The following is a 57,282-nucleotide window of genomic DNA, read 5'->3' as shown; positions in this document are numbered from 1 at the left end:
CGACCGTCGTCACCGACGCGTCGTGGAAGTCGTACCAGGACGCGCCGTCCGGCTGGCAGGCCCCCGGCTACGACGACGGCGCGTGGCCGGCGGCGCGTGCGGTCACCTCGTACGGAAGCGGCCCCTGGGGATCCAACGTCCGGGTCGTGCGGCCCGCACCGCTCCTGCGCAAGAGGTTCACCGTGGGCAAGCGGGTGGCCTCCGCCCGGCTCCTGACCACCGCGCTGGGGCTGCACGAGACCCGGCTCAACGGCGCGAAGGTCGGGGACGACGTGCTGGCTCCCGGCTGGACCGACTACACCAAGCGCCTGCAGTACAAGGTCTTCGACGTCACCGAACAGATCCGGCAGGGAACGAACGCGCTCAGTGCCTGGCTGGGCAACGGGTGGTACTCCGGCAGCCTGGGCTTCGCCGGCAGCCAGCGGTACGGCACACAGCCCTGGTACGCCGCACAGCTGCTCATCACCTTCACCGACGGCACCGCCCAGCTGGTGACGACGGACGGCAGCTGGAAGGTCAACACGGGAGCGATCAGGGCGGACGACCTGTACAACGGCGAGACCTACGACGCGCGTCTGCACATCGACGGCTGGGACGGCGCCGACTTCGACGACGGCGGCTGGGCCGCCGCGGCCGTCCACGACGGGACCGCACCCCCTCTGGTCGCCCAGGTCGACAACGGGGTCACCGTCCAGCAGGAGTTCCGTCCCGTGACGCACACGCAGCCGCAGTCCGGGGTGTGGATCTTCGACATGGGGCAGAACTTCACCGGCTGGAACCGCATCGCGCTCAGCGGCGACGCGGGGACCACGGTCACCGTCCGGCACGGCGAGGTCCTCAATCCCGACGGCACGCTCTACACCACCAACCTGCGCGCCGCCCAGGCCACCGACCGGTTCACCCTCGCCGGCACCGGGCACACCGAGACGTACGAGCCCCGCTTCACCGTCCATGGCTACCGTTACGTCGAACTCAGCGGCCTCCCCGCCGACTTCAAACCCGACAACGAGACCGTCACCGGTCGCGCGGTGTGGACGGACGCCGCACAGCCGGGGACGTTCACCACCTCGGACACGCTGATCAACCAGCTCCAGCACAACATCGTGTGGGGCGAGCGCAGCAACATGCTCTCGATTCCGACCGACTGCCCCCAGCGGGACGAGCGGCTGGGCTGGACCGGCGACATCGCGGCCTTCTGCGCGACGTCCACCTTCAACCTGGACACGCACACCTTCCTCGCCAAGTTCGCCGACGACCTGACGGACGCCCAGCAGTCCAACGGCGCATTCACCGACGTCGCGCCCGCGGTGATCAGCGGTTCCGGCACGGCCGGCTGGGGAGACGCGGGCACGATCATTCCGTACACGCTGTGGCAGCGTTTCGGCGACGTCGCCGTCGTCGACCGGCACTTCGCGGGGATGGCTAGCTGGGTCGACTATCTGCGCAGCACCGCCGGGAGCGATCTGATACGCAATCAGCAGACCTTCGGTGACTGGCTCAACGTCAACGACAACACGGCGCAGGACCTCATCTGCACCGCGTACTTCGCCTGGTCGGCCCGCCTCGTCTCGCGGATGGCGGCGGCCACCGGCCGCACGTCCGAGGCCACGTCCTACGGGCGGCTGGCCGACCAGGTGGCGGCGGCCTTCGTCGCGCGTTTCGTCACGGACGACGGCACCGTCCGCGGCAACACCCAGACCGGTTACGTGCTGGCCCTGGCCTTCGAGTTGCTGCCCGCGTCCCTGGTCCGGCCGGCCGCGGACAAGCTGGCCGCCAAGGTCGCGGCGACGAACGGGCATCTCAGCGTGGGCTTCCTCGGCGTCGAGAACCTGCTGCCCGTACTGGCGAACCACGGGCACGTCGACACCGCGTACCAGATCCTGCTGCAGCGCGGCTTCCCTGGCTGGGGCTACATGATCGACCAGGGAGCCACCACGATCTGGGAGCGCTGGGACGGCATCCGGACCGACGGTTCGTTCAACGACCCGGGGATGAACTCGTTCAACCACTACGGTCTCGGCTCGGTCGGCGACTTCCTCTACCGCCACGTCGGCGGTCTCGGTCCCGCAAGCCCCGGCTACGCCTCGCTGCGCATCGCTCCTCGCCCCGGCGGCGGCCTGACCTCCGCGCGCAGCACCTACGACACACCGTTCGGCAGCGCGTCGAGCAGTTGGTCGATCTCCGACGGACAGCTGCGACTTCAGGTCACCGTGCCTGTCAACACCTCCGCCGCCGTGACCGTCCCGACCTCACGCCCGGAGTCGGTCGTCGCCCCTGCCCAGGCGGTCCCGGCGGGTTCGGCGAGCTACCACCTGCCGGCCGGCAGCTACACGTTCACGGCGGCGAGCTGAGAGTGGCGAGCTGAAAAGGGCGGGCGGAGGTGAGCGGACGGGCATCTGTTCCCGTCCGCTCACCCGAGTCTGCTCCGCATCGGTGGGCAGGCACACGCGTTGCCGGTACCGGGATCGATCAGGACACCATGGCCAATCCGTGCAGGACGTGGTGCACGGGGCACCATCGTGCCGGAATTGAGATCGGGGGGCTTGGTGTTCTCGGCGCGGATGCGTGCGCGAGGGGCCCTGCGGTGCCTCTGGAGTGAGTAAGTGCCTCACCACGGTTGGATCTTGATGATACGGCGTGGGGGCAGCCGCCGGCCGGGGCACCGGGCGTCGGTCAGTGTCCCGGCCGGCGGGCCGACCGCAGACCGGGGCTGCGGTTCGGCCGCTCGGTCAGCTCCCCTTGGGCAGTTCGAAGATCGCGCAGGTGGTGGTGGCGTGCGCGTAGAGCTTGCCGTCGGCCGTGCCGGTGACCCTGGCCTCGGCGGTCGCGGTGGTGCGGCCCGCGTGGATCACGGTGCCCTCGCAGCGCAGGCTCGGGGTGTCCGCGAAGACGGGGCGCACCATGTGCACACCGAGTTGGATCGTGGTGTAGGCGCGCCCCACGGGGAGCGTCGACATCACCGCGCTGCCGAGGGCCGAGTCGAGGAGCGTGGCGAGGAAGCCGCCGTGCACCGTGCCCATGGGGTTGAGCAGGTGCTCGGCGGGTTCGCCCGCGAAGACGGCCCGGCCGTGCTCCGCCGCCACGAGGCGGAATCCGAGCGTTCCGCAGATCGGTGCCTGGGGCAGCCGGCCCTCGAGACAGAGCTGGAGCACCTCAAGACCCGAGCGGCCGGCGCCGTCGGTGTAGCCGGTGGGCGGCGCCCACGTATGGGTGCGTGAGCGGACGGTGCCGCCCGTGCCGTGCGGGGCTTCGGTGTCCGTCGCCGGAGCGGGGGGCATCGATGTCATGGTCGGTGGATCTCCTGTCCTTCGGAGTGTCGTGGGCGCGGTGCCTGGCGTACCCGGCTGCTCAGGGGAGCTTGGCCGCGAGCACGTCGACGGGCCGGATGTCGGGCGCCGAGGCGAGCATGGTCTCCGCGGCCCCCATGAGCGCGGCGGCGATCCGTCCGCGCAGGTGTTCCGTGCGGTCCTCGTCGTTCTCGAAGGTGTCGAAGACACCGAAGGTGTTGGCGTCCTCCCGGAAGGCGAACCAGCTGACGGTCCGCTTCTCCTCCTCGGCGAGGTGCAGGGCCTCGGTCAGCATCCGGGCGACTTCATCTGCGTACTCCGGCTTGGCCTCGATGCGGGCCAGCAGACCGATGTTGTTCATGACGGTGGGTTCCTTCGGCTCGGTTCGGTGCCGCGGTGGGGCACCCCGGTGCGAGCGCGCGGCACGCGGGTCCGGACGGCCGGCGGCGCGGTCGCGTGTCCCCTCGCCGGGGACACCACTCACGCTATGTCGCCGGCCCGTCCGCTCCCAGTGTCGGAAACGACATCTCTGATACCGTTCCCGACATGGACGTCTCGGTGCTCGTCTACGACGGCGTGTTCGACTCGGGGCTCTGTGCGGCGCTGGACGTCCTGGAGGCGGCCAACGCGATGCGCGGCGAACTCCCTCAGCCGCCACCGGCCTGGAACGTCAGGACGATCGGCTTCAGCCGGCAGGTGCGCACCGGCGCCGGACATATCGTCACGGCCGAGCCCGCCACCGCCGCGAACACCGGTGACCTGCTGCTCGTCCCCGCACTCGCCGAGCGCCGACCCGATGCCCTCCTGGAGCGGGTCGCGGGTCCCGGCCTGGCCGGGGTACGAGAGCTGGTCGCCGACCGCCGGGGCCTGGGTGCCCCCGTCGCCTCGGCCTGCACGGGCACCTTCCTGCTCGCCGAGTCGGGCATCCTCGACGGCCGCCGGGCGACGACCACCTGGTGGCTGGCGCCCGTCTTCCGGCGCCGCTACCCCGCGGTCGCGCTCGACGAGAGCAGCATGGTGACCACGTCGCAGGGTGTGACCACGGCGGGAGCCGCTTTCGGACACGTCGATCTCGCCCTCGCCGTCGTACGGATGGCGAGCCCGGCCCTGGCCGATCTCGTCGCCCGCTACCTCGTCGTCGACGAACGCCCCTCGCAGTCCGCGTACACCATCCCGAGTGCCCTCGCCCAGAGCGACCCTCTGATCGCCGCGTTCGAGCGGTGGGCGCGCCAGCACCTCGACACCCCGAACAGCCTGGCCGAGGCCGCGCGCGCCCTCGGTGTCAGTGAGCGCACCCTTCAGCGCACCGTCCGCCGCGTCCTGAACACCACGCCGGTACGGTTCGTCCAGGACCTGCGCGTCGAACAGGCCACGCATCTGCTGCGGACCACTGATCTGTCGCTCGAGACCATCGCCCGTAAGGTCGGCTACGAGCACGCCGCCACTCTGCGCGCGCTGCTGCGCGATCGCACCGGCGCCACCACCACGAACCTGCGCACACGTTGATCAGCACCCGCCGCCCGGCGCCGGCGCCGGTGGGACACGCGTCGAGCCCGCGCCGTGATGGAGATGGCCGACCGCGACCCGGCCCGCGCCGGCCGCGTACGCCTGCTCGGCGAACTCGACTACGCGGCTCCGGTCGGCGGTCCTCGGCTCCGGACTACCGCAGCACCCGGCCGAGTTCGGCGAGCAGTTGCGCGTCGCCGAACGGCTTCACCAGCCAGCCCGTGGCGCCGGCCTCCTCGCTCTCGTCCACCTTGGCCGGCTCCGGCTTCGCGGCCAGCACGATGATGGGCGTGGCCGTGTAGCGCTCGTCCTTCCGTGTCTCGCGGATCAGCGTGACCCCGTCCACCTCCGGCACCATGAGGTCGGTGATGATCGCGTCATAGGTGCCCTGCGCGGCGAGCAGGTCCAGCGCGGCCCCGCCGTCGGCCGCCTCCGTCACGTCGAACCCGTTCTGCCGCAGAACGTTCCCGACGGACCTGCGGACCACATCGGAATCGTCGACCACAAGGATCTTCTTCGCCACGGTGCCTCCCGTGTTTCGCCTCCGGACCTGCCCCTGCCCACTCACGGATGACCGGCGCCTTCCGAACGAAACCTGGTGCCTCCGGCGGTCTCCCGTGCGGGACGGCTCGTTCGCGCCAAGGTCGGGCGGCTGATTTCCATGTGCCGCGATGAGCGCGTTAGTGTCCGTGAGGAGTGCTTGGGCAAGAGGCACCCGACGCAACGCATCACATGCGCCGGACGACGCCGCACATCCCTGCCCCGAGGAGCCCGACCGTGACTCAGGAAGCCGAGCGCCAGGCACTCTCACCCCGTGCAGGCGACGAGCGCGACGCCTCGGAGCAACTTCGGCAGGAGAACGTGGCCCTGCGCAACAGGCTGCTGGCGCACTCGGCCGTCACGGCCGCACAGGGGGTGCTGCTGGAGCGCTACCGGCTCACCTCACTCGACCAGGCGTTCGAGCTGCTCCGCGGTGCCTCGCAGCAGCACAACACCAAGGTGCACACTCTCGCTGCCGCGGTCGTCAGGATGCCAGGTCCTGACAGTGATCCTGGCACGTGGCTGCCCCGCCATGAGAAGCACTCAGCACCGCCACTGACCGGGCTGCCGCTCAGCGGGACCAATGGCACCGCCGTCCCTCTCGGAGCCGTGCTCAACGCCGGCCTCCGTCAGGTGCTCCGCATCACCCGGACGCACATGGGAAACCTGCAGTTGGCAGAGCAGCGTCTGCTGCGCCTGGAGAAGCACATCGGCCTGAACCGGCGGTTCACCGACTACTTCGCGTTCGTCGACGGCGATCACACATCCTGCGCGCAGGCTGCCGAACAACGCCGACAGGTGACCGTCCGAGACGTCTCCACCGCCACCGTCTTCGACGAAGCCTCGCGCCGCGTCATCCTGCACGCGGGAAGCCGAGCCTGCCACAGCGTGCCGATTCTCGACGAGCAGGGCAGCCTCCTCGGGGTGATCTCCTCTCATCACCCGCGCCCGCTGACCGGCTTCTCCCTCACCCAGCACCAGGCCCTCGCCCACACCGCCGCCACCGTCGGCCAGTGGCTGACGTGGCACCACCAACACGTGGTGAAGGGCGCGTTGGTGCACCTCCACGAGATGGCGAGCAACAGCGGCAGTTGAGAGGCCCCCAACACTGTCTGCGGCCGGCCGTGCCGTATTCCGATCGACTGCCAATTCACATGCACCTGCTTGCCGTTGCGCACCGACCAGGCCAGGCATCCCGACACCGGCTCGGCAGAACCGGGGACAGCACCAAGCGGCGTCCGTAAGAATGGGCCTGCGAGTGGCACGGCGATGTGATGACCCGGGGGGCGCGTCATGAAGGGTCCGGTATATGTCGGGACCGATGGCGGAGTCGTCGGTGACGTACCGGCGCTGGAACCTCCCGCCGGCGAGCCGACCGGGTCTCCGACATTCTCGGGGGACTCCGTTTCGTCATGAGCGCCGAGTGGCAGGCCCGCATCGAGTTCCGGGGCCAGGTGGTCGGCGCGGGTTTCCTGGTGGCCCCGACCAAGGTCCTGACGTGTGCTCATGTCGTGGGCGGCAGCGACGCGTCCGGGGTGACCGTGTCGTTCCCGCAGCGTCCCGCGTCCCCGCCCTTGGCGGCGCGAGTCGTCGGGAGCGGCGGCTGGTCCGGCAGCCTGACCGACCATGGTGATTTGGCCGTCCTCGAACTGGACCAACCGGTGCACCTCGCTCCGGCCACGTTCGCCCCGCCCGGCGCCGAGCATGGCACGCCCTCCCCGGAGTTGATCGCGTACGGCTTCCCGCCGGGCTGCGACGAGGGCATGCTCGCTTCGTGTCGGGCCCTGCCGGGGCCGCTCATCTGGGATCAATGGGTTCAGCTGGAGGCGCGCACGGCGCACGGGCAGCCGCTGGACGTCGGCTTCAGCGGTGCGGCCGTGGCGCTCGACGACGGAACGGTGGTCGGCATGGTCACGGCCATGGCGACTGCCCAGGGCGTGCTGGTCGGCCGGATGATGCCCACCCGGGTCATGGAGCGCTACTGGCCCGGCCTCCGGGGCCTGGTTCCCGCGTCACGCCGTGCGGCCGACGACCGGGTACGCCTGCTGAAACTTGCTGAGAAGGCCGTCCTCGCGGGCGTTGTGTGTGATCCGGTGCGGCTCTACAACGCCGCGGCGGGCCCCTACGACCCACCCGCGCCGCGGGAGGGGTTCGACTCGCTGCTGTCGGCTGCCCTGTTCGTCCTGTCCGAACTGGACGGCCGCGACGCCGCAAAGACCGTCGCCCGGTTCGCGGACCGGCTGGACGCCCTGCTCCGCAGTGACGCACCGGGGCCCAGACCAGGACCGCGGCCCGACTGGTCTCCCATCCTCGTCGAGTTGCGGCACAGCGGCGCCGGCGACGACCGAGTGCGCGTCGAGGTGTCGACCTTCAGCGGCGGGTGGCGCCACCCGGTCGCCCGGGGCACGGTGGCCCTCGCGCGGTTACCCGCGTTCGTCCGGGACGGCATCGACACCGCCATCCCCTATCTGACGCCCGGCGCCGACCAGTTGATCACGTTCTCGGTGCCCAGGGACTGGCTCGACTGGCCCGTCGACTCCTGGGAGAGCAACCCGGACAACGACACGCCGCTCGGCTGCGTCCATCCGCTCGTCGTCACCGACCACGCACGGCGCAGGCCACAGACCCGGCACGCCCTGACCCAGGCGTGGAGCCGCCTCGACGACCTCGCCGGCTCGCGGATCGAGCGCGTCGAGTGCGACGGCCGCATCGAGCCTAAGCAATTGTTGCGCAGACTATGGGAATCGGACGCGTGCCTCGCCGGCTTCGCCGCGACACCGCAGGCGGCCCGCACTCGCCGCCACTTCGAGAACTGCGTCGTCACCGCGCCGGTCCCGGCCATCCTATGGTCGCGCAACGGCTGCGGCACCGAAGAGGATGCCAAGGAGACGCCCTGCCCAGGCGGTGACGACTGCGGCGGAGCCGCGTTCCTGGATCGGCTGGCCAAGGACCTCGCGCGCGTGCCGCCCGCCGAACTACCGCGTCGTGTCCGCGAACTGCGGCGTGCGGCCTACACGGCGGACGACCCGGCCGCGCACTGGGCCCAGGACATCCAGTTGCTGTGGGACGACCCGCGCTGCTTCCCCGACCCGCACCCCACTGCCGCCCACACCCGCTCGCCCGTCGCGTGAACGCAGCCCCCGCCCCCGGATCCGGAGACCCTCCCATGCCCCACTGGTCCGTCTACACCGGCAACAGCGAGCCGCACGACGGCATCGAGCAGTTGCCGCTCCCGCCGCCGTGGCGGGCGTTCGACGGCGGCCCCGCGCTGCCCCCGCCCCGCGACACGGACGACGAAGCTGCGGTCTCCCCGGACCGCGTGCACCGCGCCCGGACGTACGTCGCCACCCCGCAGAGCGTCCAGCTCGTCAACGCCGCGCTCTGCCTGCGCCGCCCCCTGCTGGTCACTGGCCCGCCCGGGACCGGCAAGTCCTCTCTCGCGTACGCCGTGGCCCGCGAACTGCGGCTCGGGCCCGTCCTGCGCTGGAACATCACCAGCCGCAGCACCCTCACCGACGCCCTTTACCAGTACGATCCGCTCTCGCGTCTGTACGCCGCCCGGCCCGGCGCGGACGGCGGCGACGCCGGTCACAGGGACCAGCGCCTCCCGGACCAGGTCGAGGACCATCTGCGCCTGGGTCCCCTCGGAACCGCGCTGCTCCCCCACGACCGCCCGCGCGCCCTGCTCGTGGACGAGATCGACAAGAGTGATCTGGATCTGCCCAACGACCTGCTGAACATCCTCGAGGAGGGGCAGTACGAGATCCCGGAGCTGGTCCGCGCGGCCCGCCACGCCGACGGCATGGCACAGGTCCTGGCGGACGGCACGGACACCCCGGTCACCGTCACCCGCGGCCGGGTCCGCTGCCGCGCCTTCCCCTTCGTCGTCCTCACCAGCAACGGTGAGCGGGAGTTCCCGCCGGCGTTCCTGCGCCGCTGTGTCCAGCTGCGGCTGCGCCGCCCCGACAGGGATCAGCTCACCGAGATCGTCCGCGCCCACCTCGGCGACCCGGACGACCAAGCCGTCTCTCTCATCCGGGCGTTTCTCGAACGGGCCGGCCAAGGGGAACTCGCCACCGACCAGCTCCTGAACGCGATCTATCTCACTGGCATCGCCGGCCTCGACGCCGACTCCCGGGAACAGCTGGCCGAGCAGCTGATGCCGCATCTCGACGCGGATGCGAGAGCCGATGGCAGCTGAACCAAGGAACGCGGCGGAGACGCGCGATGCTTCGGCCGTCGCCAGGCTCGCCGCCGTCCTGACGGCTGCCGTGGAAGCCGGCGCCACGGAAGCCGGTGGTGGCCCGACTCCGCGGGAACTGGCGGACCTTCTGTGGTTCGCACAGCAGTTGGCAGACGCGCAGGACGGGGCCCCGTCCGAGTCCGGTGCCCGAGCCGCCCGCCGCCCGATGCGGGGCGGCACCCATCTCCCGGCCGGACAGGGCGCTCCCGTCGGCGCACCGGCGCAGGTCGAGCCGCGACCGTCCGGACCGCCCGGGAGCCCGGCAGGCGACACCCGGGTCCCCCTGCACATGCCCGCGGGGCCTGGGCCTGGGTCAGCGGTCGGCACCTCGCGTGGACCGTCACTCCACGCTCCCGCGCCGCCGATGCTGCGCCGGCCGCTGGCACTCCAGCGTGCCCTGCGCCCGCTGAAGCGCACCGTGCCGTCGCCGGACGCCCGACTCCTGGACGAACGGGCGACGGCCGACCGGATCGCGCGCCTCGGGGCGCGTCCGGCGGCGTGGCTTCCCGTCCTGCGTCCGGCGCCCGACCGCTGGCTGCGGCTCCACCTTGTGTACGACACCGGCCCCACCATGCCGATGTGGCGGCCCTTGGTGGGCGAACTGCACACCGCCGTGGCCCAGTCGGGCATCTTCCGCATGGTCACCGTGCACCCGGCCTTCCCCGACGGCCGTGTCCGCCACGTTCCCGCCCCGGCCGACGGCCGCACAGTCACGCTGGTCATCAGTGACTGCATGGGCCCGCAGTGGCGGCCCGGGCCCGCGGGGCGCCGCTGGTACGACACCCTGCGGCGTTGGGCCGGCCGCATGCCCGTGGCCGTCGTACAACCACTGCCCGAGCATTTGTGGGCCGCGACTGCCCTGCCCGCCGAACCCGGCCTGCTCACCGCCCCGGGCACGGCCGCCACGAACGCCACGCTCTCCTTCACCCCGCACGACCCGGATGTTCTGCCCGCACCACCGCTCGCCGTCCCCCTTCCCGTCCTGGAGCCGGCTCCGCTCTGGCTCGCCCACTGGGCCGCCCTGATCGCCGGCCGGGAGGGCAGCCGCGCACCGGGGGCGGTGGGCTGGCTGCCTTCCCAGCCGGTGCCGTCCGCCGAACCCGCCCAGGAGATCACGTCGTTGTCCGCGGACGACCTGGTTGTCCACTTCCGCGCCACCGCCTCCCAGGAAGCCTTCCGGCTCGCGGGCCACCTGGCGCTGTCCGTCCCCTCGGTGCCGGTCATGCGTCTCGTCCAGCACGCCCTGCTGAGCGATCCGCGCCCACAGCACCTGGCCGAAGTCATCCTCAGCGGCCTGCTCACCGCCCTCCCCGGGCAGCCGGGCCACTACGACTTCCGCCCGGGAGTGCGGGAACTGCTGCTCGGCACCCTCCCGCGAACGGCACGCGGCCGGACGCGCGAGTTCCTGGCGCGGATCGGTGCCCTCATCGACGAACGGGCGGGGCTCGGGGCTGGGGCGTTCCGGGCACAGCCCGGCGGCAACGGGGCCGCGGGCCCGGCGATCGCCATGGTGAGTCCGGAGACGGTACGGCGGCTCGGCGGAGACGCGGAGACGCAGGGGCTCATCGCGGGACGGTACCGGCTGGTGGCGCAGCGCGGGCCGGGACGGCGCATGTGGGAGGCCGTGGACGCGGCAACCGACCGGCCGGTGGTCGTGCACCTCTACCCGGAACAGGCCTCGCCCCAGGATCGGGAGCGGTTCCTGCGGGAGGCGCGGGCCCTGGCCGAGGTCGAGGATCCGCATGTCGCGCGCGTGATCGACTACGGGATGGAGAGCGAAAGGCCCTATCTTGTCGTGGAGTTCGTGGACGGGGTGACGCTCAGCGAACTACACCGGGGAAGCGGACCGGTGGTGCCATGGGGGCTCTTCGCCCGCCTGACCCGGCACGTCGTCACCGGATTGCACGTTCTGCACAGGCACGGTCTGGTGCGTGGGCAGCGAGGCATGAACGGGCTGCTGCTGCGACCCGACGGCACCACCATGATCAGCCGGTTCGCGTTGGGCAAGGAGTCACGGAACAGGGACGCCGCCTGGGACTTCCGTGACCTGACATTTCTTTTGCGGGAGTTGGCCCTGCAGGTCGTGCCACCGGCTCGGTACAGGCAGCTGATGGACGGGATCCGCGAGGGCGAAGTGTCGGTGGACGCCGCCGCAGAACAGCTCGCGACGGCCGAAGAGCTTGACTCATACAGCTTCCGGATGCTCGGGCCGCTGCACGTCAGTCTCCCCGACACGACGGAGATCGCCGTGCCGCCCGGGGAAGCCCAGGCGCTGCTGTGTCTGCTGCTCCTCAACCACGGGCGGCGGGTGCGTCACCAGGAGCTGGCCCGGGGCATATGGGCAGACCCCCCAGGCGGCAGCGAGACGGTCCGCCGCATCGACCTGCTGGCCATCGAGGTGCTGGGATGCCTGGGTCCCTGGACCATCGCCACCCTCTCCGACGGCTACGCCCTGCACACGGCCGGCGGCCACATCGACGTACTCCAATGCGAGGAGCTGATCGACGCCGGACTGGAAGGAGCCGACGCCCGTACCCGCCGGGACCGGATCGGGGCGGCCCTGGACCTCTGGTACGGCGATCCGCTGGAGGGTGTCCCCGGGCCCGCCGCCGACGCCACCCGCGTCCGGCTGCGTGGCCTGCGTCTGTCGCTGTGCGCGCGAGCCGCGGAACTGGACATGGAACTGGGCGCCTTCCAGCGTGCCGCGACCGATCTCGGAGAACTGCTGGAACAACATCCGGACCGGCTGGACTTCCACCGTCTCCGCGTCCTCGCGTTCCGGGGCATGGGACGCCTCTTGGATGCACTCGCGTCGTACGAACGCTACGAGGAAGTGCGGCAGCGGCTCGGCGTCCCGGCCGACCCCGCCCTGGAGGGGCTTCGCCGGGGCCCGGGTGCCGAACCGGACGGCGTCCGCCCCGCCATCGTCTTCCGGAGCTGGAGCCTTGGCCGGGACCCGCGCACCCGCGACACGCTCGGCCATGAGGTGACCCGGCTGCTCTCCCTCGGCGACCTCGCTCCCCACCAGTACGAGGTCGTCGCCGGTGAGGACGGCTGCACCGTCGTGGCCGAGCCCGGGGCCGATGTCCTGCCTGTCCTGCTGGCGGCCTTGCAGCACCTGCCGGACATGCTGTGGGAGCTGGGGGATCCGCTGCCGCTCCGGGTGACGTTCTGGGATGTCCCGCGGTCCGAAGACCTCGGCCAACCGGTCGTGCCGGCCGAGGTCGAGGCGGCTGTAGAGCGCGCCTCCGGCCCCGGCTCCCTGATCGTGGTCTCCCCCGCGCTCTACGCGAAGTACACCCGTGCGACGAACAGTTCCGCGCCGACGGGGAGGCTCGATTTCGATGCCGTGCGCCCCGCGCCGCACGCCTCGTCCCTCGCCTGGTACCGCCGGCTCAACCCGGCGTCCCCCGAGCCGGACCTCGGGAACGGCCCTCTGGTCCGTGGTCCCCTGACGACGCACGATCCGGCCCGGCACTGCGTTCCGGAGCCCGGCCGCAAGGCGATTGTGATCGTCACACGTGAGGGTGTGCACACCCTCCTCGCCCCGGCCGGCCCGCAGGGCGAACCGTCGCGCCGGTTCACGACGTACTACGAGGTCGACCTCACCATGCAGCGGGTCGGCACCTCGCTGTCCCTGCCCAGCTCCGGGGGCGGCCGTTTCACTGCCTCGGTCGAGCTGACCTGGAACGTCGCCGACCCGGTCGCGATCGTCAACCAGGGGACCGGCGACATCGGCAGCCTTCTGCTGAGTCACTTCGCCGAGCAGGCGGCTCCACTCACCCGCCGCCACCCACTGACCGACGCGGTCGCCGCTCAACACGCCGTGCACAGGGAGCTGCGCACGTGGCCGGTGCCGGGGTTGTCGGTCACCTGCTCGGTCAGCCTGACACCGCAGGGCGGCAGGCGGCCGGAAGAAGGCCTGCCGGCCGCCTCGGCCGATTCCGGCTCCACGCGTCGTCTGCTGCGTCAACTAGCCATTGCGGCGACCGTACGGATTCACCGCGCGGCCTCCGCAACCGCACCGGACGACCCCGCCACCTTCCTCGGCAGCGGATTCTTCGTCGCCCCGAACTGGGTGCTCACCTGCGCGCACGTGGTCGTCGAAGGATCCGGCGGTGAAGTGGCCGTAGTCTACGGATCCGGGCCGGACGGCGGCACCGGCGTCGTCACCGGCACGGTGGCGGCCACGCTTCCGGACAACGACCAGGTCGCCGGCGAGGCCGTTCGGGGCATGTGGCCGGCCCCCGACCTCGCGCTCGTCCAGCTCAGCCGGCCGGTCGACCACGGCTGCGTGTACGTCTCCGAACGCCAGGCCGTGTACTTCTCGGAGGGCCAAGTCCTCTACGCCGGATGGACCGTCTTCGGTGGGCGCCTGCAACTGTTGGACGGAACGCTGAGCGTCCAAGGCACCATCGGCGGCTGGTCCTCCGGCGTTCAGCTGCGCCTGGGTGACAACGACCTACCCCCCGGCGTCGCCGGCGGTCCCGTGATCGACCCGGTGAGCGGCGAGGTCTTCGCCGTACTGAAGGCGCGGGCGAACCACGGCAGGGGCGGTCTCGCCACCGGGCTCCAACAGCTGCGCGCCCTGCCGGCGACGCAGGGCGGGGCGAACGCCGAAGGAACCGACATCTACCAAGCGGTGGTCCGTGGCCACGACCGCTACCACCGCGACCGTCAGCGCCAACCGCACACCTGGCACCCGACGTGGCCCGACGTCCAGGGAATGCTCGGGTCGCGGCCCGGCCAGGCGCTCACCCCGCACGAGCGGATGGAACTGCTGGGCCGGCTCGCCGACCTGCCGCCGCCGGTCAGCACCCGCAATCTGCTCGACCTTCTCGACACCCTGCTCGACACCCGGTGGTCCCTCACCGGACCCGCCCCGCGCAGTTGGCGGGACGGCCTGGGAGCACTGCTCGAACACTCGGGCCGCGGCGACTCACGCGAAGTCGTACTCGACTACGCGATGCGGGTGATGTCCGCCGAGCGTCCCCACACCACGCCCGGCACCGCCGATGCCGAGGCCGCCCTGTGGGAGTGGGTGCGGCAGGCCGCAGCACCACTCGGCAGCCGCTACCGACACCAGCTCGCCGTACAACGGGGGGAACTGCTCGACCGCCGCGCACGGCTGACGGCACCTGGTCCGGGGCCAGAAGCCGGGGCGGAGCTACGGCTGCGGCCCAGGCATGAACCACGGCCGGCCCCCGACGAAGCCCGGCGGACCGTCCTGCTGGAGGTCCTGCAACGGGGCTGGGAGCCCGAACGCTGCGACGCGTCCCTATCGGTTGTAGTCGGGCCCGACGAAGTGTCGCGGCTCTTCGAGACGGAACGTGTTCCCGTGCAGGACTTGTCTGCCCACCTACAGTCGCCGCTCCTCGAAGCCTTTCGGCGCTGCGACGAGCCCGGCCGGCCGGCCACCTTGGTGACCGCCGTCCCGTCGACGCTGCTGTCCTTGCCCGTTGACGAATGGCGCCTGTCGGAGACAGATGGCCGCCCGTTGGGAGCGGTCCGACCGGTCGTCATGCGGCAGGCAGACAGGGATCAGCCGGAACCTCCGTCGCCCGACGAGTTCGACCGCGCGGCGGAGCATCTCGAGCGCTGGCGCGCCCTGCACTCCCGTCGGCCCGTGCCCGTCCTGCTTGACTGCGAGGAGGACTCCGTCGCTCTCCCGCTGCCCGACGTGGCTTCGCTGCGCGACCTGCCACTCACCGCCGTCCCTGTCCTGTGCGGCAGGAACGCGACCACCTCCAGAAAGCTGCTGGACCGGCTCCACTTGGCGGGCCATCCCACGGCGATCTGGCGCCGCCCCGGCCAGGACCAGCAGACCCTGGCCGGGGAGTTCCACCGCAACGTTCGCGACGCGGTGATGTCTGCGACCACGGCCGGTGAACTGCCGAACGCACTGCTCAAGCTGCGCGCCGAGTCTGCAGCCGGCCGGTCGGAGGCGTTCTGGTCCGAGGGACTGATGCTGATGTACAACGATCCGGAATGGCACTTTCCGGGATCAGGCAACCTCCTCGAGGCGCCGTGAGGTACGCCGTGCTCAAGGCCCCTCGGACACAAGATTGTTCGTGCTGAGCAGGTTCCCACCGGACGGAGAGCCGGTCGACTTGCGCAGTTCTCCGATGCCCGGATCGCTCACGGACACGATCAGGGTGTAGGGCGGCTGCCCGGTGATGGTGTTCGAGGAGTCGATCGGCGCCTGAAGCTTCTTCATCACCGCGTTGCCGTCGTAGCCGGGGCACAGGGCCTGTACCGGCAGCGTGACCTCGCCGCTGCCGCCGCCGCTCAGATCGATGTGCGTCTTGTCCTTGCCGCGGCCGCCTTCGCTGCTGGAATTCCAGGTGACAGGGAGATTGTGGGCGCCTGCGACGAGTCCGTCCGAGCCCTCGATCTCCACCGCGACTCCCTCCCCGCCCAGGGTCCGGGACACCTTGAGCGGTCCCTTCGGGCCCGGTGCGAAGAGCAGCTCGACGGTGAAGCGGCCGGGTGTGCGGCGGGACAGCCGTTCATAGCCGTAGGAGCCGAGTTCCAGCTGTGGGCCGGGACTCGGGTCGGTGGACTCGGGGGCGGGTGAGGAGGCGGCCGCGGGGAGCGGGAAGTGGTGGTAGCCCTTGGCTCCGCACTGATCGCCGTCGGAGATCCCTCCGCCCGGCAGTGTCACCGCCTTGGCCGGGCCCGACGAGGGCGGCCCTCCCCACGAGAGCAGGTCCTGCTGGTAGGCGCCCAGGAGCACGACGGCGGCCGCGGCCATCCAAGGGACCGCGGCGACCGCCCTGTCGCGGAACACGCGCCCCCTCGCGCTCCGGGCCTTCTGCCCCGCTCCGCGTACGGCCCTCAGCCGTCGGTCCACCATCCTGGCCCGCGCCGACGGTTCCTTCGGTGCGGCGGCGTCGTCGCCTTCGGCTGCATCCCGCAGAAACGCCGCCCATTGCTCGTCGGATATGGAGGACTGGTCCTCTGATCCCTCGTCGGATCCGTCGGGGGGCGGGACGGTGCTCACGGGGCGAAACCCTTCGCTGGGACGGGGCCGGGGCCACTGACGCCGCCATCATGCCGCAACCGTCTCGGTTCGTGATCAGAGGAGAGCACCGAGTACCCACAGGTCATTGCGGAATCATGAACAATCCTCATGTTTCTGTGGACTCCTCGGTGCGGCGCTCTTATGGTCGCGGCGGCGCGACCACCCGTCGTACGCATCCCGAGGAGCCGTATGCCCCGCAGGACACTCAGCCGTGCCCTGGCCGTCGCCCTGGCCGTGGCCGCAGGTACGGCCGTTGCCGGGCCCAAGCCCGCGTCGGCCGACCCGATACCCGAGGCGCCCGGTCACCGGCTGGTCGACGCCTACGCCGGCACCCCGGCCGCCGCGCAGCCGTTGCCGGGCGCGCAGCCCCCGCAGCACCCGTACCTCGCGGCGAACGGCCGGTCCGGGATGCATGCGGACGGCTGGGGCAGCGCCACCTACCCGTGGTCCGGTCCGCTCGGTGATCAACCGCAGGTCGGCAGTGAGCGGATGGCGTTGCTGGGCGGTGAGTGCGCCAACGTGACGTTCGACCGGGCGGGGCGGATCGTCACCGTGTGCGGGACGTTCACCGGGTTCCTGGTCAAGCTGCTCGACCCGCACAGCCTCGCGACCCTGGCGGAGTACAAGCTGCCGCAACGCCCGTCCACGGTGGAGGCGATCACCCGGCTGGACTTTTCGCGGATCTTCAAGGACACGTCCGGCGGCGCGTACTCGTACCTCGACGACGAGGACTGTCTGGTACTCGCGGACTCCCGGCAGCACATCATCCGTCTCGCCCACCAGCAGAAGCCGGACGGCGGCTGGGAGTTCACCGTCACCGACGACTGGGACCTGACGGGGCAGGTTCCCCACGACTGCGTGACATGGACCAACCTGTACCCCAGCGGGAGGTGCGACCCGGTCACCTCCGTCATGCCGGACTGGCGCGGGCGCATCTGGTGGGTCACCCGGCAGGGCCGCATCGGCACCGTCGAGCCCGCCACCGGGACCATCCGCTCCGTCCAGCTGGCAGGCGAGGAGATCCAGAACTCCTTCTCCGTCGCCTCCGACGGCGTGTCGATCGTCTCCGACCACGCGCTGTACGAGTTCACCGCCACGGCGGACGGGACTCCCTCCGTGGTGTGGCGGCAGCCCTACGACCGGGGGACGAGAACCAAGCCCGGCTCCGTGAACCAGGGTTCGGGCACCACCCCGGACATCTTCGGCGACGGCGGGAGGTACGTCGCGATCACCGACAACGCCGACGACCGCATGCACGTCCTCGTCTACCGGCGCGGTACGGACGGCCGCTCCGGACAGCGACTGGTGTGCGCGATCCCGGTCTTCGGATCTGGTGCCTCCACGACGGACAACTCCCTGATCAGCTGGGGAAACAGCCTCGTGGTCGAGAACAACTACGGCTACGAGAACGTCACTTCGCTCACCTTCGGACGGAGCGTCGTCGGCGGGGTCACCCGTATCGACGTCCGCCAGGACGGCAGCGGCTGCGACACCGTGTGGGACAGCGGCGAGCGATCGCCGTCCGTCGTGCCGAAGCTGTCCACGGGCAACGGGCTGCTCTACCTGTACACCAAGGACCCCAACTCCCTGGGCATCGACGCCTGGTATCTCACCGCCGTCGACTTCCGCACGGGGCGAACCCGGTGGAAGCAGCTCGTCGGCACCGGCGCCGGATACGACAACAACTGGGCGCCGATCACCCTGGGGCCGGACGGCACCGCCTACATCGGCGTGTTCAACGGCCTGGCCGCCGTACGCGACGGCGACCGATCCGGCCGGGCGGCGAGGCGGCACCGCGAACGGCTGTCACGCGGGGCGTCAGCGCAGTGCGGCTTCGCCCGCTCGGACCGCCCGCAGGGCGCGCTCGACGGTCTCCTGGTTCTCGCCGACCGGAGCCACGTAGTCGAGGACGCCGCGCGCCGCGTCCTCCCCGAGCGTCCGGGTGATCACCCACGCGGCCAGATACTGTGACGCCAGGCAGCCGCCCGCCGTGGCGATGTTCCCCTCGGCGTGGAACGGCGCGTCCAGCACGGTGACGTCGCAGGCTTCGACGAAGGGCCGGCTCGCCTTGTCCGTGCAGGCGGGCATGCCCTCCAGCAGCCCGAGCCGGGCGAGCACCAGCGCGCCGGAGCACTGCGCCCCGATCAGCTGTCGCGAAGGGTCGAGCGGCAGCCTGGAGATCAGCCGGTCGTCGGAGACCACGTCCCGTGTCTTCACCCCGCTGCCGATCAGCACGACATCGGCTTCGGTCACGAACTCCATGGGGCGCTGCCCCGTCGCCTCGACGCCGTTCATGGAGGTGACCACCGGCGTCGGCGTCGTGATGAAGGCCTCCAGCCCGTCCTTTCGGCACCGGTTGATCAGCGCGGAGGCGATGAAGCTGTCGAGCTCGTTGAACCCGTCGAAGGTGACTACGGCTACCTGCATGACATCTCCTCGAGGCGCGGCGCTGAAGGCGGAGTGTTTCAGGCGCTTCGTCCTGAGGTCGCGGGCCAATCGCCGGTCAGTGGCCCATTCGTCTCCCGCGCAGTGGCCGAGACCGCGGTCAGTCCTGTTCGGCCAGGCGCAGGAGGGTGGTGGCCAGGACGTCGACGCCGTGGGCACAGGCCCGGGGGGTGGAGTACTCGCGCGGGTTGTGGCTGATGCCGTCGTACTCGCCGCGTACGAAGATCATGGCGGTCGGGCAGAGCGCGGCGATCTCCTGAGCGTCGTGGCCCGCGCCGGACAGCAGGGAGATGTGCCGCAGGCCGTGGTCGTCGGCCGCCCGGGCGACGGTCTTGCGCACGCCCTCGTCGAAGGGCACGTCGGCGGTCCTGGCCATCCGTCGGGTGGTCAGTGACAGGCCCGGGCGGCTGTTCTCCAGGTCGCGCAGGAAGGCGGCCAGGGCTGTCTCCGCGCGAGCCATCTGAGCGTCGTCGGGGTTGCGCAGGTCGACCGTCAGCCCGGCGCGGGCCGGGACGATGTTGGTCAGGTCCGGGTGGACGCCGAGGCGGCCGACGGTGGCGCGCAGGTCGCCGTACTCGCCGGAGTCGACCAGGGCCCGCAGGTGGACGATGATCTGCGCGGCCGCGAGGCCGGCGTCGGCGCGCAGGTGCGTGGGCGTGGTTCCGGCGTGGGCGGCGCGGCCGTGGATGGTGATCTCCTGCCAGGAGATGCCCTGTACGCCGGTGACGACACCGATCTCGACATCGTGTTCGGCGAGGACGGGTCCCTGTTCGATGTGGCATTCGACGTAGGCGTGGGGTGGGGCGAGGCGGACGTCCGTGGGGCCGTCGAAGCCGGTGCGGGTGAGTTCGGCGCCGAGGGTGATGCCGTCGCGGTCGATCAGGGCGTGGGCGTGGGCGTGGGTGAGGCGGCCGGCGGCCACGGCGCTGCCGAGCATGTCGGTGCCGAAGCGGACTCCTTCCTCCTCGGTGAAGACACCGACCTCGATCGGGTGGCGGGTGGTGATGCCGTGTTCGTCGAGGGTTCGGACGACCTCGATGCCGCCCAGGACGCCGAGGCAGCCGTCGAAGGCGCCGGCGGTGGCGACGCTGTCGATGTGCGAGCCGGTCAGGACGGGGGCCGCGGTCGGGTCCGTGCCCTCGCGGCGGCCGTAGATGTTCCCCATCCGGTCGATGCGGACGGTCAGGCCGGCCTGTTCCATCCATGCGATGACCTGGCGGCGCGCGGCGGCGTCCGCGTCGGTGAGCGCCAGGCGGTTGACCCCGCGCAAGCCGGTGCGTCCGTCGTCGTACGCGCCGATCTCGGCGAGGTCCATCAGGGACTGCCACAGGCGGTCGCCGTCGACGGTGATCGTGTCGGAGGTGGGGTCTGTCATGAACTGTTTCCCGGTGGTTGTCGAGAGCGGTGGGTGCGGTGGGTGCGGTGGTGCATCGCACAGGTCTTGCGGGTCTTACGGGTCGTGCTGGTTCAGTGGTCGGTGGCCGAGTGCGGGTTGGCGGCCCTGCCCTCGGTGCTCAGGAGGACGACGACCGAGGTCGCGTCGAGCCCCAACGCCGTACGGCGTCGGTCGGCGCCCGAGCCGGTGAGTGCCGCCAGGAGACCGGCGAGCGCCGCCGCCCCGCAGGGACCCGAGGAGACCCCGAGAGCGGCAAGGCGAGCGGCCGCGCGGGCGCCGGCGGTGTCGGGGACGGCGATCGCCGCATCGAGTCCGTGGTGCAGATGGGGCCAGGCAATGCTGGACGGGGTACCGCAGTTCAGGCCCGCCATGGTGGTGGCCGCGGTGGTGACACTGACGGGTTCACCGAGGGTGAGGCTTTCCAGGACGCAGGCGGCGGTCTCCGGCTCCACCGACATCAGCGCGGGCGCACGTCCGGAAGGGCGGCTGCGGTAGTGGGTGACCACGGCCTGGGCCAGTGACCCCACCCCTACCGGTACGGAGACGAGGTCCGGGCCTTCGGCGACCCCTCGGGCCGCCAACTGCTCGTCGATCTCCGCGCAGAGAGTGGAATAGCCCTCGACGATCCAACCCGGGATCTGTTCGTAGCCCGGCCAGGCGGTGTCCTGCACCAGGACGGCGTCGGGGCCGGCGGCCTCCTCGGCCGCGAGGCGCACGGCCTCGTCATAGGGCCCCGGTACCTCGGTGACCTTCGCCTGCTCGGCCACGATGGCCGCCACGGCCTCCGGATGCACCCCCTGCGGCACGAAGACGTGTGCGCGCTGCCCGAGCAGGCGCGCCATACGGGCCACCGCCCTGCCGTGGTTGCCGTCGGTGGCGGTCACCAGGGTGAGCGGGCCCGGCTCCTCGCTGGTCGCGGCCCGCTCGGCGAGGGTGCGGTGAATCGCCCAGGACGCGCCCAGAGCCTTGAACGCGGGCAGGCCCAGGCGGCACGACTCGTCCTTGACGAAGGCCCTGCCCACCCCCAGTTCCTGTGCCAGTGGCGGAAGTTCGGTGAGCGGAGTGAGGGAGTAGTCGGGCAGGGAGGAGTGGAAGGCCCGTGCCTGGGCGGGGGCGGGTGCACACCGCCACAGCCGGGCGGTGGGCCGCGCGAGCCACGGCAACGTGCGCAGGGAGGAAGCGTTCTCGGACACACGTAAAGGCTGCGGCAGTCTCCATGATCGGTCCAGCGAATGTTTCCGACCTATACTCGTCGGAGGAACCGACCATTCGGAGCGGGGGCGTCGCACGGCGGGGAGAGAGCGGCCCACCCATGTTCGACCTGCACCGACTGCGCCTGTTGCGCGAACTCAAGCACCGGGGCACCCTCGCGGCCGTCGCCGCCGCCCTGTCGTACGCCCCCTCCTCCGTCTCCCAGCAACTCGCACAGCTCGAGACCGAGGTCGGCGTCCCGCTGCTGGAACCGGTGGGGCGGCGGGTGCGGCTGACCGAGCAGGCCGAGATCCTCGTCGCGCACACCGAGGCGGTCCTCGAACGCCTGGAGCGCGCGGAGGCGGACATCGCCACCTCCCTGACCGACCTGACCGGCACGCTGCGCGTCGCCTCGTTCCAGACGGCCGCCCTGGCCCTGGTGCCGACCGCGCTCGGCCTGCGACCTGTATCCGCGGCTACGCGTCCACGTCACGCACATGGAGCCGGAGAGGGCTCTCTCCGCTCTGCAGGCCCGCGACTTCGACCTCGTCCTCGCCGAGGAGTACCCCGGCAACCCCAACCCACGGCCCGCCGAACTGGAACAGGAGGACCTACTCGACGACGCGCTCCAGCTCGCCACGCCCGAAGCGTTCGGCGCCTCGGGCCCGGAGAGCCCGATGGCGGTGCTGCGCTCACTGGGCGGCCACGCGTGGGTGATGGAGCCCGAGGGCACGACCGCACGGCACTGGGCCATGACCTTGTGCCGCAACGCCGGTTTCGAACCCGACGTACGGTTCGAGACCACCGATCTGCTGCTCCACCTCCGCCTCGTCGAGCAGAATCACGCCGTCGCCTTCCTGCCCGACCTGCTCTGGAACGGACAGCCCGCGACCGTCACCCTGCGGCCACTCCCCCGAGGTCAGCGCACCCGTCGCATCTTCACCGTCGTACGCCGCGGCCGCAGCAGGCACCCCGCGGTCCTCGCCTGCCGTGAGGCTCTCCGCCGCGCGGTCGCCCTCCGCTCCGACGAGGCGTAGGGGCGCGGCTCACCTCCGGACAAGGCCTGTCGACCGAGCGCGCGAGGGTGCGCAGGGGCGGGACGGGCCGCCCGCTCCTCCCTCGGTCAGGCATCGGGTCGGACGAAGACGGGCTTGAGGTGCTTCTCCGGCAGGGCGCTGGGCAGGTCCTCCCAGTCGATGACGTGGGAGACCACCTTCTCGGGGGCCACCTTGCCGGAGGCGGCGAGTTCGAGGGCGTCGGGGATGTGGGCGCGCACGTTGTCGCGTGCGATGCGCAGGGTGACGCCGGTGAGGTACATGTCGAGCAGGGGCAGCTCGCCGGGGCGGAAATGGTTGCCCGCGGACTCGCAGATCCCTTCCGGGGTCAGGCACTTGACGGCCAGGGCGAGCTGGTCGACGCGACCGGTGGCCTCCACGGCGATGTCGTAACCCTGCGCAACCGGTTCCAGGGCTTCGGCGGTGGCGGCTCCGAAGGTACGGGCGAGGGCGCGGTGTTCGGGGTCGGGGTCGACGTAGAGCACGTCGGAGGCGCCCAGCGCGCGGGCGATGTCGCACACGTACAGGCCGATGCCGCCACGGGCGACGACCAGGACCCGGGCACCGGGCCGGGACTTGAGGTGGGGGGCGACCAGGCGCCGGGCCAGGGACCAGTTGTCGCCGGCCGATGCCATGGCAACCGGGTCCAGACCGGTGGGCAGCGGCACCAGCATGGCGTCGGCGTACGGCACACGGACCAGGTCGGAGAAGAGCCCGCCCCAGCTGCCGCCGATCGGAGCGCCGTACATCGCCATGTAGGGCACGGTGGTGCAGTGGGCGGTCAGGCCTGCCCGGCAGCGGTCGCAGGTGCCGCAGTTGATGGACCAGGGGACTACGACCAGGTCCCCTGGGGCCACGGTGGTGAGGGCGTCACCGGTCTCGACGACCCGGGCGACGCACTCGTGGCCGAGGGCGAAGGGCGGCTCGATGAAGCCGTGCCCGGCGAGGATGGAGGAGTCCACGTCGCAGGGGGTGGCGGCCACCGGCGCGACGATCGCCTCCCCGTCGGACCGGAGTTTCGGGTCGGGTGTCTCGCGCCATTCGACGGTGCGCCGGGCGACGTAGGTCAGTTCACGCATCGGCGCGCTGCCCCTTCGCCAGTGCCACCAGGTCGGCGTAGCGGACGACGGAGCCGCCGGCGCCCCAGGTGCCGTCGGGCTGTTCGTGCACCAGCTCCCACACCCGCAGGGCCTGGTCCTGGTCGAGTCCGGCGGCGGCCAGGACGGTCTTCGTCGTCTCCTCGACCAGGCCGGCCTTGCGGCGCTCGGACAGGGCCCCCTGGGGGACGGTGACCTCCACCAGGAAGCGAGGGGCGTCGTCCTCGGCGGTGGTCTGGGCGCCCTCTGGCATCTCTATGAGGTAACTCCACGCCTGGGCGCGGAAGAACGCCGTGTCGGGTGCGCCCTCCCAGCGCAGCAGCACCGTTGCGAGGTCACGCTGAACGCCCTGTCGGCCCTCTTCGGTCAGGACACCGGCGGGGGCTGTGAGCCGGATCGACGGCATGGGCACACCTCTCTCTTCGGTCCGTTCGACGCCATGCGTCTATGACAGTCGTTATAGACGGCGGTCACGCTAGACTATGACGGTCGTTATATCCAGGGAACCGGAAGGGATCGCGTACGTGACCAAGCCCAGCCCGTCGGCGCGCGAGCGGATCGTGGCCGGCGCGGCCGACATGATCAGCCGGCGCGGCCTGAACGCGACGAGCATCCGTGAGACGGCCAAGCACGCCAGGGCACCGCTCGGCTCGACGTACCACTACTTCCCCGAAGGCAAGCAGCAGTTGGCCACCGAGGCCGTCCGCTACACGGGCGAGTGGGTCGCCCGCAGCCTGCGCAAGGAGTTGGAGGCGGGTCCGGTCGCCGGCCTGCGGGCCTTCCTCGCCCTGTGGCGCAAGATCGTGGTCGGCAGCGACTTCCGGGCCGGCTGTCCGGTCCTCGCCGTCTCGATCGAGGAGCCCCCCGCCGACGAGACGCCCGCCGCGCTGGCGGCCGCCGCTGACGTCTTCGCCGAATGGGAGGGCCTGCTGGCCGCCTCACTGCGCGAGCACGGCGCCGAACCCGGACAGGCGGCACAGTTTGCCACGCTCGTCGTCGCGGCCGTCGAGGGAACCGTGGCCATGTGCCGCGCCAAGCGCAGCACGGAGCCCCTCGACCACACCGCGGAGCAACTGCAGGCACTCATCCTGGTCACGATCAAGGACTGACCGGACGACCGTGCGCCGCGGATCGTGGGACGTACCGCGACGGGCGTCAGTCCGACGTGCCGATGAGCTGATCGGTGACCCACCGTGCGACCCCGTCGGGGTACGGCGCCGAGAGTCCGAGGACGATGTGCCGGAAGCCGGCGTCGATCGCTTCGCCGATGGCCTTCCGGGTGGTGTCGGGCCGGTCGTAGGAGACGGGCAGGTGGATCGAGCGGGCGATCGCGGCGGGGTCGCGGCCGATCTCGGCGCAGTGGCGGTCGAGCAGTGCGCCGCGGCGGACGACGTCGTCGATGTCACCGCCCGGGATGTTCCACAGGTCGGCGTGCTCGGCGGCCACCCGCAGGGTCGCGGACGAGCGTCCGCCGATGAGGATCGGCGGGTGCGGGCCCTGGACGGGTTTGGGGTTGCCGAGCGCTCCGGTGAGGTGGTGGTGGGTGCCGTGGAAGTCGAACGGTTCGGTCTCGGTCCACAACCGCCTTATCAGCACGCAGGCTTCGGCGAGGCTCGCCACGGCTTGCGCGGAGTCGTGGAAGGGCAGGCCGTGCGCTTCGTATTCACGCCGGGCCAGGGGATGGCTCGGACGTGAACCGACGCCGATGCCGAAGTCGAGCCGTCCGCCGGAGACGATGTCGACGGTCGTGGCGATCTTGGCCAGCATCGCGGGCGGCCGGAACCGGTTGCTGGTCACCAGTACGCCGATCCGCAGTCGCCGGGTGAGGGCGGCAAGCGCCGAAAGCAGGGTCCAGCCCTCGTAGGCCGGTCCGCCCGGGTCGCCGCCGATCGGCATGAGGTGGTCGAACAGCCACGCGTGCTCGATCTCCGGGATCGTGTCCGCCTCGCGCCAGACCCGCAGGACGTCGCGGTAGTCGACCTGCGATGGGGCGGTCATGATCCCGAAACGGGGCCGAGGTGTGTACGGCATGGAGGTGTCGGTCCTTTCGGGGAGGGGGCGGACGCCGCCCTCGGACGGTCAGCGGCGCCGCAGTGCCGGGTCGAGCAGCGCGGGCGGAGCGTCGTGCTTCTCGTGTGCGGCCAGGTCGACACCCGGGGCGACGATCGTGTCGATCGCGTCGAGTACGTCGCCGGAGAGCACGGTGTCGGCGGCGGCGAGTTGCGAGTGCAGGTGGTCCAGCGTGCGGGGACCGATGATCGCTCCGGTCACGGCGGGGTGGGCGGTCACGAATCCGAGCGCGAGCTGGATCATCGTGAGTCCGGCCTCGTCGGCGACCTTGGCCAGCCGCTCGACGGCATCGAGCCTGGCCCGGTTGGCGGGGACGGCGGTGTCGAAGCGTTCCGGCATGAACGCCGAGCGGCTGGTGGTGACTTCCCGGCCCTCGCGGATCGCACCCGACAGCCAGCCCGAGGCCAGAGGACTCCACACCAGCACGCCGAGCCCGTACTCCTCGGTGACGGGCAGTACGTGGGTCTCGATCCCCCGCTGCAGGATCGAGTAGCTGGGCTGTTCGGTGACGTAACGGCTCAGGTGGTGCTCTCGGGCGGCCCACTGGGCCTGCACGATGCGGTACGCCGGGAAGGTCGAGGAGCCGAAGTAGCGGATCTTTCCCGCGCGTTGCAGGTCGGTCAGGGCAGACAGCGTCTCCTCGTCACTGGCGCTCGGGTCCCACCGGTGGATCTGGTAGAGATCGATGTGGTCGACACCGAGACGGCGCAGGCTGTCGTCCAGCGCGGTGACCAGCCAGCGGCGCGAACTGCCGCGATGGTTGCGCTCGTCGCCCATGGGCATGTTGGCCTTCGTGGCCAGCACGATGTCGTCGCGGCGGCCCGCGACGGCTTTGCCGACCATCTCTTCGGATTCGCCGTCGCTGTACCTGTCGGCGGTGTCGATGAGGTTGATGCCGCTCTCCAGGGCGGCGTCGACGATGGCGGTGGCCTCGTCCTGGGTGGTGCGCCCGATCCTGCCGAAGTTCATGGCGCCGAGCGCGAGGGTGCTGACCTGAACGCCGGTGCGGCCCAAGGTGCGGTACTGCATGACCGTGTTCCTCCATTAGGGGTGAAGCATGGGTGACAAGACATGACTGGTTGACGGGCTCCGGCTCTGCCATCATGAACAAGCGGAACCCCGTTCCACTAACGATACGGAACAGCGTTCCGTTTTGGCAAGGTCGGCAGTGAAGGGAACGGCGCGGTGAGCGACAACGACAAGGGCGCAGGGCAGGCGACCCCGTCCAAGCGCAAGGACGCGCGGCGCAACAAGGAGGCTCTGCTCGACGCGGCGGCCGCGGTCTTCGTCAGCTCGGGCGTGGAGGCGCCGGTACGCGACATCGCGGCCAAGGCCGGCGTCGGCCTGGGCACGATCTACCGGCACTTCCCCACGCGAGCGGACCTCATCATCGCCGTCTACCGGCACCAGGTCGACGCCTGCGCGGAGGCCGGGCCGGCCCTGCTGGCGAGCAGCGCGACCCCGCACGCCGCGCTGGAGGAGTGGATCAGCCTCTTCGTCGACTTCCTGGTCACCAAACACGGACTCGCCGCCGTGCTGCAGTCCGACAGCACCGGCTTCGAGACGCTGCACGCCTACTTCCTCGACCGCCTCGTACCCGTCTGCACCCAGCTGCTCGACGCGGCGTCCGCCGCCCGTGAGATCCGCTCCGACCTCAGGGCCCACGAGCTCATGCGGGGCGTCGGGAACCTCTGCATCGGCGCGGACAGCGATCCCGACTACGACCCACGCCGACTGGTACAGCTCCTCATCGCCGGGCTGCGCCGGCCGCGGTGACCAGCGGCCGGGCGACTGATCAGCAGCGCCGCACCCGCCGGTGACCGCTCAGGACCGGGCGCGGGCGATGAGCAGCGCGACGTCGTCCTCGCCACCGGGCGCGCGCAAGATCTCCAGAATGCGGTCGCAGGTGCCTTCCAGATCGTGGTCACGTGTCGCGGTGAGGGTGTCGAGGAGGGTGTCCAGGCGGGTATCGATGGGTTCACTACGGGTTTCGACCAGGCCGTCGGTGTAGAGGGCCAGCTCGTCGCCGGGCCGGAAGGTGATCGTCGCGGCCTCGAAGGGGACGCCGCCGACGCCCAGTGGTGCGCCGGCGGGAAGGTCGAGCAGTTGTGCCGGCTGACCGCGACGCATCAGGACCGGGGGCAGGTGGCCGGCGAGGCAGATCTCGCACTGGCCCCGGTGAGGGTCGTAGACGCAGTAGATGCAGGTGGTGATGGTCTGCTCGACACCTTCGGTCAGGTGATCGAGGTGACGAAGGGCCTCGGCGGGGGCGAGGGCGAGTTCGGCGAAGGCGCGGGCGGCGCTGCGGAGTTGGCCCATGGTGGCGGCGGCGCCGATGCCGCTGCCCATCACGTCCCCGACGACCAGCGCGGTCTTGTCCCCCCTGAGCGGTATGGCGTCGTACCAGTCGCCACCGATCTCGCTCGCGGCACCGGCAGGCTGGTAGCGGCAGGCGACCTCGAGGCCAGGCAGGTCCGACGGGCGCTCGGGCAGCAGGCTGCGCTGAAGGGTGAGGGCCGCACGGCGCTGAGCCTGGTATCCGCGGGCATTGTCGATGCAGACCGCGGCTCGCGCGGCCAACTCCAGGGCGAGGAACACGTCCTCGTCGTCGAAGGGTGCGGGGTTCCGGATGCGCTTGAGGTCGAGAGCGCCGAGGACTTCACCCCGCGCCATGAGCGGTACGGCCAGGTAGGAGTGCACGCCGGCCGCCTCGAGGAGGGAGGCAGCCTCGCCATGCCGGGCGATGCGGTCGAGATCCCGGCGCGTGGTGTGGGGTACCAGAACCGGTTGGCGGGTGCGTACACACTGGGTGATCAGCCGGTCGCTGTCGTAGGAGGCGAGTCCGCCCGGCGAGTCGGCCGCGCGGATCGCCTCGGTGGAGTGGGCCGCGCTGACGGCGAGGGCGCGGAAGAGGGCCGGGCCCTCGTCCGGCCCGGCCGGACCGTCCAGGGCGCTGTCGAGCACGTCCACGGCGGACACGTCGGCCAGGACCGGTACGACGACGTCGGCGAGCTCGCGTGCTGTCGTTTCCAGGTCGAGGGTGGTGCCCACGGAGGCGGAAGCCCTGGCGATCAATGCCAGCCGCTGCCGGGCCCGTGCCGCCTCCGCAGCGGCTCGATGGCGCTCGGTGACGTCGATGACGGAATAGGCCAGGCCCAGCACCCGCCCACCGGAGTCCTCCAGCCGGTAGTACGAGACGCACCAGGCATGCTCGTGTTCCGGATCGGCGGGGGGACAACAGACGATTTCCCGGTCCGCCACCCACTCGCCCGTCTCCAGGACCCGGCGCAGGCGCGCCTCTGGGTCCGTGTCCAGGTAGGTCAGGACCTCGCCTGCAGTCCGGCCGAGACGCTCGGAGGCAGGCTGACCGGTGATGCGTTCGAGAGCGGGATTCACGGCCACGTACCGCAGGTCCGAGTCCAGAATGGCCAGCCCGACCGGGGACTGCGACACCAGACGCATGGCCAGTGCGGCATCCCGCTCGACCCGCTTCACAGTGGCCTGGTCCGCGGCAAGGCCCAGGAGATAGACGTCACCGAGGTCGTCCAGCAGCCGCATGTTGCGGAACTCCACCAGGCGCGTACTGCCGTCCTTGCGCCGGATCGGGAAGGCCCCGGCCCACTCGGTGCCGGATTCCATGACCTCGGCGAACAGCGCCATCACTTGGTGCTGGTGTTCCTCGTGGACCGTCAGCCGTACCGCGTGCCGGCCCAGCGCTTCCGCCGCGGTGTAGCCGAACAGCTCCTCGGCCTTCGGACTCCAGAAGACCACCTGGCCCTTGGTATTCAGCACCACCGCGGCGACGCCGAGCAGATCGAGCAGGCCGCTGGGCGGCGTGGCGGGACCCGCCCCTGGCCGGCCGTCGCCGCCTGCTCGGGAGGAGTCCGTCGTGCCCATACCTCGTGTCCCTTCCCGCTCGGCGCCTCGGCTCGTGCCGTACCGGCGGGCGTTCTGCCTGCATCCATGGTCGTCCCAGACAGGGCAGCCCACACCTGGACGTGGGCTCCTCGCCGAACTCGATCAGTCTTGATCCTCCCCCGTGGTACGTTCGGCGACGCCGTGCTCCGCTGCGAACCGAGGAGGTGAGACCGATCAACGCTGTGACAGGTCGGGGCTCCCTCCCTTGCATGGTTTAGGGAGTGCCCGCAGAAGGCATCCCGAAAGGCTGAAACGCCATGCGCTTCACCTCTGAGACGTCGTCCGACGGTGTCTCCGAACAACTCTTCGTCCTCGGTGAGATTCCCGGCGTGCTGTGGACGCCGGAAGGCGCCGCCGGTACTCGCCCCCTGATCCTGATGGGCCACGGCGGCGGCCGGCACAAGAAGGACCCCGAGATGATGGCCCGTGCGCGCCGCCTCGTGAGCGAGTGCGGTTTCGCGGTCGCCGCGGTCGACGTGCCTGGCCATGGCGACCGGCCCAAGGACGAGGAGTACGACCGGATCGCGACCGAGAATCACGCTCGCGTGGAGGCCGGAGAGGAACTGGCTCCGCTGATCGCCGGTTTCCAGGCGCTCGTGGCTCGCCAGACCGTGTCGGAATGGCGGGCGGTCCTGGACGCGGTCCAGGAACTGGACCACGTCGGCACTGGCCCGGTGGGCTATTGGGGTGTGTCGTTGGGTTGTGGACTCGGCGTTCCGTTCGTCGCCGCCGAACCCCGGGTCCGCGCGGCGGTGTTGGGCCTGGGCGGGGCACTGGCAGCGGCCGAGGCCGCCGCGCGGATCACCGTCCCGGTGGAGTTCCTGGTGCAGTGGGACGACGAGCGGGTGCCGAGGGCCCACAGCCTGGCGCTGTTCGACGCCTTCGCCTCGGCCGAGAAGACGCTGCACGCCAACCCCGGCAAGCACGGAGACGTCCCGTCGTTCGAACTGGACAGCACGCTGCGGTTCTTCGCCCGCCACCTCTGCTGACACCTCAACTCGCAGTGCGGCTGCGCCGATCGGAATCGTTCCGATCGGCGCGTGCCGCGACCATGCGACGGCGTCGCCGATACGGTCACGGCCGGGCCGTGTGCGTCGTCAGCGGGGAGCCGGTGTCGCTTCCGTCCCGGCGCTCGCCGGCCGCGCGGCCGGCTGTCGGACGTTCTTCGGGTTGAGGACCCGCTCCGCCAGCAGCCCGAAGACGAGCCCGAAGGCGGTCCACAGGGTCAGCTGGATGGCGAGGGCCGCCAGGCGGAACTGCCAGAGCAGGGTGGCCGAGAAGTCCTTCGGGACCTCGTTGACGGCCGGCAGGAACGCGTACGCCAACCCGATGGCCAGGACGAAGAACGCCCCCGCGGCCACCGTTGCGTTCCAGTTGCCCAGGCGCGGTGCGAGGCGCTTGCCGAGGATCACGGTGGCGATCGCCAGGAGCACGCTGAGCAGCATCATCAGGAAGTACAGGGTGGTGCGCCTGCCGATGGTGTCGGGTTCGCCGACGGACGGCGGGTTGGCCGGGTACTTCAGGAACGGCACGACATACACCGTGATCAGGCCGGCGGTCGCCAGGAGCAGCGCGCTCGCGCGCGGCCCGAAGCGGCCGATCCGGCCCAGCGCGAAGCAGTACGCGAGGGCGGCGATGCCGCCGAACGCGACCCCGTAGACGAGGACGCCGGTGGTCAGGCCACCGGTGGACTGCATCGTGCGGCTCACGGCTTCCATGCCGTGTTCATGGGAGTGCGCCTCTTCGTAGGCGATGGCCGAGTCGACGCGCGGCTCGCCGAGGAAGTAGGCGACGACGAGGGCGAGCACACCCGCGGCGAGTCCCGCGAGCATGCCACGCACCAGGAGATGGCGGACGGTTGCCGAGTTCATGGTCGGACCTTGCTTCCCTGCCCTGTCAGTGGCAGGGGAAGCCGAGCAGGTGTCGGGCGTCGTGCACCCACTCGTGGACGTCCTCGCCGGACATCACGGACGTGGCGCCCTGCTCGGCGCCGACGAAGTAGAGCAGGACAAGCATCAGGATGCCGAAGAAGACCGCCCAGGGGGCGATCGCGCTGATCGGCAGCTTGGCTGGGATGGCGGTGGGGGCGGTGGTCGGCTGAGCGACGGACTGCGCCATGGCAGAACCTCCTGGGGAACTCGCGTCCCGTCTCGGTGGTGCACAGGACAACGGAGCGGGTCTGACTTTCCCTGCCCACACCGCGAGCGGTGTGAACGGGGCATACAGTGGCGCGACCGTGCCGGATTCCCACCGGCTTCCGCGTTCCGTCGTCTATTTCGCCGAGAACGTACCGCGAAGCGGAGGCGCGGCCAAGGGCGCACGGGGCGCTCACGAGCGCCCCTCGGGCCGCCGTTCACTGTGAATTCCCTGTCGTTGCAGGGCTGTAGACCATGAGAGCGAGTTCGTGACCAGTCGAGTGATCTTGATCTCACCAGCCATGAACGTGGCCCTGCGCAAGGCCCGTTTCGACGACGGGTGTTCCCTTGACGAGGGTGGTACGGCCCGGGCCCGTTCGGCGGCGCCGCTTCTCCCACGGGCCGGGCGAGCGCTCGTCGCCCCCACCGTACGCTGCCGGCAGACCGCTTCGGCGCTGGGTCTCGACGCCGGCGAAGCACCCGAACTGGCGGGCCTGGACGTGGGCCGCTGGCGGGGCCGGACGCTCGCCGAGGTGAGCGCCGCCGAACCGGAGGCCGTAGCCGTGTGGCTGGCCGACCCGGCGGCTGCTCCGCACGGCGGCGAGTCGGTACGGGAGTTGGGCAGACGGATCGCGGACTGGCTCGACCAGGCTGGGCGGTTCTCCGGCCGGACTGTCGCGGTGGTCGAACCGGACGTCGTACGAGCCGCGACCGTCCAGGTGCTGGGAGCACCGGAGTCGGCCTTCTGGCGGATCGACGTACCGCCGCTGGGCGCGGTCGAGTTCAGCGGCCGCGCCGGCCGTTGGAACCTGGCACTCGGCAGACCGCTCGACCGGGCCGGCGACGGCTGAGCACCCGGTGGCGTCGCTCCGCCTCAGCTGCCGCCCACTCCCAGCGTCGCCAGGAGCACCAGCACCAGCGTCGCGGCGCCCAGGATGCCGTGCACGGCCACCACGGGAACGGGCAGGTGCCGTTCCGCGGGCGTGGTCTCCTCCCCCGCAGTGCCCGGGGCGGCGGTCCGGTACACGGGCACCCAGCGGGCGAACATCGCGAAGCCGAGCAGGGCGACGAAGACGAGGACGACGAAGGACGTCCACGCCAGCGCTGACCGGTCGGCGGCCAGGTAGACGATCCAGACCACCAGTCCGGCCGCCGCGAGCAGGAAGTGACCGAAGACGAGGGGCGCCGGGAAGCGGGTCGTACCGGTCTGCTGCTGCCGCAGCCCGCCGCGGGAGATCCAGCGGGCGAGGAGGACGAATCCGCCGAGGGCGGTGACCACCCAGGCGACAAGAGCGGCGATGTCCATGTCGTTCTCCAGGGTTCGGATTGCGGAGACTGCAAGGGCGGAGCGAAGTGGGGGCGAAGTGGGGGGCGAACTGCGGAGCCGCGCTCAGGAGCCGTGGCCCGTGCGGTAGCCCTCGGCCTGCACGGACTCCTCGGCCACGCGCACGCCATAGCGGTAGGCGAGTTTGCCGCCGAGATAGCCGGACAGGCCGAGGGCGGCGAGCGAGACGACGGAGAGCGCCAGCTGCCCGTAGCCGACGCCCTGCCCCACCGGGTATCCGCCGCTCTGCCGCCAGGCGAAACCGGCCGCGTACGCGACGGTGACGGCGAGGTTCAGGGCCATGTGCACCAGACCCGTACGGAAGGCCGGCGTGCCCGTGGGGATCGCGAACAGGTCGAGGAAGCCGACGCACGCCGCCGCCAGCGCCCCGAGCACGCCGATGGCGATCAGCCAGGCCGATCCATGGGTCAGGAAGGCGGGTCTGCCGACGATCCGCGAGGCGATGTCGAAGACCAGGCTGGACACCCAGGCACCGATGGGCACGGTGACCAGGATGGGATGGAAGGGATGTCCGTACGGGCCCGCGAGCGCGCCGCTGACCGGCCGTTTCGCCTGCTGCAGACCCCTGAGATCACTGTTCACGGTCATACGGCACCTCGTCTCTGAGCTGCCCGTCCGATATTTCACCAACAATTGTTGGTCTTATTCGGGTCGTCGGTCAAGAGGCTCGTGGCATCACCGCTCGCACCCGCGGTTCGTCCCCTGGGTGTCTCCTGTGCCGTCGCCTCGTAGTTCGACGCAGCACGAGCCGGGCTGCGGGGCCAGCACAGCTGTGGTCCGGTCGCTGCCCAGGCCGTTCAGGTAGCCGGACAGGAAGGCCTGATTGACGCCGCAGACCAGCTCCGGGGCCTTGGCCGCCAGGGGATGGAAGGGGCAGTTGCGCAGCCGCAGCAGGGTGGGCGCGGCACGCTCCGGTTCAAAGCCGAAGTCCTCGAGCGTCTCCGCTGCCAGGCTCAGGCCCCGCTCGGCGCCGAGCCGCCCGGGACGCACCCGCTCGCGCTCGGCGCTGCCCAGAGCCTCCCCGCGCTGGTGTGCCACCCGCATGGCCGCGTCGCGGGCCGACTCGTCCTGCGTCTCGCTGAGCACGGCCTCGGTGAGGACGTCGGCCAGCAGCTCGTAGCGCCGTTCGGGGATGTGCACGCCAATGGCCTCGGCCACCGGTTCGTACACCTTGGGTCTACGGCCGACCTTGCGCATGCCCGCGGAGGATTCGGTGCCGGCCCGCAGCAGTCCCGCCGCCACGAGCTTGTCCAGGTGGAAGGCCGCCAGCTTGCGGGAGATGCCCAGACTGTCGGCCACCTCCTCCCGGGTCACCGGCCGTCGCGCCTGCCGTATGACTTCGAACATACGGCGTCGCGTCGCGTCACCGAGAGCGGCAAGGGAGGTTAGCGAAGCATGATCCAAGCCCACGCGGACAGTGTATCGGCCATCATTTTTGGCGAAAAGCGTCGGCGGCGGAGCTGCCTCGGTGTGCCGTTCACCGCGCGCGGAAGGCTGACCCGAGCGCCTGGCCCTGCAAAAGGCCTGGCGGAGGAGAAACCGACGCCCCCCGGTGCCCATCATGGTCGGCGGCGACAGCGATGCGGCGCGCCGTCAGGTTCGGCGACGCCCGGCTCCCGCTGCGGGGGACTCTGCCCTGGCTGCGCACGGCAGGGGCGGGGCCCTCACTGCCGGGGTTCGTGCCCCGCATCGCGCTGCGGCCGACCACGACACCGGTCGACGGCCCCCGACCGGCCGGCCGGCGTCGGAACCATCGAGCAGATTCCCGAGGACCGCCACGCGTTGGAACGGCTCGGCGCCGACACCGTCGCGCTCGATCCCCACCACGGAGATCCGGAGGACACCCGGCGGCCCCGCCCGGCAGGCTCACCGCCGTGGCCACACACTGGAGGAACGCATCGTGATCACCCCTGCCGACGAGGAACTTCTGCGCCGTGCGATCGCCCTCGCGGCCCACGCCGTCACCCTGGGCGACGCGCCGTACGGATCTTTGCTGGCCGGCCCCGACGGCACGGTCCTCGCCGAGGCGCACAACACCGTGCGGCGCGACAACGACATCAGTGCCCATCCGGAGCTGAAGCTGGCCCGCTGGGCGCCCGCGAACTCGACCCGGACACGGCCGCGCGCACGACCATGTACACCAGCTGCCAGCCCTGCGGGATGTGCTCCGGCGGCATCATCCGCTCCGGTCTCGGCCGTGTCGTCTACGCCCTTTCCACCGAGCAGCTCATCGAGCTCAACCCGGAATCCGGCGCCTGGCCGACGGTCCCTCAGGTCGGCCCCGCCCTGTTCGCCGAGGCCCGCGTTCCCATCGAGGACTACTACCGGAAGTAGCCCACTGGATCGACAGTCGGTCCCGCTGGTGCGCGCTCAGCCGGCCGGAGCGCCGAACCACTTGGGCAGATGAACGAGTAGGTCCTGCTGGTCCTCGCCGACCCACGCCACGTGCCCGTCCGGCCGTAGCAGCACCGCGGGCACGTCCAGTTCCTCGCTGACGTCGACGACGTGGTCGACGCGATCCGCCCAGCCGGCCGCCGAGAGCCTGCCGGTCTGGTCGAGCAGCAGCCCGCGGCCCCGGTGCATCAGCCCGTAGAGGCGGCCCCGCTTCAGGGCCACGTCCCGCATCCGCCGGCCCAGCAGTTCATGCCCCTCGCCGAAGTCGTAGCGGACCGCGACCGCGGTGATGACGCCGGTCACGTACCGGTTCACCTCCTCGAAGTCCATCAGCTTCGAGAGCAGTTGCCGCAGCGCGGCCGCTCCCGGGTCCGTCCCCATCAGCGTGATCTGCGCGCGGGTGTTGTCCAGTACGGCGGCGCCCACCGGGTGCCGTTCGTCGTGGTAGCTGTCCAGCAGCCCCTCCGGCGCCCAGCCGTCGACCGCGGCGGCCAGCTTCCAGCCGAGGTTGAACGCGTCCTGGATGCCGAGGTTGAGCCCCTGCCCGCCGGTCGGCGGGTGGACGTGCGCCGCGTCGCCGGCCAGCAGCACCCGGCCGACCCGGTAGCGCTCGGCCTGCCGGGTGGCGTTGCCGAAGCGGGACAGCAGGCGTGGCGAGTGTGCGCCGAAGTCGGTGCCCGCGACGGCCCGCAACTGCCGCTTGAACTCCTCGAGGGTCGGCGGGGCCGCACGGTCCTCGGCCACACCGTCGGCGGGTACGACGATGCGGTACACCCCCGGGTTGCCGTCCATGTCGGGAATGGCGCCGAACCGCAGTTGGGTCTTGCGGACTTCCGTGACGACGGCGGCGATCGTCGCCGGATCCTCGGTCGCCTCCATGTCGCCCAGCAGCGTGTCGACCGTGGAGGGCTCACCGGGGAAACCGACGCCCAGCGCCTTGCGCACCGTACTGCGGCCGCCGTCGCACCCGACGAGGTAGCGCGAGCGCACCCGCGTGCCGTCCGCGAGCTCGACGGTCACCCCGTCCTCGTCCTCGCTCAGCCCGACCACTTCGCGGCCGCGCCGGATCTCGGCACCGAGTTCGAGGGCGCGTTCGGTCAGCAGCCGCTCGGTGACCGGCTGCGGGGTGGTGAGCCCGTACGGGTGAGCCGTGTCCAGCCGGTCCGGCCACGGCTTGTGGATACCGCCGAAGAAGCCGCCGACCTGGAACTTCTCACCGACCGCGAGGAACCGGTCCAGCAGGCCGCGCTGGTCCATCAGCTCGACGCTGCGGGCGTGCAGACCGCGCCCGCGGGACTGCCCGCTCGGTTCGGCCAACCGCTCCAGCACGACCACCTGCACGCCGTGCAGCCGCAACTCGCATGCCAGCATCAACCCGGTCGGTCCACCGCCGGCAATGACCACGTCGATCATCGCTACCCCCATTTCCGCAGGTCCTGGTCTCGGCCGGTGATTCTGCGGCACTACCCGGGCCTTGCCGCAAGCCCCCCGGTGCGCTATAGGTTGAGAGTGGCAAGGAGTGGGTGAACTCCTTGCCTTTGCTTTTTGTCGCCCGTTCGCCTCAGCGGAGGCGACGAACGCGTCGGTGATCCGGAGTCCGGCGCCGGAGGCGACGTTCGTCGGCCTCGTTCCCGCACCGTCTGCCGTTCGCCCCATATCGTGGCGTTTGTTCTTGAGGGCTCCGCGGACGGGATGGAGTGCAGGACGTGGCGTTCGCAGAGTCGCCCGGTGGCGGTGAGGCCGCGCCCGCGCCACGGCGGCAGCCGTACGCCCCTCTGCTCGCGGTGTGCGCCGGGTACTTCATGGTGATCCTGGACGTCACCATCATCAACGTCGCCGTCCCGGTGATCGGCCGGGAGCTGTCGACCTCGCTCACCGGCATCCAGTGGATCACCGACGGGTACACCCTGGTCTTCGCCGGCCTGCTGCTGACCGCGGGCGCGCTGGGCGACCGGCTGGGCAACCGACGGGTCTTCTGCTGGGGCGTGACGGTGTTCACGCTGGCCTCGGCCGCGTGCGCGCTCGCGCCGAGCGCTGTCTTCCTGGTTGCGGCCCGCCTGGTGGAGGGACTCGGCGCGGCGCTGATCGTGCCCGGCTCCCTCGCCCTGCTCCAGCAGTCCTACCCGGCGCCGGCCGCGCGGTCGCGGGCCTTCGGGCTGTGGGGCTCGATGGCGGGCATCGCCGCCTCGGCCGGACCGCTGCTGGGCGGGCTGCTGGTCTCCACGGTCGGCTGGCGATGGGTGTTCCTCATCAACCTGCCCATCGGCATCGCCTGCCTGGCGCTGACGCTGCGGCACGTGACGCCTTCCCCCCGGCGCAGCGACCGGGCCCTGGACTGGCCGGCGCAGTGCGCGGTCGTTGCGACGGTCGCGCTGCTGACGGCCGCGCTGAACGAGGCGGGACGGCGCGGCTGGTCCGATCCCGCCGTCGTCGCCGGGCTGGGGCTGGCCGTACTGGCCGCCGCGGCGTTCGGGCTGCGCGAGCGGCTGGCCTCCTCCCCCGCCCTTCCGCTGAACCTGCTGCGCTCGCGGTCGATGAGCGGTGGGGCGGTCATCGGCATGCTGTTCAACTTCGCCTTCTACGGCATGGTGTTCACCGCCAGCCTGGAATTCCAGCACCAGCGCGGATACAGCGCCCTGCGCACCGGGGCGGCCCTGTTCCCGGCGGTGGCGATGACCACCTTCGCCTCTGTCCTCTCCGGGCGACTGAGCCGCCGCACGGGTGATCGTCCGCTGGTGATCTCCGGCATGCTGCTGGCCGCCCTGGGGCTGGCCGGCTGGGCCGCCGCCGGGTCCGATCCCGCCTACCCGCTGCTGATCGTTCCCATGATGGCCGCCGGTTTCGGCACCTCCTTCGCCCTCACCGGCTCGACGGCCACGATGATGGGTGCCGCGCCCCCGGCCTACTCGGGAACCGCCTCCGCACTGTTCAACACCACCCGCCAGATCGGCAGCGCCTGCGGCGTGGCGCTCGGCGGCAGCCTCCTCGCCACGGCGGCCGGCTACGGCACCGGGTTGCGCGTCAGCATGGCCATCGGCGCGCTCGCCTACCTGAGCGCCGCCGTCCTGGCGTGGCTGTGCGTGCCGGCGAGGCCGAAGACGACGCGAACCGCTTGACGTGGGAGGTAATCGACCCGGGAGCCGGATCCGGGAAAGATCGGAATCGTCGGCAGGCGGTACGTCCCGTTCCGCCGGAAGCCGTCCGGAACCCGAGGAGGCCCCATGCCGTACTACGAGAGCCCCGTCGACGGCGCCCGTCTGTACTACGTCGACCACGGCCCGGCTCCAGGACCCGTAGTCGTGTTCGTCAGCAGCGCGTACCTGGGCCACGAGATGTGGGAGTACCAGATGCTGCCGCTCGCCGAGGCCGGATACCGGTGCGTCGGGTTCGACCGGCGCGGCCACGGGCGCTCCGACGACGCCTGGCTCGGCTACGACCTCGACACCCTCGCCGACGACCTGCAGGGCCTGCTCGACCACCTCGACCTGCGGGAAGTGACGCTGGTCGGGCACTCCGTCGGCACCGCCGAGGTGGTGCGCTGCCTGACCCGGCACGGCGCCGGACGGATTGCCCGGGCCGCCCTCGTCGCCGGTGTCACACCGGGCGTCGTGCGCTCGCCGGGGCTGTCGGAGGGCGTGGACCCGGCCGTCGTACGAGTCGACGACGAGATCTTCCGGCGCGACCGCGCGGCGTACTTCACCGCCTCGGCGGACGACTTCTTCGCCGTCGACCGGCCGGGCAACCAGGTGTCCGCCGAGTACGTCCGCCACCTCGTCGACCGCTGCCTGGTCGCCACGCCCCGCGCCTCGAACGGGGTACGAGCCGTGGTGGCCGCCCTCGACCTCACCGCGGAACTGCCCGGCGTGAGCGTCCCGGTCCTCGTCGTCCACGGCACCCACGACACCTCGGCCCCCCTCACGATCACCGGGGAGCGCACCGCGGGTCTGCTGCCGCACGCCACACTGAAGGTGTACGAGAACGGCGGCCACGGCCTGTTCGCCACCCATGCCGATCAGCTCACGGCGGATCTGGGCGAGTTCAGCCGGGCCGCCGTCCCCGATCGGTGAACAGCCACAGGACTGCGGCGCCTCCTGCGCATCACCCGGTACGGCTGGCTGCATGTGCTGAGGAGGCGCTCCCATGACTGTCGGTTCCGCGCGTCTGGCTCTCCTTGGAGGCGGTTTCTCCACGGACAGTGATGATCTGCTGGACGACTGGGTGCTGGGTCACGCGCGCGTTCCTCGGCCCAAGGTGTGCTTCGTTCCCACGGCAAGCGGAGATGCCCCTGAGTACGTTGAGCGGTTCGTTGCCGCGTTCCAGTCACGCGGCTGTGATCCCAGCGTCTTGTCACTCTTCCGGAGAGAGCTGGACGACGAAGCCCTGCGCGCTTTCCTGCTCTCCCAGGACATCGTGTACGTAGGGGGTGGCAACACGGCGAACCTGCTGGCGGTGTGGCGTGCGCACGGCGTGGACCGGCTGCTGCGCGAGGCCTACGACCGTGGCACGTTGCTGTGCGGTATCAGCGCGGGCGCCAACTGCTGGGCCGAAGCCTCGCACACCGACTCGTTCGGACCGCTGACGTTCCTGCCGGACGGGTTGGGCCTGCTGCCTGGCTCGGTCTGCCCGCACTACGACAGTGAACCGGGCCGCCGCTCCTCCTTCCGGGCGGCCGTGGCAAACGGTGCGCTCCCCGCCGGGTGGGCACTGGAGGACGGCGTCGGCGCTCTCTTCACGGACGGCCTGCTGTCGGAGACGGTGACCCGCACTCCGGGGGCTCACCTGTATCGGGTCGAGCCGGATCGGGAGCATGGGGTGGTCAAGGAGCGAGCCATGCCCTTCCGCCGGCTCACCGAAGCAGAGTGATGCCAAGGCCAGTGGTGTGCCGCTGCGTCGAGACTTCTCGCGGGCGACGGCACCCTGGAGCCGCTTTCGGAGCGGAGCGCAGGCCGCCCCGGGTCTCAACGGCACAGGGCCGTCTGGCGTTCCATGCGCGACAGCTTATCGGGGTTGCGCACGACGTAGAGTCCGGTGATGAGGCCGTCGTGGACGCGCATCGCGATGACGGTGTCGACCTCACCGTCGAACCGGAGCGTCAGCGCCGGACAGCCGTTGACCTGCGCCGGCCGCAGCGACGCCGTGCCGGCGATCCTGCCCAGCAGACGGGCCACACGGTCGGCGCCCACGACGGGTGTCAGCGCCGCCCGCACGACTCCGCCACCGTCGCTCAGGAAGACCACATCCGGCGCGAGGACATCGAGGAGGCGTTGCAAGTCGCCGGTCTCGACCGCCCGTTGGAACGCCTCGAGCGCGCCCCGGGTCTCGGCCGGAGAAACCACCCCGCGGGGGCGGCGCGCCGCCACATGCGCCCGCGCCCGGTGGGCGATCTGCCGGACCGCGGCCTGACTCTTGTCGACGGCTTCCGAGATCTCGTCGTACTCGAGACCGAACACCTCGCGCAGCACGAACACCGCCCGCTCGGTCGGTGTGAGCGTCTCCAGCACCAGCAGCATCGCCATCGACAGGCTGTCGGCCAACTCGACGTCCTCGGCGACGTCCGGCGCGGTCAGCAGCGGCTCCGGCAACCAGGGGCCGACGTAGGACTCCTTGCGTCGGCGGAGCGTACGCAGCCTGCTCAGCGCCTGGCGGGTGGTGATCCGGACCAGGTACGCACGTTGCTCCCGCACGGTGTCCAGCTCGACGCCCACCCACCGCAACCAGGTCTCCTGCAGGACGTCCTCCGCGTCGGCGGCCGAGCCGAGCATCTCGTAGGCGACGGTGAACAGCAGGTTGCGGTGGGCGACGAACGCCTCGGTGGCCGAGTCCATGCGGCCGCCCCCGGCGAGCGGGGCGGCTGTGTCCGTGGTCCGCTGGCTGCGCTCGCTCATGGCCGGCTCCCGACTGTCCTCACTCGACTGTGTCACGCACACAGGACGCCGGCCCCCACCGCTCTGTGACATCGGTGTCCGGTGGCGCACGTCACAGTGCGGCGCCGTCACAGGGCTGGTGCCACCGGCATCTGGTGGTCGTCAGGACGCCGGGCGAACGATCCGCGCGGCACCCGAGTCCCCGAGTGAGGAATGAAGTCATGGCATCCCGTTTCAACCTGCTCGACAACGAGATCGGCGCCAAGTTCTCCAAGCGGTTCGGCAGCGCCAGCCTGGTGCTGATGGAGTCGCCCCTGCCCAGGGCCACGCAGGAACTGGTGATGCTGCGCGTCAGCCAGATCAACGGCTGCGGTTTCTGCGTCGACCTCCACACCAAGGAGGCCGCTGCCGCGGGTGAGACCGCGCTCAGGATCAACCTGGTCGCCGCCTGGCGCGAGTCCACCGTGTTCACCGAGGCCGAGCGGGCCGCGTTCGCGCTCGCCGAGGAGGGCACCCGGCTCGCCGACGCCCACCTTGGCGTGTCCGACGAGACCTGGGCCCAGGTGCGCGAGCACTACGACGACGACCAGGTCGCCGCGCTGGTGTCCCTGGTCGCCCAGATCAACGCGGCCAACCGGCTCGGTGTGATCGTGCGCAACCAGGGAGGCTCGTACGAGCCCGGTATGTTCGCCGGCCCGTCGAACTGACCGGCAGGCGCATGCGCCCGGCCCGGACCGGCCGATCCGGGGCGGGCGCGCGCCTTCCGGGGCCCGTGACGGAGTCCTGGACGGCTGATCTGCACTCCCGCACGCTGCAAGCACTGGCTCCCAGCGGTCTCACGGACTTGCTCCATTGTTCTCATTCACCCTCGCGGAGACACGCCTCGGTGACCGCCAGGGCCGCCGCCATGATGCTCAGCTGGGGATTCACCTGCGGGCAGCTGGGGAGCACCGAGGCATCCGCGACCAGCACTCCGCGCACTCCGCGCAGGCGCCCCTCCGGGTCGGCCGGGAAGTGCTCGGCACTCGCGCCCGCGGCGACCGTGCCGGTGGGGTGGTAGGCCGACACATGAAGCCGGCGCGCGGTCGTGCCCGCGAGGACGGCGTCCAGTTCCGCGAGGCTGCGTACGCGGGGGGTGGTGGGTATGCCGGTGAGTACTTCCTCTGCGCCCGCGGCGAACAGCAGCTCGCCCATGGCGCGGACCGCACGCATCAGACGGCCCGCGTCGCGGCGGTCCAGGTCGTAGCGGAGCAGTGTGCGGTCGCGGCCGAGGACACGGCCGGAGGGCCGGTCGGCGATCATCGCGCCGAGCGTGGCGAGCCGGTCCGAGCCCTCCAGTTCGCGGCGCAGTTCGCCGCCCAGTCCGGGGAGGACGAAGGAGCCCATGCCCGGCGGGGTGGCGGTGGCCTCGATGAGGACGCCTTCCGCGTGGTGCTCCTCCACACCGACGCTCTGCAGCACGCCCTCCCACGCGGTGACCGGTTCGGCGAAGCGTCCGGCGACGCTCGTGGCCGGGTGGACGCTGAGGTTGCGGCCGAGGCGAGGGTGCCGGCCGAGACCGGAGCGGCGCAGGAGCGGCGGCGACTGCAGGGCGCCCGCCGCCACGACGACCAGGCGCGCGAGGATCTCGAACAACTCACCGCCCTCGTCCCGGCGTACACGCACGCCTGCCGCACGCGCGCCTCCCGGCCGGTCCGTGTCGACGAGGATGCGCTCGACCCGCGCGCCGGTGACGATGCGGGCCCCCGCGGCACACGCGTCGGGCAGTACCGAGAGCTGCACGCTCTGTTTGGCGCCGGTGGGGCAGCCCACCACGCACTGGCAGGAGCCCTGGCAGCCGGGGGCGTTACGGCGCAGGGGTGCGGCCTGCCAGCCGAGTTCACCGGCACCGGCGAGCGCGATACGGCCGTTGTTGCCGAGGACGTCGACGGGTTGGGTGGCCACCCGCAGGGTGCGCTCGACCTCGTCCAGATACCGGTCGAAGCCGTCGGCGAGAGTGAAGCCGAGGTCCTTTGTCCAGCGGGACAGTACGTGGCCCGGAGTGCGGTAGCAGGTGCCGGAGTTGACGGTCGTGGTGCCTCCGACGGCTCTGCCGGTCGGGAGCAGCAGCGGGGGGCTGCCGACGGCGACGGTTGCTCCGCCGTCCCGGTAGAGGTCGGTGAACCGGTCGAGGGGTGCGCGGCGGCCGAACGACTCGGTGGAGTGGTGCTGTCCTTCTTCGAGGACGACGACGTCGAGTCCGGCTCGGGCGAGGGTTCGCGCGGCCATCGCCCCGCCCGCGCCCGAGCCGATGACCACGGCGTCGGCGGTGGAGCGTGCGGGCCAGTCGGGTGCGGGAGTCAGGTCGAGCGGGGGGTCCTTGCGCGTGAGGGCGCGCGGCGGAGCCTGGAGCTGCGGGGCGCGCGCCGAATCCTGGCGTGCCGGGCCGCGCCGGGTGTGACCGTCCCCGTGCGGGCCGGGACCGTCCCGCAGCATCCGCTCCGTTCCGGCCGCCAGGAGGACGGGCACCTTGAGTATGTCCAGCAGGGGGAGGAGCGCGGGCCGTGCGGCCAGTTCGGCAAGCACGGACTCTCTCTCGGGTGGGGTGAGTGCGCCCAGAGTGCGTCCGGTGCGTGCCACGGCGTAGGCGTCCAAGCCGCCGGCGGCTGCCCGCAGCCCGGCCCGCGCCGCGAGCGGCATCGTGCCGAGGACCGCCTCCAGTCGGGCGGGGACGCGCCGCGGCCAGTCGGCGGTGTCGTCGTCGGCGAGGAGGGCGGAGACGAGGCCGGCGAGACTCATCGGGTGCCCACCTCCGCGTGGGCGGTGCCGTCGAGCGTCCACTCGGCCTCGGTGCGCCAGCCGCCGAACCACCAGCGTTCCAGCAGGACATGCGCGTCCGCGCGTTCGCTGTTGCGGCAGGTCGCGTGCTGACCGTCGGGGTCGGTGTAGTCGAGGGCGAGGGTGCGGTCGGCGGGCTGGGTGACCTCGACCCGGATCCGGCGCAGTCCCGCGCGGCCGGTGACGGTCCAGGTGGGCAGGGCGATGTCGGCGCGGAAACGCCCCACTCCGGCCCAGCCGACGGCCGGGCGCTCGGGACGGCGGGGCCAGCCGCGGCCCTGCCGGTGCAGCCGGAGGAAGACCAAGGGGGGAAGTCTGCGCAGGCCCGGGCGCATGGAGACGGCGGCGACGATCTCCAGGACGGCTCCGCGGCCGAGGTCGGCGTGCAGCCAGGCCCAGCGGCGGGCGTTGCCGTGACCGTAGATCCGGGCGGATGCGCCGGGGGCCGCGGTGAGTGTCAGCGTGGTGTCGCCGTGGGTGAAGGTGCCGTCGTAGGAGGCGCGCGCGGCGGGGAGCATCTGGGCGGCCGGCAGCAGGGGCCGACGCCAGGACCACCGGGGAAAGGTGAACAGCGGCTGCTCTACGGGACGTTCGGCGAGGTCCCAATGTACGGCACCGCCCTCGGCCGCTCCGGACAGACGTCCGGGCCGGACGGTGACCCCGTCGGCGCTGAAGCCGGACTCGCCGGGAGTCCACTTGGCGGGGCCGAAGCGGGCGTGCCGTACGGGGCCGTGCTTCGGGAACACCGCGGCCCAGCCGTGCGCGTACGGCTCGGAACCGTCGGCCGGAGCGGTCAGTTCGTGGTGCAGCCAGAGCCCACTGCCGCTGTCCGGGTCGGTGACGGTGGTGTACCAGACCTCGGTACGGCCCGGCTCACCTCGCCAACGAGGGGTCAGGAAGGCACCGGGGCTCTCGCGCCGAGGGAAGCGGAAACTGGCCAGGAACGGCAGCAGTTGGGTGCCGAGGGGAAAGCGCAGGGTGCCGGTGCCGATCCGCGAGCCGTTCTCGTAGAGGGTGTACGGCAGCACGGTCATCGAGGTCACGGGCCGGCGCGGGGTGACGGACTTCCAGCCGTCGAGGGTGAGCCGGCGGCCGTCGGCGGTGAACGTGAGGCGGTAGCGGATACGGCGTCGTGCGAGCGGCGAGATCTCCAACTCGCCCTCGGCGTGCGGGTCGTCGGCCCAGCCGGCGACGCGTATCCGACCGGTGGCGGGGGCCTCGCTCGTACCGAGGAGCCGCAGGAGGCGGTCCGACGAGACCGTCAGATCGAGGCGGACCCGGCGGGTGCGGTCCTCGTCGTCCAGCCGCAGCGTGCCGAGCATCGTCTCGGCGAAGACGGTGCCGCGGGCGGATGCGGCGGGGTTGCCGTCCATGCTCATCCGAGGCCCTCCAGCATGATCCGCTCGGTGACCGTCAGATACTGCTCGGCTGCCCGCCGGGCACCGACTTCGTCACCGGCAGCCACCGCGTCGACCACCGGCTCCAGACGGCCGCGGGCCACCTGGGCGTCCGTGAACGGGGCCCTGAGCGCGGCGCGCACCGGCAGATAGGCGTTGAAGAGGGTGTTGGTCAGCAGGACGTAGACGCGGTTGCCGGTGGCGCGGGCCAGGGCGCGGTGGACCTCGATGTCCGCGAGCTGTACGGCATCGGCGTCCGCCGCCTCCCCCACGGCCGTCAGCAGCGCACGCAACCCGGCCCGCTGCCGTGCGGTCGCCCGTGCGGCGGCGCGCTCGGCGATCAACGCCCCGATGCTGCGCCGCACTTCGAAGACCTCGCCGATCCAGTCGGGGCTGTGTCGTACGAGCATGGGCAGCAGGTCGGCACCGCCCAGGCGCAGGTAGTCCCGCACGCGGGTGCCGACGCCGTGCCGGGTCTCCAGCAGACCGGCCTGCATCAGACGCCCGAACGCGTGCTTGAGGGTGGTGCGGGTGACGCCGTACCCGTCGGCGAGCGTGCGCTCCGGTGGCAGGTAACTGCCCGCGGGGTGGCGCCCGGTGAGGATGTCCTCACGCAGACGGCTCTCCAGAACATCGACGATGGTCTCGCGGGGCAGTGCCTCCACGCCGTCCTCCCAGTGGCTCAGTGGATGAGCCACTCAACCAACGAGGCCGCGCGGAGTCAATGGCTGAGGCATGGTCAATTGCGGTTTCGGCCGACGAGCGTTCAATGACGGCTACGCCGACGAGTCCGAGGGGCCCGTGACCCGGCGGCCCGAGACCGGGGCCATACTGTCCGAGCGGTGATCATTCGGGCCTTGTGGTCCGCTGAAGACATCAGCCCACGCCCACAGGGCCGCCGGCACCATCGATCGCCGACCAATCCCACGGAGGTCGTCTCATACATGTGGACCGAACTGGTCACCGCCCTGCCCGGCCCGGCGGCCTTCCACTCCCCGGCCACGGAGGCATCGCTGCTCACCTGCGCCACGGCCCTTGGCCATCCGCTGCCTGCCGACCTTGTCGCTCTCCTCAGGGAGACCAACGGCATCGACGGCGAATACGGTGAAGGTCTCGTCTGGCCGGCCGAGCAGATCACCGCCGAGAACACCAACCTTCGCACGGACGAAGACCTCGCCAAGCTGTACATGCCCTTCGATCCGCTGCTCTTCTTCGCGGACGCGGGGAACGGAGACCTCTTTGCACTCCTCCCCGGGCTCGGTCGACCCGATGTCTTCGCCTGGAACCATGAGAACGACAGCCGTACTTGGGTCGCTCCGAGCCTGGCCAAGTATCTCGAATGGTGGCTGACCGGACGGATAACCCTGTAGGCCCCCTCCCTCACCAGCCACGGCGTCGCGATGACATGATCTGCGGGAGTCTCAACGTTCCATGCGGAGGGGTGACGGTGGACGGGACGCAGGTCGCCTTCCGCTTGGCGAAGGGTGTGACCGGGTTCCGCGGCCCGAGTGACCCGCCCGTGCCGAGCACCGATCCCAGGGCGTGCCGTGCCGCCTGGCATGCCGCGGCCCGGGGGGCCGACGGGCAGGTCGGGGACTTCGAGGAGCAGGAGTACCCGCAGAACTTCCACATCGCCACGATCAGCGATCGGGACGGTACGCACACTGCGCTGTTCCATGCCCGCTACCCGCTGGTCGCCTTCGTCGCCGAACGGCGCCACAGCTACACCGACGAATTCCGGGAACCCCCCGCTTGGGCCCGCGTCCTCACCGACATCGGCTTCGCGGTCCTGAGCACAGCACAGCTCCTGTCACCGCTGGCGGCGTCGGACACCTCCGCTCTGTCCGCAGCGGAGTGGCATCAGATCAAGTTCTGGCGGCCGGCGACCCTTGGCGCAACGCTCTTCAACTCGTGGGACTGATCGATGTGCGGCAGGGTGGCGCGCGTCACATCTTGCTCGTGTCACAACTCGCGGGAGCTGTTCCGTCCAAGGAGGTGTACCCACCGACAACGGACACAGGAGTGCACCATGGACGCTCGGTTGAACCTCTTCACCAGCCCGGTCGCGGTCGCGTTCGGGAAGCACCTCGTCGCCGCCGGCAAGGCGCTCACCGACTCGACGCTGCCGGCTTCGACGCGTGAACTGGTGACACTCCGCGCCAGTCAGATCAACGGCTGCGGATTCTGCGTCGACATGCACACCAAGGACGCCGCGCACGCCGGGGAGACCGCCACACGCCTCAACCTCGTCGCGGCCTGGAGGGAGGCCACGGTGTTCACCGAGGCCGAGCGCGCCGCGCTGGAGCTGGCGGAGCAGGGCACCCGTATCGCCGACGCGGCCGGGGGCGTCACGGACGAGGCCTGGGCGAACGCGGCCAAGCACTTCGACGAGGAACAGCTCGCCGCCCTGGTGTGCACCATCGCCCTCATCAACGCCTTCAACCGCGGGAACGTCATCGTCCAGCAGCCGGCCGGCGACTACCAGCCCGGCCAGTTCTCGTAGCGAGGGGTGCCCGGCCGGGGGTCGCCGGTGCTCCTGCGACCGCCGCGTCGCCCGGCCGGGGCCGCTCGTCGGCGAGGTGCGGCAAGATGGAGCCGTGCCAACCGAGTCGGAGAAGATCGAGCTGAGCGAACACGAACTGCGGGAGATCACGGGCTACGCCGCGGACTGTGCGGGCAGGGTGCTCTCGATCTTCGAGCAGAGCTGTCCCGCTGACACGCGCCCTCGCGAGGCCGTCGAGGCCGCGTACGCCTTCGCTGGAGACGGCAGGCGCACGGCGGCTCTGCGGCAGCGTGGGTGGGCGGCGTACAAGGCGGCGCAGGAAGCCGCTTCACCCGCTGCGGTCGACGCGGCGCGAGCGGCGAGCCATGCGGCGGCCGCCGCGTACCTTCACCCCTTGGCAAGCGCGCATCAGGTGAAGCACATTCTCGGTGCGGCCGCACATGCGGCACGCGCGGAGGAGTTGGCAACCGGGGAAGGCCTGCCCGTCACCGCCGGGACTCTCGAATGGGCTCGCCGCAACGCACCGGCCGCGGTCACCGCGGTGCTCGGTCGTCTGCCCGTCGCGCCTTCCGGAGGCGGGCGCGTGGGAGAGTTCATTCGCGAACTCGACGCTGCACTGCGGCAGCCGAGCTGACGCAGCCGGATCGTGCGGGGAGCCGCACTCAGGTGCGGCCGGCACGAAGCTGAACATCGCCCCCGGCCGAGCCATCCAGCCAAAGCCGAAACCGCATTGACGCGCTCCTGACAAGTCAAGATCTCCGTGGCACTCTGCCTGACGCACGTCTGTCCGCACCGCTCTTCGTTCCCCCACCCTGCCCGGACCCGACCAGTCCTGGCACGGCAGAAGGAGACATGCGTGAGACGCCATCGCACTGCCGCCGGCATTCTGCTGGCCGTCGGAGCCCTGTTCACCGGCGGCCTGGTCCATGCGGGCGCCGCCAACGCGACAACTCCCGAAGCGGGTTCCGGACCGTCGCCTGCGGCCCGTACCGTCTCGTCCGCCGAACAGCACGCGTCCCGCGGCTTCTGGACCGCCGAGCGCATGCGCAGCGCCACCCCGCTCGATCTGCTGCTGACCCCCGAGGCGGTCAAGCGGCTCGAAGCCCCCCAGACCGGGGCGCGTTCCTCGACCGTCACACCCACCGCCGCCGCCTCCTTCCCGCAGGCCGGCGGGCCGTGGACCGGTGGGGGTGCCGTCGTCACGACCTCGGGGCGGGTTTTCTTCACCTTCCAGGGGCGCACCGCTTCCTGCACCGGTGACGCCGTGACCAGTCAGAACGCCAGCACCGTCATCACGGCCGGCCACTGTGTGAAGTACCAGGGCAGCTGGCACACCAACTGGGTCTTCGTGCCCGCGTACAACAACGGAAACGCGCCGTACGGTCAGTGGAGCGCGGCCAAGACGCTCACCACGCCTCAGTGGGAGGCGAGCGAGGACATCAACTACGACGTCGGCGCCGCGGTCGTCGCTCCGCTGAACGGGCAGAAGCTCACGTCGGTCGTCGGTGGGCAGGGCGTCCAGTTCAACGGCGGCTACAACAAGCCGATGTACGCCTTCGGGTTCCCGGCCGCCGCGCCGTACGACGGCACCAAGCTCGTCTACTGCAGCGGTAACAGCTCGAAGGACTTCCTCTTCTCACAGGACCACAGCCTCGCCTGCAACATGACGGGCGGCTCCAGTGGCGGCCCGTGGTTCACCGGCTTCAGCGAGGCGACCGGAACCGGTCTGCAGGTCTCCGTGAACAGCTTCGGCTACACGTTCCTGCCCAACCGTATGTTCGGCCCCTACTTCGGCGACGTGGTCAAGGCCCTGTACGACAAGGCCCAGACCTCCTAGCCGACGACCGGGCTCACTTCGGCGGTTCCGCACCCGACTGTTCGCTGGCCATGTACTGCGCGTACCAGTCGGGCCAGTTCGGGTCTTCCTCGCCGGTGCGCTTCTCGTGCTCGCCGTGGGCAGCCGCCGCGCGCCGCAGCGCACCCGCGAGGTCGCTCGCGGAGCCGAAGGACGTGACACCGGAGTCGACGCGTCCGGGAAGCCGGGTGGTGACCTCCTGCATCAGCCAGCTGTTGCCGTCGGGATCGCTGAACGAGGCGCGCGAGAAGTAGCTGCGGCGCTCGGGGTCCGGACCGGTGACCGGGCCGTCCGGGCCGGGGTGGAAGATCTCCCCGACCTCGATGCCGGCGGCGACCAGCGCGTTCCGGGCGGCCTCGATGTCGGCCACGATCACGAAACTTTTGGCCGAACCGGGCGCCGCCGAGGTGAGATCCGCACCGAAGTGGATGGAGCACCAGGAGCCGGGTGGGGTGAACTGGACGACGCCGGGCGGCGTGCGATCCAGTCTCCATCCGAGGCGGCTGTAGAACTCCTTCGCCCGGTCGACGTCCGAGACGGGGATGACGACCACCTCGAGCTTCATGCCGACGTCCTCGACGCCCGCGGTCCCGCTCCCGTCGTCGCTGCGGACATCCGCCGTGTTCATCGCGGCCTCCTCGGGTCGAGTCGGGACTTGCTGCTCGCGCCGTCGCCATCTCCCTGAACGCGCTCCCGTCCGCGCCGACTTGGGTGGAACTCCCCGCCCCAGGTGGCCGGCGCGAACGTGTGCCGTCTCTGGGGGCCGCGCCGGGTCGGGCTCGGGTTGGTCCCAGGTGTCGTGGTCGCCCTCCTCATTCTCCGCTTGCCCCTCGAAGGGCGCCTCTCCACTGCCGCCGAGCCCTTGTCCGAGCAACAGGCCAATCGAATACATCGGATGAGTCGTACAGCTCAGTCGGCGTTGTGTATATGCGCAGGCGGTGCGGATCTACCTGCGAGTGAGCCAATGGCAGCCCCAAGCCACCATTGTTAGGGTTGTTGACAGGTGCACGAAGCATGCTTAGGTTCGCCGATACACCCGATGTATCGATGATCCGTCAGGCATCTTCCGGGAGGGTTCTCATGGCGGTTCCGATCAGGACCGCGGTCGCCGCGCTCTGCGCCGGGCTGGCGGCCACACTCTTCACCACCGCGCCCGCGCGGGCCGACCAGGAGGCCGGCTCCCCCGGGCATGTCTGGGCCGTGTCCGGCCCGGAGCGGGGCGCAGCGGCGCGGGAACCGCGGGCGCGGGTGTCCCTGGACGACACCAGCGGCGCCCTGAACCTGTCGGTGTCCCGTGGCGGCCGTACGGTCGTCGAGCCGTCTCCCGTCGGCATCGTGACCGAACAGGCCGACCTCTCCCAGGGCCTGCGCTTCCTGAAGCGAAAGGACCGGCTGGTCGACGAGCGGTACCGGACGAAGTCCGGCAAACGGCTGGACCGCCGGGTCCTCATGAACGAGACGCGCCTGTCGTTCGCGACGGCCACGGGAGCCCGGCTCGACCTCGTGGTCCGTGCCTCCGCCGACGGCGTCGCCTACCGTTACGTCCTGCCCGCCGGGTACGGCGACGTGCTCGGCGAGGCCTCCGCGTTCAACCTGCCGCCGGACGCGACCGCGTGGCTCGGCGCCTACCGGGCCGACAACGAGGGCCAGTTCGCCCAGTACACCGCGGCGACCGCTCCCACCGGCGAGTACTCGGACCAGGCGCTGTTCGCCACCGCGGGCGGCTACACCCTGCTCGCCGAGTCCGACCTCACCGGCACGTACTCCGGCGCCCGGCTCGTCCACGGTCAGGGAACCGGCACCTACCGGATCAGGCTCGCCGACGACCGGGTCCACACCGACGGGCCCCTCGCGACCCCCTGGCGAGCCATGGTCACCGGCGACCTCGCCACCGTCACCCGGTCCACGTTCACCGACGACCTCTCCCCCTCCTCCGAGGTCGCCGACACGTCATGGGTCCGGCCCGGCACCGTGCTGTGGACCTGGCTGGCCGGCGGCCGCACGGCCGGCCAGAGCCTCGCGGCGCAGAAGGCGTACGTCGACTACGCCGCCGAACGGCACTGGCCGTACGAGGCCGTCGACGCGGGCTGGTACTTCAAGGCCGACGCCTGGGACACCACCGACCCGGACTGGCAGACCGACAGCTGGATGCCCCAACTCGTCGACTACGCACGCGCCAAGGGCGTCGGCATCATCGTCTGGATTCACCAGCGCGACCTCGACACGCCCGAGGAACGGGCCCAGTGGCTGCCCACCCTGGAGCGGTGGGGCGTCAAAGGCGTCAAGATCGACTTCATGAACTCCGAGGCGCAGTCGATGCTTCAGTGGTACGACGCGATCCTCCCGGAGACGGCCGCCCACCACCTCATGGTCGACTTCCACGGCTCGACCGTCCCCAAGGGCATCCAGCGCACCTGGCCGCAGGTGATGACCCTGGAGGGCGTCGGCGGCGAGGAGAAGCGGACCAACACCGCGGCCCACCTCACCACCCTGCCCTTCACCCGCAACGTCATCGGCTCCATGGACTTCACCCCGGGCGGTTTCCAGCGCGTCGGCCAGCGCCCCGACTCCGACGCGGCCGAGGTCGGGCTCACCGTCGCCTACGAGTCGGGCCTGCAGATGTTCGCGGGCACCCCCGAGTCGTACGACGCCCGGCCGCTCGCCCGGAACTTCCTCGACCAGGTGCCCGCCGCCTGGGACGACACCCGGCTGCTCGCCGGCCGGCCCGGCCAGGAGGCCGTGCTCGCCCGGCGCAGCGGCGACCGCTGGTTCCTGGGCGGGGTGTACGCCGGCGCCGCCCGCAGGGCCGAGGTGCCGCTGGCCACCGGCCCCGGACGGTGGCTGGTAGAGACGATCCGGGACGGCGCGGACGGGCTCGTCCAGGACCGGCAGGTGCTGCGCGGTGGTGACACGCTCAGCGTCGACGTCGTCGCCGGTGGCGGCTTCGCCGGGATCGCCTGCCCGTGGCATCCGGGGGTCACGACCTGCTACCGCTGAGCGATCCGGTCGGCCCGTCCCGGGCGATGTCCCCCCCTCGGCCGCGGGGTCGGGGAGATCGCCCGGGACCGTCGCATGGGCTGAACGTGCCCGCGGCCGCCGCGGGTTCGGTCGGGCCGCGCCTCTAGCATGCGGGGCATGGCGATGTTCGTGCACCTGACGTCAGCGGCGAACGCGCCCCGCGTCCGTCGTACCGGGATCCGTGCCGCCGGCGGCGGTCAGGACGGTGCGCGCGGGGTGTACTGCTTCCCGGTGCTGGCCTCGTACACGCTCACCCATCAATGGCTGCGCGAGCTCGCCCGGTTCGGCAGCCGGGGCGGGCTGGTGGCCGTCCATGTACGACTGGACGACGAGCAGCCGGTGCTGGTCGGGCGGTACACGGACCGGGTGTCAGGCGCTCAGGTCACGGTTCCGGCGGCCGAGGCGGTGCGGCGGATCGCGGAGCTGGAGGACCCACGCGGGTGGGAGGTGTTCGTGCCCCGGGCGGTCGGGCCGCGCGAGGTGCACCGGATCCGTACCGCGCCGCAGGTCGTCGGCTGGAGGTACCGGCCGAACGCGCACGGTGCGCGACCGTGCACGTGCTTCGGGTGCCGGGTGCGCGGCGGGTACGGGGCGCGGCGCCTGCGCGAGCGGTTGCCGCATCCGCTGGACGGTCCGCCGCCACCGGTCCGGGTGCTGCTCGCCCGGGTCGCAGCGGCCGGCGAACCCGGCGACCCCGCCGTACTGCGGGAGGCACTTCACTGGTTCGGCATGCGGCGGCGAGGCCCGCTCACCCGACTGGCCCCGCTCGCCGTCCACCCCGACCCCGGGGTGCGGGAGGAGCTGGTCTGGGCGGTCGCCCGCTGGTCCACCCCCGGAGTCGACCAGCTGCTGGACGGTCTCGCCCACGATGCGGACCGCGATGTCCGGGAGGCGGTGGAGGCGGTGCGTGCGTCCCGGTGACCGGGCCTCGCCCGTCACCGTCACGCCCGGCGGGCCGGTCCGGACCGCCGTGTTCGCTCGGCCGCCGGTATGTCCCGCCCCGGTCCGAACGCCGTCACCCGTCTGGCGGTCATTCCCCGGCCCGCTCCGACGGCCCGCGTGCATAGGCCACTGGCCAAGGACAGGGCCCTCGATCCGTGTCCACTGCCGGCCGCGGGAGGTCCCACCCGCTTCTGTTCGGATTGACACCGGGCCGGCTGGGTCTCGTACTGAGCCTGAGGGACTTTTGGCCAAAGTTCCCGTGTGGGGGGATTCCATCATCCGCAATCTCTCCACTTCACGGAGGCGCCATGACGGTGCAGCAACAGCAGGCTGCCATGCCGACGGTTCTGGTGTACGAGGACGACCCGGGATTTCCCCCGCAGGTCCACATGCCCGTACCGCATCCGGTCCCCAACCTCGACACCCAGCCCTTCCCGACGGCCATCGCGGACACCGCCCCTCAACCGGACGGTGCCGGGCCGGGTACGGAGGCCTTCCGCTACTGGGTGGCGGCCGATGGTCTCAGCAGGGCCAGCCAGACCTGGGGGCCGCTGGTCCCGAGCGGAACGCAGTGGCATTCCTCGGTCGGCCGCGCCCTCACCGCGCACCTCGACGCGGGAGACGACCTCAACGCCTTCTACGACCGCAGGGGCCTGTGGTTCTTCCGCCACACGGTGGCGGGTGTCACCGTCGCCGCGTGCGAGAGCACCGAGGTCGTGGCGCACGAGACGGGGCACGCGATTCTCGACGCCCTGCGCCCCCAGCTGTTCAACACGGCGAGCGCGGAAACGGCCGCCCTGCACGAGGCGTTCGGAGACATCAGCGCGCTGCTGACCTCGCTCCGGCTGGAGACGCTGCGGATCGCGGTACTGGCCGAGACGCAGGGCGACCTCGAACTGTCCTCGCGGGTGTCGAGGATGGCCGAGCAACTGGGCGCCGCCATCCGCCGGGGCCACCCGACCGCGGTCGACCCGGACTGCCTGCGCAACCTGGCCAACAGCTTCTTCTACCGCGACCCGGTGCTCCTGCCGCCGAGCGGGCCCGCGAACACGCTCTCCAGCGAGCCGCACTCGTTCTCCCGGGTGTTCAGCGGCGCGTTCCTGAAGGTCGTCGCGGGAATCTTCCGGCAGCAGGACCTGCAGGACCAGGCCGGCCTGGCCAGGGCGGCCGAGATCGCCGGCCAGCTGCTGGTGGATGCCGTCGTGGCCGCGCCGGTGGTGTCCGCCTACTACGCGCAGGTCGCGGGGCACATGATCGCCGCGGACCAGCGCCGCAACGGCGGCAAGTACGGTCAGTCGCTGCGGTCGGCGTTCATCCGGCACGGCATCCTCTCCCTGGAGGCCGCCGCCTCCATCACCGAGCCCGAAGTGACACGCCGAGCCGCCGGAATCGCCGAGGCGATGCCGGGCGGTGGCGACGACGAAGGGCTCACGTCCGTCACGGTCCAGGGGACGGCGTACGGCGTCACCCAGCCCCTCACTCTCGCCGCTCCCGGCGAGGAACGACGGTTCGGCATCGCCGGCTCCGACCCCGCCGGAGGCTCGGTACGGCCCGCCGACCCCGAGCGGGTCGCCACGTCCTACCTGGAGGACCTCTTCCGTCGCGGCCGCGTCCACGTACCCGAGGAGCACCGCTCCGAGGCGGCGTTCGTCGACGACGGCCCCTCCCGGATCAAGACGCACGAGATCACGCGGAACACGGCCGGAGAGGGTCTCGCCCTGATCCGGCGGGGCTTCGACTGACCGGTCCCCGGAATCACTGGAAGAAGCGCAGACGACGGGCGGTCAGCCGTCCGTCGTCCTCGCGCTTGACGACGTGTGTCGTACTCGGCGTCGGCTCCTCGCCCTCGAACACCGCCTCGCCGCGGGCCAGCAGGTCGCTGACGAACTTCTCGGACGCCCGGCGTTCGGCGTCCTCCGGGAAGGTGGCCGTGTCGTCCACCGGGCCTCGCAGGTCCACCGCGAAACCCGCGCGCTCGAGCGCGTCGGCGCCCTGCGTGGTCACCATGACGAGCGCGAGCCGCTCGGAGACGGTCTCCGCTACGACGGCCTCGGTGGCGTCCACGGCCGCGGTCAAGTCGGGCAGGTCCTGACGGTCCGCCAGCTCGATGCGCGAGCGGAGCACGGGACGGTTCTCCGTCGCGGCCACGGCGAACACCGGGTGGGGCGCCGTACGCATCCCCGCCTCCCGTGCGAACGCGCGCTCCTGGGCGTCCTCGCCCACGAAGACGCAGTCGTCGGCCGCCGCTTCCCCGGTGCTCGCGACCGCCTGCTCGAAGATCCTGCGACTGTCCTTCGCACCCCAGTGCACGAGTGCCTGGTCCGTGAAACGGCCCGGGAACGCCTCGTGCAGCGCTGCCGCCAGGCGTGCCGCGGCGGCATCGCCCGGCCCGGGGTTGGAGATGATGCCCTTGCGTACCTCGCGGAGGACGTCGAGCACGGCCATGACACGCGGGCGGGGCTGAAGTGTCAGGGAGCCGTCGGGTCGCACGTGGGCGTCCGCGAGGGTCGCCCCGATGTCGAAGAAAATCTCAGGCATGTGCAGTGCCTCCCCACGACGAACGCTTTCGAGTCGGGACCGCACGGGTGAACAGGAGCCTCAACCGGTCAGTTTTGGAGAAGTCACGCGGGCCAGAGGCTCTCTGGCATCAGGACCGGTCCCACAGAAGGGACGCTGAACGGACGGGGAGGCTGCGATGAGCGACACGGGGTTCACGGTCGAGGAGCACGCCGCCATGAAGGAGCGCGCTCGGGAGGTGAAGAAGGCTCGCCAGGGCTCCCCCAGGCGGACGGCGCGAGCGAGGTGCTCGCGAAGATCGCCGAGATGGAGGGGGGCGACCGCGCCCTGGCCGAGCGGATCCGCGCCGCCGTCACGACGGCCGCGCCGCAGCTGACGCCGAAGCTCTGGTTCGGGATGCCCGCCTACGCGAGGGACGGCAAGGTCGTCTGCTTCTTCCAGTGCTCGACGACGTTCAAGGCCCGCTGCTCGACACTTGGTTTCAGCGACCATGCGAACCTGGACGAGGGCGCGATGTGGCCGGCCTCGGACGCGCTGACCGGGGAGCTCACGGACCGCGATGAGGCGCGGATCGCCGAGCCGGTGAGGCGGGCGGCGAGCCGACACCCGCCGACGCGGGACAGGCGCCCTTGTCGTGGGGGGGGGGGGGGGGGGGGGGGGCGCCACCCCACCAATGCCATTTTACTCGTCTCACAAGAGGGTGGGGTGGGGGCGTTTTCTGGC

Annotated in this window: 46 protein-coding genes, 3 pseudogenes and 1 riboswitch (1 of these 50 only partly in view); of the genes and pseudogenes, 26 read left to right on the top strand and 23 right to left on the bottom strand. The window is 71.3% G+C overall.

All coding sequences use genetic code 11. From position 1 onward, the window contains the following. Positions 1-2,351: the 3' portion of a family 78 glycoside hydrolase catalytic domain gene (locus AC07CM_RS31560; protein WP_478879877.1), read on the top strand. It extends 1,306 nt beyond the left edge of the window; only the last 2,351 of its 3,657 coding nucleotides appear in the window; its start codon lies beyond the left edge, outside the window; its stop codon occupies positions 2,349-2,351. 378 nt (positions 2,352-2,729) lie between these two features. Here AC07CM_RS31560 and AC07CM_RS31555 read toward each other — a convergent pair whose 3' ends face one another. Both AC07CM_RS31555 and AC07CM_RS31550 read right to left on the bottom strand, forming a co-directional pair. Next, complete coding sequence (locus AC07CM_RS31555) at positions 2,730-3,287, bottom strand: PaaI family thioesterase (protein ID WP_478879876.1); 558 nt, start codon at positions 3,285-3,287, stop codon at positions 2,730-2,732. A 61-nt stretch (positions 3,288-3,348) separates the two neighbouring features. After that, positions 3,349-3,648, bottom strand: coding sequence for a putative quinol monooxygenase (locus AC07CM_RS31550; RefSeq protein WP_478879875.1), 300 nt, complete (start codon positions 3,646-3,648; stop codon positions 3,349-3,351). A gap of 185 nt (positions 3,649-3,833) precedes the next feature. On the opposite strand from AC07CM_RS31550, the gene AC07CM_RS31545 reads away from it, so the two are divergent. Further along, entirely contained in the window at positions 3,834-4,793 is a 960-nt protein-coding gene (locus AC07CM_RS31545; RefSeq protein WP_478879874.1) for a GlxA family transcriptional regulator, read from the top strand. Between the two features lie 154 nt (positions 4,794-4,947). Here AC07CM_RS31545 and AC07CM_RS31540 read toward each other — a convergent pair whose 3' ends face one another. Further along, the gene (locus AC07CM_RS31540; protein ID WP_478879873.1) at positions 4,948-5,316 is read right to left on the bottom strand and encodes a response regulator; all 369 of its coding nucleotides are present in this window, start codon (positions 5,314-5,316) and stop codon (positions 4,948-4,950) included. A gap of 254 nt (positions 5,317-5,570) precedes the next feature. Between AC07CM_RS31540 and AC07CM_RS31535 the strand changes: the two genes are divergently transcribed. From AC07CM_RS31535 to AC07CM_RS31520, 4 genes are all read left to right on the top strand, one after another. Then, positions 5,571-6,428, top strand: coding sequence for an ANTAR domain-containing protein (locus tag AC07CM_RS31535; RefSeq protein WP_478879872.1), 858 nt, complete (start codon positions 5,571-5,573; stop codon positions 6,426-6,428). Between the two features lie 317 nt (positions 6,429-6,745). After that, positions 6,746-8,464 carry a VMAP-C domain-containing protein gene (locus AC07CM_RS31530; protein WP_478879871.1) on the top strand — a complete coding sequence of 573 codons (1,719 nt, stop codon included), beginning with the start codon at positions 6,746-6,748 and terminating at the stop codon, positions 8,462-8,464. A 35-nt stretch (positions 8,465-8,499) separates the two neighbouring features. Next, positions 8,500-9,534, top strand: coding sequence for an AAA family ATPase (locus AC07CM_RS31525; RefSeq protein ID WP_478879870.1), 1,035 nt, complete (start codon positions 8,500-8,502; stop codon positions 9,532-9,534). Next, complete coding sequence (locus AC07CM_RS31520; RefSeq protein WP_478879869.1) at positions 9,524-15,607, top strand: SAV_2336 N-terminal domain-related protein; 6,084 nt, start codon at positions 9,524-9,526, stop codon at positions 15,605-15,607. Before AC07CM_RS31525 ends, AC07CM_RS31520 begins: the two co-directional genes overlap by 11 nt. Before the next feature lie 12 nt (positions 15,608-15,619). Here the strand turns inward: AC07CM_RS31520 and AC07CM_RS31515 are convergent, their stop codons facing one another. Further along, positions 15,620-16,579, bottom strand: a complete 960-nt coding sequence (locus AC07CM_RS31515) for a hypothetical protein (RefSeq protein ID WP_478879868.1) — start codon at positions 16,577-16,579, stop codon at positions 15,620-15,622. A 210-nt stretch (positions 16,580-16,789) separates the two neighbouring features. Between AC07CM_RS31515 and AC07CM_RS31510 the strand changes: the two genes are divergently transcribed. Beyond that, positions 16,790-18,571 (top strand): hypothetical protein, encoded by a 1,782-nt coding sequence (locus AC07CM_RS31510; protein WP_478879867.1) that lies wholly within the window; start codon positions 16,790-16,792, stop codon positions 18,569-18,571. Positions 18,572-19,145: 574 nt separating this feature from the next. On the opposite strand, the gene AC07CM_RS31505 is transcribed toward AC07CM_RS31510, so the two are convergent. After that, positions 19,146-20,420: a M20 family metallo-hydrolase gene (locus AC07CM_RS31505; RefSeq protein ID WP_478879866.1), complete on the bottom strand. Its 1,275-nt coding sequence runs from the start codon at positions 20,418-20,420 to the stop codon at positions 19,146-19,148. A gap of 92 nt (positions 20,421-20,512) precedes the next feature. Continuing rightward, complete coding sequence (locus tag AC07CM_RS31500; RefSeq protein ID WP_478879865.1) at positions 20,513-21,634, bottom strand: diaminopropionate ammonia-lyase; 1,122 nt, start codon at positions 21,632-21,634, stop codon at positions 20,513-20,515. A 119-nt stretch (positions 21,635-21,753) separates the two neighbouring features. On the opposite strand from AC07CM_RS31500, the pseudogene AC07CM_RS31495 reads away from it, so the two are divergent. Continuing rightward, positions 21,754-22,669: pseudogene (locus tag AC07CM_RS31495) on the top strand (LysR family transcriptional regulator). Between the two features lie 86 nt (positions 22,670-22,755). On the opposite strand, the gene AC07CM_RS31490 reads toward AC07CM_RS31495, so the two are convergent. Both AC07CM_RS31490 and AC07CM_RS31485 read right to left on the bottom strand, forming a co-directional pair. Further along, a complete protein-coding gene (locus AC07CM_RS31490) occupies positions 22,756-23,766 on the bottom strand; it encodes a zinc-dependent alcohol dehydrogenase (RefSeq protein WP_478879864.1) in 1,011 nt (336 codons plus the stop codon). Then, complete coding sequence (locus tag AC07CM_RS31485) at positions 23,759-24,190, bottom strand: tautomerase family protein (RefSeq protein WP_478879863.1); 432 nt, start codon at positions 24,188-24,190, stop codon at positions 23,759-23,761. Before AC07CM_RS31485 ends, AC07CM_RS31490 begins: the two co-directional genes overlap by 8 nt. Before the next feature lie 76 nt (positions 24,191-24,266). Between AC07CM_RS31485 and AC07CM_RS31480 the strand changes: the two genes are divergently transcribed. Then, positions 24,267-24,893 carry a TetR/AcrR family transcriptional regulator gene (locus tag AC07CM_RS31480; protein ID WP_478879862.1) on the top strand — a complete coding sequence of 209 codons (627 nt, stop codon included), beginning with the start codon at positions 24,267-24,269 and terminating at the stop codon, positions 24,891-24,893. A gap of 46 nt (positions 24,894-24,939) precedes the next feature. On the opposite strand, the gene AC07CM_RS31475 is transcribed toward AC07CM_RS31480, so the two are convergent. Further along, complete coding sequence (locus AC07CM_RS31475) at positions 24,940-25,815, bottom strand: LLM class flavin-dependent oxidoreductase (protein WP_478879861.1); 876 nt, start codon at positions 25,813-25,815, stop codon at positions 24,940-24,942. Between the two features lie 48 nt (positions 25,816-25,863). Beyond that, positions 25,864-26,883 (bottom strand): aldo/keto reductase, encoded by a 1,020-nt coding sequence (locus AC07CM_RS31470; RefSeq protein WP_478879860.1) that lies wholly within the window; start codon positions 26,881-26,883, stop codon positions 25,864-25,866. A gap of 156 nt (positions 26,884-27,039) precedes the next feature. Here AC07CM_RS31470 and AC07CM_RS31465 point away from each other — a divergent pair, with 156 nt between their 5' ends. After that, positions 27,040-27,630, top strand: coding sequence for a TetR/AcrR family transcriptional regulator (locus AC07CM_RS31465; protein WP_478879859.1), 591 nt, complete (start codon positions 27,040-27,042; stop codon positions 27,628-27,630). A gap of 48 nt (positions 27,631-27,678) precedes the next feature. Here AC07CM_RS31465 and AC07CM_RS31460 read toward each other — a convergent pair whose 3' ends face one another. Next, the gene (locus tag AC07CM_RS31460; RefSeq protein ID WP_478879858.1) at positions 27,679-29,751 is read right to left on the bottom strand and encodes a SpoIIE family protein phosphatase; all 2,073 of its coding nucleotides are present in this window, start codon (positions 29,749-29,751) and stop codon (positions 27,679-27,681) included. A 278-nt stretch (positions 29,752-30,029) separates the two neighbouring features. Between AC07CM_RS31460 and AC07CM_RS31455 the strand changes: the two genes are divergently transcribed. Further along, positions 30,030-30,761 carry an alpha/beta hydrolase family protein gene (locus AC07CM_RS31455; RefSeq protein ID WP_478879857.1) on the top strand — a complete coding sequence of 244 codons (732 nt, stop codon included), beginning with the start codon at positions 30,030-30,032 and terminating at the stop codon, positions 30,759-30,761. A gap of 108 nt (positions 30,762-30,869) precedes the next feature. On the opposite strand, the gene AC07CM_RS31450 is transcribed toward AC07CM_RS31455, so the two are convergent. Then, positions 30,870-31,643, bottom strand: a complete 774-nt coding sequence (locus tag AC07CM_RS31450) for a CbtA family protein (RefSeq protein ID WP_478879856.1) — start codon at positions 31,641-31,643, stop codon at positions 30,870-30,872. Positions 31,644-31,668: 25 nt separating this feature from the next. Beyond that, entirely contained in the window at positions 31,669-31,890 is a 222-nt protein-coding gene (locus AC07CM_RS31445) for a CbtB domain-containing protein (protein WP_478879855.1), read from the bottom strand. Between the two features lie 35 nt (positions 31,891-31,925). Next, positions 31,926-32,082: riboswitch (cobalamin riboswitch) on the bottom strand. 94 nt (positions 32,083-32,176) lie between these two features. On the opposite strand from AC07CM_RS31445, the gene AC07CM_RS31440 reads away from it, so the two are divergent. Then, on the top strand, positions 32,177-32,758 hold the full coding sequence (locus AC07CM_RS31440; RefSeq protein WP_478879854.1) for a histidine phosphatase family protein: 582 nt from the start codon (positions 32,177-32,179) through the stop codon (positions 32,756-32,758). 23 nt (positions 32,759-32,781) lie between these two features. Here AC07CM_RS31440 and AC07CM_RS31435 read toward each other — a convergent pair whose 3' ends face one another. The 3 genes from AC07CM_RS31435 to AC07CM_RS31425 all read right to left on the bottom strand — a co-directional run bounded on the left by AC07CM_RS31435 (position 32,782) and on the right by AC07CM_RS31425 (position 34,662). Next, positions 32,782-33,213 (bottom strand): hypothetical protein, encoded by a 432-nt coding sequence (locus AC07CM_RS31435; RefSeq protein WP_478879853.1) that lies wholly within the window; start codon positions 33,211-33,213, stop codon positions 32,782-32,784. Positions 33,214-33,297: 84 nt separating this feature from the next. Continuing rightward, on the bottom strand, positions 33,298-33,840 hold the full coding sequence (locus AC07CM_RS31430; protein ID WP_478879852.1) for a DUF2231 domain-containing protein: 543 nt from the start codon (positions 33,838-33,840) through the stop codon (positions 33,298-33,300). 87 nt (positions 33,841-33,927) lie between these two features. Next, positions 33,928-34,662 carry a helix-turn-helix transcriptional regulator gene (locus tag AC07CM_RS31425; RefSeq protein WP_478879851.1) on the bottom strand — a complete coding sequence of 245 codons (735 nt, stop codon included), beginning with the start codon at positions 34,660-34,662 and terminating at the stop codon, positions 33,928-33,930. Between the two features lie 490 nt (positions 34,663-35,152). On the opposite strand from AC07CM_RS31425, the pseudogene AC07CM_RS31420 reads away from it, so the two are divergent. Then, positions 35,153-35,586, top strand: a pseudogene (locus AC07CM_RS31420) (nucleoside deaminase). Between the two features lie 36 nt (positions 35,587-35,622). Here the strand turns inward: AC07CM_RS31420 and rox are convergent. Then, complete coding sequence (gene rox / locus AC07CM_RS31415; RefSeq protein WP_478879946.1) at positions 35,623-37,059, bottom strand: rifampin monooxygenase; 1,437 nt, start codon at positions 37,057-37,059, stop codon at positions 35,623-35,625. 293 nt (positions 37,060-37,352) lie between these two features. Between rox and AC07CM_RS31410 the strand changes: the two genes are divergently transcribed. The 3 genes from AC07CM_RS31410 (at position 37,353) to AC07CM_RS31400 (ending at position 40,509) form a co-directional block, all read left to right on the top strand. Then, entirely contained in the window at positions 37,353-38,762 is a 1,410-nt protein-coding gene (locus tag AC07CM_RS31410) for an MFS transporter (RefSeq protein ID WP_478879850.1), read from the top strand. A 105-nt stretch (positions 38,763-38,867) separates the two neighbouring features. Beyond that, positions 38,868-39,713: an alpha/beta fold hydrolase gene (locus AC07CM_RS31405; protein ID WP_478879849.1), complete on the top strand. Its 846-nt coding sequence runs from the start codon at positions 38,868-38,870 to the stop codon at positions 39,711-39,713. 73 nt (positions 39,714-39,786) lie between these two features. Beyond that, positions 39,787-40,509 (top strand): Type 1 glutamine amidotransferase-like domain-containing protein, encoded by a 723-nt coding sequence (locus tag AC07CM_RS31400; RefSeq protein WP_478879848.1) that lies wholly within the window; start codon positions 39,787-39,789, stop codon positions 40,507-40,509. Positions 40,510-40,604: 95 nt separating this feature from the next. On the opposite strand, the gene AC07CM_RS31395 is transcribed toward AC07CM_RS31400, so the two are convergent. Next, positions 40,605-41,531, bottom strand: coding sequence for an RNA polymerase sigma-70 factor (locus AC07CM_RS31395; protein WP_478879847.1), 927 nt, complete (start codon positions 41,529-41,531; stop codon positions 40,605-40,607). 200 nt (positions 41,532-41,731) lie between these two features. Between AC07CM_RS31395 and AC07CM_RS31390 the strand changes: the two genes are divergently transcribed. Continuing rightward, positions 41,732-42,217: a carboxymuconolactone decarboxylase family protein gene (locus AC07CM_RS31390; RefSeq protein WP_478879846.1), complete on the top strand. Its 486-nt coding sequence runs from the start codon at positions 41,732-41,734 to the stop codon at positions 42,215-42,217. Between the two features lie 151 nt (positions 42,218-42,368). Here the strand turns inward: AC07CM_RS31390 and AC07CM_RS31385 are convergent, their stop codons facing one another. From AC07CM_RS31385 to AC07CM_RS31375, 3 genes are read right to left on the bottom strand one after another with little or no spacing between them, the layout of a single operon-like run. Further along, on the bottom strand, positions 42,369-44,288 hold the full coding sequence (locus AC07CM_RS31385) for a GMC family oxidoreductase (protein WP_478879845.1): 1,920 nt from the start codon (positions 44,286-44,288) through the stop codon (positions 42,369-42,371). Next, positions 44,285-45,706, bottom strand: a complete 1,422-nt coding sequence (locus AC07CM_RS31380; RefSeq protein WP_478879844.1) for a hypothetical protein — start codon at positions 45,704-45,706, stop codon at positions 44,285-44,287. The genes AC07CM_RS31385 and AC07CM_RS31380 overlap by 4 nt, the downstream gene beginning before the upstream one ends. Next, complete coding sequence (locus AC07CM_RS31375) at positions 45,703-46,389, bottom strand: FadR/GntR family transcriptional regulator (RefSeq protein ID WP_478879945.1); 687 nt, start codon at positions 46,387-46,389, stop codon at positions 45,703-45,705. Before AC07CM_RS31375 ends, AC07CM_RS31380 begins: the two co-directional genes overlap by 4 nt. Before the next feature lie 279 nt (positions 46,390-46,668). Between AC07CM_RS31375 and AC07CM_RS31370 the strand changes: the two genes are divergently transcribed. From AC07CM_RS31370 to AC07CM_RS31350, 5 genes are all read left to right on the top strand, one after another. Next, positions 46,669-47,094, top strand: a complete 426-nt coding sequence (locus AC07CM_RS31370) for an SMI1/KNR4 family protein (protein WP_478879843.1) — start codon at positions 46,669-46,671, stop codon at positions 47,092-47,094. Positions 47,095-47,171: 77 nt separating this feature from the next. Further along, the gene (locus AC07CM_RS31365) at positions 47,172-47,645 is read left to right on the top strand and encodes a hypothetical protein (protein WP_478879842.1); all 474 of its coding nucleotides are present in this window, start codon (positions 47,172-47,174) and stop codon (positions 47,643-47,645) included. 108 nt (positions 47,646-47,753) lie between these two features. Further along, the gene (locus AC07CM_RS31360; RefSeq protein ID WP_478879841.1) at positions 47,754-48,227 is read left to right on the top strand and encodes a carboxymuconolactone decarboxylase family protein; all 474 of its coding nucleotides are present in this window, start codon (positions 47,754-47,756) and stop codon (positions 48,225-48,227) included. A 94-nt stretch (positions 48,228-48,321) separates the two neighbouring features. Further along, on the top strand, positions 48,322-48,861 hold the full coding sequence (locus AC07CM_RS31355) for a putative immunity protein (protein ID WP_478879840.1): 540 nt from the start codon (positions 48,322-48,324) through the stop codon (positions 48,859-48,861). Positions 48,862-49,083: 222 nt separating this feature from the next. Continuing rightward, entirely contained in the window at positions 49,084-50,064 is a 981-nt protein-coding gene (locus tag AC07CM_RS31350) for a trypsin-like serine peptidase (RefSeq protein ID WP_478879839.1), read from the top strand. Between the two features lie 13 nt (positions 50,065-50,077). On the opposite strand, the gene AC07CM_RS31345 is transcribed toward AC07CM_RS31350, so the two are convergent. Beyond that, positions 50,078-50,710, bottom strand: coding sequence for a VOC family protein (locus tag AC07CM_RS31345; protein ID WP_478879838.1), 633 nt, complete (start codon positions 50,708-50,710; stop codon positions 50,078-50,080). 452 nt (positions 50,711-51,162) lie between these two features. Between AC07CM_RS31345 and AC07CM_RS31340 the strand changes: the two genes are divergently transcribed. The 3 genes from AC07CM_RS31340 to AC07CM_RS31330 all read left to right on the top strand — a co-directional run bounded on the left by AC07CM_RS31340 (position 51,163) and on the right by AC07CM_RS31330 (position 55,784). Beyond that, a complete protein-coding gene (locus tag AC07CM_RS31340; protein ID WP_478879837.1) occupies positions 51,163-53,079 on the top strand; it encodes a glycoside hydrolase family 97 protein in 1,917 nt (638 codons plus the stop codon). Between the two features lie 138 nt (positions 53,080-53,217). Beyond that, positions 53,218-54,021: a HEAT repeat domain-containing protein gene (locus AC07CM_RS31335; protein ID WP_478879836.1), complete on the top strand. Its 804-nt coding sequence runs from the start codon at positions 53,218-53,220 to the stop codon at positions 54,019-54,021. Between the two features lie 329 nt (positions 54,022-54,350). Then, positions 54,351-55,784, top strand: a complete 1,434-nt coding sequence (locus AC07CM_RS31330) for a gluzincin family metallopeptidase (protein ID WP_478879835.1) — start codon at positions 54,351-54,353, stop codon at positions 55,782-55,784. Between the two features lie 13 nt (positions 55,785-55,797). Here AC07CM_RS31330 and AC07CM_RS31325 read toward each other — a convergent pair whose 3' ends face one another. Next, positions 55,798-56,580 (bottom strand): HAD family hydrolase, encoded by a 783-nt coding sequence (locus AC07CM_RS31325; protein ID WP_478879834.1) that lies wholly within the window; start codon positions 56,578-56,580, stop codon positions 55,798-55,800. A gap of 157 nt (positions 56,581-56,737) precedes the next feature. Here AC07CM_RS31325 and AC07CM_RS31320 point away from each other — a divergent pair. Next, positions 56,738-57,159, top strand: a pseudogene (locus AC07CM_RS31320) (iron chaperone); the annotation flags it as partial. Positions 57,160-57,282: the final 123 nt, after the last annotated feature.

Source organism: Streptomyces sp. NPDC044061 (assembly GCF_056434305.1).
This window is presented reverse-complemented; position numbering and strand designations above follow the sequence as displayed.

Bases quoted from the DNA above. Each gene is read 5' to 3' on its own strand.
- AC07CM_RS31555 (WP_478879876.1), bottom strand. From the start codon at position 3,287: ATGACATCGATGCCCCCCGCTCCGGCGACGGACACCGAAGCCCCGCAC.
- AC07CM_RS31550 (WP_478879875.1), bottom strand. From the start codon at position 3,648: ATGAACAACATCGGTCTGCTGGCCCGCATCGAGGCCAAGCCGGAGTAC.
- AC07CM_RS31545 (WP_478879874.1), top strand. From the start codon at position 3,834: ATGGACGTCTCGGTGCTCGTCTACGACGGCGTGTTCGACTCGGGGCTC.
- AC07CM_RS31530 (WP_478879871.1), top strand. From the start codon at position 6,746: ATGAGCGCCGAGTGGCAGGCCCGCATCGAGTTCCGGGGCCAGGTGGTC.
- AC07CM_RS31525 (WP_478879870.1), top strand. From the start codon at position 8,500: ATGCCCCACTGGTCCGTCTACACCGGCAACAGCGAGCCGCACGACGGC.
- AC07CM_RS31520 (WP_478879869.1), top strand. From the start codon at position 9,524: ATGGCAGCTGAACCAAGGAACGCGGCGGAGACGCGCGATGCTTCGGCC.
- AC07CM_RS31510 (WP_478879867.1), top strand. From the start codon at position 16,790: ATGCCCCGCAGGACACTCAGCCGTGCCCTGGCCGTCGCCCTGGCCGTG.
- AC07CM_RS31505 (WP_478879866.1), bottom strand. From the start codon at position 20,420: ATGACAGACCCCACCTCCGACACGATCACCGTCGACGGCGACCGCCTG.
- AC07CM_RS31490 (WP_478879864.1), bottom strand. From the start codon at position 23,766: ATGCGTGAACTGACCTACGTCGCCCGGCGCACCGTCGAATGGCGCGAG.
- AC07CM_RS31485 (WP_478879863.1), bottom strand. From the start codon at position 24,190: ATGCCGTCGATCCGGCTCACAGCCCCCGCCGGTGTCCTGACCGAAGAG.
- AC07CM_RS31480 (WP_478879862.1), top strand. From the start codon at position 24,267: ATGACGGTCGTTATATCCAGGGAACCGGAAGGGATCGCGTACGTGACC.
- AC07CM_RS31475 (WP_478879861.1), bottom strand. From the start codon at position 25,815: ATGCCGTACACACCTCGGCCCCGTTTCGGGATCATGACCGCCCCATCG.
- AC07CM_RS31470 (WP_478879860.1), bottom strand. From the start codon at position 26,883: ATGCAGTACCGCACCTTGGGCCGCACCGGCGTTCAGGTCAGCACCCTC.
- AC07CM_RS31460 (WP_478879858.1), bottom strand. From the start codon at position 29,751: ATGGGCACGACGGACTCCTCCCGAGCAGGCGGCGACGGCCGGCCAGGG.
- AC07CM_RS31455 (WP_478879857.1), top strand. From the start codon at position 30,030: ATGCGCTTCACCTCTGAGACGTCGTCCGACGGTGTCTCCGAACAACTC.
- AC07CM_RS31450 (WP_478879856.1), bottom strand. From the start codon at position 31,643: ATGAACTCGGCAACCGTCCGCCATCTCCTGGTGCGTGGCATGCTCGCG.
- AC07CM_RS31445 (WP_478879855.1), bottom strand. From the start codon at position 31,890: ATGGCGCAGTCCGTCGCTCAGCCGACCACCGCCCCCACCGCCATCCCA.
- AC07CM_RS31435 (WP_478879853.1), bottom strand. From the start codon at position 33,213: ATGGACATCGCCGCTCTTGTCGCCTGGGTGGTCACCGCCCTCGGCGGA.
- AC07CM_RS31430 (WP_478879852.1), bottom strand. From the start codon at position 33,840: ATGACCGTGAACAGTGATCTCAGGGGTCTGCAGCAGGCGAAACGGCCG.
- rox (WP_478879946.1), bottom strand. From the start codon at position 37,059: ATGATCGACGTGGTCATTGCCGGCGGTGGACCGACCGGGTTGATGCTG.
- AC07CM_RS31405 (WP_478879849.1), top strand. From the start codon at position 38,868: ATGCCGTACTACGAGAGCCCCGTCGACGGCGCCCGTCTGTACTACGTC.
- AC07CM_RS31400 (WP_478879848.1), top strand. From the start codon at position 39,787: ATGACTGTCGGTTCCGCGCGTCTGGCTCTCCTTGGAGGCGGTTTCTCC.
- AC07CM_RS31395 (WP_478879847.1), bottom strand. From the start codon at position 41,531: ATGAGCGAGCGCAGCCAGCGGACCACGGACACAGCCGCCCCGCTCGCC.
- AC07CM_RS31390 (WP_478879846.1), top strand. From the start codon at position 41,732: ATGGCATCCCGTTTCAACCTGCTCGACAACGAGATCGGCGCCAAGTTC.
- AC07CM_RS31385 (WP_478879845.1), bottom strand. From the start codon at position 44,288: ATGAGTCTCGCCGGCCTCGTCTCCGCCCTCCTCGCCGACGACGACACC.
- AC07CM_RS31380 (WP_478879844.1), bottom strand. From the start codon at position 45,706: ATGAGCATGGACGGCAACCCCGCCGCATCCGCCCGCGGCACCGTCTTC.
- AC07CM_RS31370 (WP_478879843.1), top strand. From the start codon at position 46,669: ATGTGGACCGAACTGGTCACCGCCCTGCCCGGCCCGGCGGCCTTCCAC.
- AC07CM_RS31360 (WP_478879841.1), top strand. From the start codon at position 47,754: ATGGACGCTCGGTTGAACCTCTTCACCAGCCCGGTCGCGGTCGCGTTC.
- AC07CM_RS31345 (WP_478879838.1), bottom strand. From the start codon at position 50,710: ATGAACACGGCGGATGTCCGCAGCGACGACGGGAGCGGGACCGCGGGC.
- AC07CM_RS31340 (WP_478879837.1), top strand. From the start codon at position 51,163: ATGGCGGTTCCGATCAGGACCGCGGTCGCCGCGCTCTGCGCCGGGCTG.
- AC07CM_RS31335 (WP_478879836.1), top strand. From the start codon at position 53,218: ATGGCGATGTTCGTGCACCTGACGTCAGCGGCGAACGCGCCCCGCGTC.
- AC07CM_RS31330 (WP_478879835.1), top strand. From the start codon at position 54,351: ATGACGGTGCAGCAACAGCAGGCTGCCATGCCGACGGTTCTGGTGTAC.
- AC07CM_RS31325 (WP_478879834.1), bottom strand. From the start codon at position 56,580: ATGCCTGAGATTTTCTTCGACATCGGGGCGACCCTCGCGGACGCCCAC.